Genomic DNA, 57,056 nt, shown 5'->3' with positions numbered 1-57,056 from the left:
GCTCCGGCCGTCACGTGAAGCTGCCCCTTGGGGGTCGCCAGTGCCTGCTTGGCGATATTGGTGGCGACCTGGCAGAAACCATATTGGGCCTGCAGCGTCGAAAAGCCGTTATAGGTCATCGTGGAATAATCGTCGAAAAGCTTCAGGCCCTTGGCGCCGTTCACGCGTTTGAAATAGCCACTGAGTACCTTGTAGGCGGCCGCCAGCTCGACGGCATGGTGGGCAAGGATCCCGTTATAATTGTCGACGGCCCGCAGGAAAGGCGAGAATTGGCACTGCAGCGCCGCAACATTGAGGCCGGATCGAAGGTTCCACAGCAGATGCGCCTGATATTCGGCGGGTGTCGCTCCGGGGATGGGCAGGCCGACAAGCGGATCGCTGCCGGTGATCGGTCCCGGCTTGAAGTCAGGCTTGGCGAGGAACATCTGCGCGGATGCGGACTGGGGAGAGACGAAGGCGGCGAAGGCACATGCCGCCAGCATTGCGGCCCCCACGCCTTTATCCAACAGGTTACGCATATCCACCCCTTCACATTCGCGCACAGGATAGGCGCCTTTTGCTTAACAGCGCCTGTCCACCGATCCAGACGATATGGTCATGCCGGTCGTGGAGGTGGCACGGTTCGTCATACTAACCCGCTGGCGGAAAATGAAAAGCACCACAAAAAGAAAAGGCCGCCCGGTCGACCGGGCGGCCTTTTCCCAAAGCCAAGGCCTTCGGAAATTACATTCCGTTGGTGGCGTTCATGTCCGTGGTCGTCGTCGCGTTCATGTCGACGTCGCTCATGTTGCTGTCCATCGACATGTTGGCGTCCAGGCCGAGGTTGGCGTCGGCACCGGTGGTGCCGGCGTCGATGGCCGTGACGTCATTGGTGTCGCCCATCAGAGCGTCGTCGGTTGCATAGCTGGTGTTGTTGGCAGTGGCGTCTTCGCCGCCGCCGCATGCTGCGACGAGGAGGGCCGCACCGGCAACCATCGAGCTGGTCATAACTTTGGAAAGAAGGTCACGCATTTAGAAACTCCCTAGTTGACGATTTGGCCGGGTTGGCCCCTTTTTTGCCAAATCAGTTGGACACACTAAACGGAAAGAGTACGGCTCTCAAGCCTTCTCGCGTCCCACCTCGAGAGATCGCAGAAAATGGTCGAGCCCCTGTCTCAGTGCCAGATCGAAACGTTCCTGTCCTTCAGACACTCCCATCTCGTCGAGGCTGGTCACCGGAAAGTCCGCAATACCGCACGGCACTATCCCTGAGAAGTGGGAAAGTTCGGGATCAAGATTTACCGAGAATCCGTGCATCGTGACCCACCGGCGCACCCTGACGCCGATCGCGCCGATCTTTGCCTCGGTGCCGCTGCGATCGGTCCAGATGCCGATCCGGCCCGGCGCCCGGCGTGCCTCGACACCAAGGACGTCCAAGGACGCGATCACCCAGCCTTCCAGCGCATGGATATAGCGTCTGAGGTCGCGGCCGCGACGGTCGAGATCGAGCAGCACGTAGCCGACACGCTGCCCGGGCCCATGATAGGTGTAGCGGCCGCCGCGCCCGGCCTCATAGACCGGGAAGCCCAGCGGATTGAACAGTTCGGCAGGATCGGCGCTGGTCCCTGCAGTGTAAAGCGGCGGATGTTCGAGCAGCCAGACGAGTTCCCGGGCGCCGCCCTCGCGAATCGCGGCGGCGCGTGCCTCCATCTCCGCGAGGGCGTCGGGATAGGGAACAGGTCCCGGCGTCTCACGCCATTCGATTTCGTCGGAACGCATCGGTCCCATCTCGTCGCAACCCCCATGAGGTTCAAGCCTTCCTTGATCGGCCTGCCGGGGCTATGCCGCCCGAAAGTCAGCAAGGATGCGCCAGAATGAGATTTTCCTACAGCGCCGTTTGGGAAGATACGGTCCGGCTGATCCGCGGCAACGCATCCTTGCTGATCGCGCTTGCCGGCGTTTTCATGTTCCTGCCCGCCTTGCTCATGGGCTATTTCCTGCCCGCTCCGCCAGCCGCGACCATGACCGAGCTGGCCAGGCTCGCCGAGGAATATTTTCACGCCAACTGGGCCTGGATGCTGCTGGCCAACCTTGCCAACATGGCCGGCGCCCTTGCCATGCTGCAGCTGCTGTTCGGCGCCCGGCCCACCGTCGGGCAGGCCATCGCCCACGGTTTGGCGCTGCTGCCTTTCTATTTTCTGGCGACGATCCTTTCCGACATCATGATCGGGATCGGCGCGATCCTGATCCTGCCGGGTTTCTATCTTTTCGGCAGGATGGCGGTCCTTGCGCCGGTCATGGCGGCGGAGGATCGCCGCAATCCGATCGATGCGATCGGCAGGTCCTTCGCGCTCAGCCGGGGCAATGGCTGGGCAGTGATCGGCCTCGTGGTCATGGTGGCCGTCACCGCCTTCGTTCTGAGCTTTCTCGTCAACGCCATATTCGGCTCGGTCTTCATCATCCTGCTCGGCCAGCACATTGGCGGCATGCTGGCCTTGATCGTCCGGGCCGTGACCAGCGCGGCCTTTTCGACCCTGATGGTGATCCTGTTCGCGGCGATTTACCGGCGGCTGGCCGGCGAATCAGCCGCCGGGCCGAATTAAGGGGATTTGCGGCGCGGATTCCGGCGGCAGCAATCCGGATATCCTGGGGTCGGGAAAGCTCTCGAACGCGCGCCCGCGGGCCTTGAATCCTGCCTTCAGATAGGCCGGCAACGCCGCCGGATGGTCCAACGTGCAGGTGTGGACGTGAACCCGCTTTATGCCCTGGCGCCAGGCGAGCAGCAGCACCTGGGCGAACAGCCAATTGCCATGGCCGCGGCCTGCCAGTTCCGGGATCAGGGCCAGGAAGCGGATCAGGCATTCCTCGCGGCGGCTGAAATCGAGTTCGATCATCCCCACCTCGATGCCTGACCGGTCTACCACGGCATGGACTTCGGCGATCTCCTTCAGCAGGGCCGCATCGTCCATCGCCAGCCGCGAAAACCAGAGCCAGCGGCTTCCGACCCGTTCGAACAGCAGGCGATATTTGGCTGGTTCGACACTTCGCCATGGCACCAATCGCAGCGGCGAATCGGGCATCGGCCGCATCCGGGGGCGCTCGGTCATCTCCAGGTAAGTGACGACTGCCCCGATTTCGCCTGGGGCAAGTTCGGTCAGCGCCATGTCGCCATCGGCGGCAGGCTCATCAGGATCGCATCGACATTGCCCCCGGTCTTGAGTCCGAACAATGTGCCGCGGTCGTAGATGAGGTTGAATTCGGCGTAGCGTCCCCGCCATTCCAGTTGCCGGGCCTTGTCGGCATCGTCATGCGGCATGTCCATCCGCCGCCGCACGATCTTCGGGAAGATATCCAGGAAAGCCTCGCCGACATCGCGCGTGAAAGCGAAATTCTGTTCGAAATAGCCTTCGAGATGGTCGTAGAATATGCCTCCCGCCCCGCGGGCGACGCCACGATGGGGAATGAAGAAATATTCGTCGGCCCATTTGCTGAACCGGGGATAATAAGTCGGATCATGCGCGGCGCAGGCGGCGCGCAGGCGTGCATGGAAGTCGGCGATATCCTCTTCAACGGGAATCGGGGGATTGAGGTCCGCGCCGCCACCGAACCAGCGCTTCGACGTCGCCAGGAATCGGGTATTCATATGGACCGCCGGCACGTGCGGATTGGCCATATGGGCGACGAGGCTGATGCCGGTGGCAAAGAATCTGGGGTCTTCCTCCGCCCCGAGGATCGTCTTGGCGAATTCCGGGTTGAAGCGGCCACCCACGGTGGAGACATTGACCCCGACCTTCTCGAATATCCTGCCGTTCATCAGCCCGCGGACGCCGCCGCCGCCGGGCGAGCCGTCCGCATCGACCCGATCCCAGGGACTATAGTCGAATGTCGCGTCGCTTCCGGCCTCGCGTTCGATCGCTTCGAACGCCGCGCATATCCGGTCGCGAAGCGATTCGAACCAGTCGCGGGCGGCCTGCTGTTCTTGGTCGAGTTCGATCATCTGGGCCATTCGTCCAATTGCCTCAACGCCTCGGCGAGCGCGATGCCCGCGGCGACGGCGATATTCAAGGACCGGGTTCCGGCTGCCTGCGGAATCCGGAGGCGGAGGTCGGCGCGGGCATGGACGTCCGCCGGCGCGCCCTCGCTCTCGGAACCGAGCAGCAGGATGTCGCCGGGCACGAAACGCGCATCGGGCAGGCAAAGCTCCGCCTTGGTGGTCATGAGGACGATCCGTCCGGTGGCGGCGTGCGCGAATCCCTGCCATCCGGAATGGCGGGTGACGTTCGCCATCTCGGCATAGTCCATTCCGGCGCGCTTCAGCGCCCTGTCGGAATAAGCGAAGCCGCACGGCTCGATGATGTCGACCGGCACCGCCAGGCAGGCGGCAAGGCGCAGGATCGTGCCGACATTTCCGGCCTGATCGGGCTGGTACAAGGCGATGCGCATGACGTTCGGATAGCGGCGAAAGGGGCGCCTGTCACAGACGTGATAAAATCGCTGTTGGCAAAGCGGCGTTCGCGCGGCTATCAGGCCCGCCAAGCCGCTACAGGGGAGGTCCGGCTGTTCGTGCTCGGCACGGACGGCAGGTCCTTGGACGCGGCACTGTGTGAGGGCGTTGCTCCCCGGCGAATCCAGCCGAGGCGAGCTTTTGCACATCCGGTTCGAACCGCTTGAAGGATGTTATGGCGACGGTTGAACATAGCGACGGAAGCATGGCTGCGACTCCCGAGGACGGGGTGCGCCGCCGCGATTTCATCAATATCGCCGCGGTGAGTTTCGCGGGCGTTGGCGGAATCGCCGTCCTCTATCCGCTCATCAATCAGATGAATCCTTCGGCAGACGTGCTGGCGCTCGCCTCGATCGAGGTCGACGTGTCGGCGATCCAGCCGGGCCAGGCGATCAAGACCATTTTCCGCAAGCAGCCCTTGTTCGTGCGGCATCTGACGCCGCAGGAAATCCAGGCGGCCCAGGCCGTGCCGGTCGGCGAGCTTCGCGATCCGCAGACGCTGGAAGAGCGGACCGCGGAAGGAAAGACGCAATGGCTGATCACGATGGGGGTCTGTACCCATCTCGGCTGCGTTCCCCTCGGGGCGGCAGAGGGCGAGAACAGGGGCGAATTCGGGGGCTATTTCTGTCCTTGCCACGGCTCGCACTACGATACCGCCGCGCGCATCCGCAAAGGCCCGGCGCCCACGAATCTCGAAGTGCCGGAATATGAATTCACCTCCGACACCATTGTCCAGATCGGCTGAGGTAGCATCCAATGAGCTTTCCCTGGGCGGAAGAATATAAGCCGCAAAATCCGTTCATGCGGTGGATCGACGATCGCTTGCCGCTGCCGCGCCTCGTCTATGGCGCCGTCGGCGGCGGTTATCCGGTCCCTCGCAACCTCAACTATTTCTGGAACTTCGGGGTGCTCGCGGGCATCGCGCTCGCCATCCAGATCGTTACCGGCATCGTGCTGGCGATGCATTATGTGCCGTCGGGGACCGAGGCCTTCGCGTCGGTCGAGCACATCATGCGCAACGTCAACCAGGGTTGGCTGCTGCGCTACGCCCATGCCAACGGCGCCAGCTTCTTCTTCATCGTCACTTATATCCACATCTTCCGCGGCCTCTATTACGGGTCCTACAAGGCCCCGCGCGAGATGGTGTGGCTGCTCGGCCTCGTCATCTTCCTGCTGATGATGGCGACCGCATTCATGGGCTATGTGCTGCCCTGGGGGCAGATGAGCTTCTGGGGTGCCAAGGTGATCACCGGCCTGTTCGGTGCCATCCCCTTGGTCGGCGAGCCGATCCAGCAATGGCTGCTCGGTGGCTTCGCGCCCGACCAGGCGGCGCTGAACCGCTTCTTCTCGCTCCATTACCTGCTGCCGTTCGTGATCGCGGGTGTCATCATCCTGCATATCTGGGCGCTGCATATCCCCGGATCGGGCAATCCCACCGGCGTCGATGTGAAGACGGCGCAGGATACGGTGCCTTTCCATCCTTATTATACGGCGAAGGACGGTTTCGGCCTCGGCATCTTCCTGATCCTGCTTGCGATTCTTGTCTTCTACGCGCCCAATTATCTGGGGCACGCCGACAATTATATCCCGGCCAATCCGCTCTCGACCCCGGCGCATATCGTTCCCGAATGGTATTTCTGGCCCTTCTACGCGATCCTGCGCGCCTTCACCGTCGACTTCATCCTGCCGGCCAAATTGTGGGGCGTGATCGCCATGTTCGGCTCGATCATCCTGCTCTTCTTCCTGCCCTGGCTGGACAAGTCGCCGGTGCGCTCGGGCAATTATCGTCCGCGCTTCCGCCAGTTCTTCTGGATCCTGGTCATCGACGTGCTGATCCTCGGCTATTGCGGCGGCGCGCCGGCCGAGGAGCCCTATGTGATGATCAGCCAGCTCGCGACCATCTATTATTTCGCTCACTTCCTGATCATCCTGCCCATCCTGTCTTCGGTCGAGCGGACCTTGCCCTTGCCCAATTCCATCTCGGAATCGGTGCTGCACGGCGAAAAGCAGGAAGCGGCTCCGATCGGCAGCGGCAGCACGTCCGCGCCGACTGTCACGGCTTAAGGGGAAAGAAGGCTCATGGTTCGGATCCTCGGATTCCTCGTCGGCCTCGGCTTCGTCGCGGTTGCGGCCTGGTCGCTGCTCTGGGGCGTGATCGCCTATCTCGGCGATCCGCCCGAGCCGACGGTCGAGCATGAATTCCACAAGGCGCCGAAGCACGTCGCCTTCGCCAGCGACGGTCCTTTCGGCAAATATGACCGGCAGCAGCTCCAGCGCGGCTTTCAGGTCTATAAGGAAGTCTGCGCGGCCTGCCACGGCCTTGAGTTCGTCGCCTTCCGCAATCTGGAGGATATCGGCTATAGCGAAGCCGAGGTGAAGGCGATCGCCAATCAGTGGCAGATCGAGGTTCCGGACGTGAATCCGAAGACCGGCGAGGCTTCGACCCGCAGGGCCTTGCCCGCGGACAATTTCCCGAATCCCTATGCGAACGAAGTCGCCGCCCGCGCCGCCAACAACAATGCGATGCCGCCCGATCTTTCGCTGATGACCAAGGCTCGCCACCACGGCCCGGCCTATGTCTACTCGCTGCTGACCGGCTACCAGGATCCCGATCCGAAATTGCCGAAGGAAAACCAGCCGGGTCCGGGGCTGTATTACAATCCCTATTTCGCGAACCTCAACATCGCGATGCCGCCGCCGATCACGGCCGACGGTCAGGTCACCTATGCGGACGGCACCAACCCGACCGTCGACCAGATGGCCAAGGACGTCGCCGCTTTCCTGACCTGGACAGCCGAGCCGAAGCTCGAAAATCGGCACCGGACCGGCCTTGCGGTGGTGATCTTCCTGCTGATCGCGACGTGGCTCGCTTATCTTTCCTACCAGAATATCTGGTCGTCGAAGAAGGCGCGGAAGGTGCGGGTCACCGGCGTGCTTGATCCGGAAAATCAGGCCAAGACCGACCACGCCAAGCGCGACGCGGGGATCGAGGGCTGAGCATCGATCCCGTCCCCGATCCTCGGGGCGGGATTCGATCATAGGCTCCGCTTGCCGCCAGGCTTTCCCTGTGCCTAAACTCCCGCGTGGCGGGGGAGAGTAGGATGGTTGCCGCGGTTTCCGACGATTATGTGGTGGATGCGAAGCGGGACCGCAGGGTCATCGTCGCGTCGTCGCTCGGCACCGTCTTCGAATGGTATGATTTCTTCGTCTATGGCACGCTGGCCACGGTCATCGCCAAGATGTTCTTCCCGGCCGCGAGCGAGACGGCGGGCTTCCTGCTGGCGCTCGCGACCTTCGGCGCCGGCTTCGGCGTCCGGCCGCTGGGCGCGTTGCTGTTCGGCTATCTCGGCGATCGGCTGGGGCGGAAATATACCTTCCTGGTCACCATCACCTTGATGGGCGTCGCTACGGCGGCGGTGGGGCTGATCCCGACCTATGCCCAGATCGGCATTGCGGCGCCGATCCTCCTGGTCGTCTGCCGTCTGTTGCAGGGTCTGGCGCTGGGCGGCGAATATGGCGGCGCCGCCATCTATGTCGCCGAACATGCCCCCCGCGATCGCCGCGGCCTCTACACCAGCTTCATCCAGGCAAGCGTGATCGGCGGTTTCCTGCTGAGCGTGCTGGTCGTGCTGATTTCCGCTTATTTCGTCGATCCGGTGGCATGGGAAGCCTGGGGCTGGCGCGTCCCGTTCCTCTTCTCTCTGCTGCTGCTCGCCATCTCGCTGTGGATGCGCCTGAAGCTGAAGGAGAGCCCGGTCTTCCAGGCGATGAAGCAGGCGGGCAACACGTCCCGCAATCCGGTCAAGGAAAGTTTCGACAGCTGGCATAAGGTGAAGCTGATCCTGGTCGGCCTGTTTGGCATTGCCGCCGGTCTCACCGTCATCTGGTACACGGCCCAGTTCCAGGGCCTCTATTTTCTCCAGAACACGCTTCGTATCGAGGACACGGCGGCCAGGATGATGGTGGGTGCGGCCGCGGTCTTCAGCATCGGCTGGTTCATCCTGTTCGGGTGGCTGTCCGACAAGGTGGGACGCAAGAAGCCGATCGTGCTCGGTTATGTCCTGACCATCGCCTTGATGTTCCCCTTGTTCCACTGGATGTCGGCCGCCGCCAATCCCGATCTCGCCCGGTCGATGGCGCGCAATCCCGTCGTCGTGACGGGGAGCGATTGCAGCTACGATCCCTTCGCCAGCAAGGGCCAGGAGACGGCGTGCGGCCGCTTGCTCGATACGCTGACGCGCAAGGGCGTCGCTTATGCGACGGCCGAAGGCGCACCGGGCGCCGCGCCGGTCATCACCATCGGCGGCGCCCCGGTCGACGCTGCGCCGGAAATGCTCGATCCGGCCCTGGAGGCGGCAGGCTATAAGCTCGCCAAGTCCGTGCCGAGCTTGTTCCAATCCGCTCAGGTCGTGCTGGCGATCACAATGATCGGCATGTTTTCGGGTATGACCTTCGGCCCGGCGGCCGCCTTGCTGGTCGAGCTGTTCCCGGCCCGGATACGCTATACGTCCCTGTCGATATCCTATCATATCGGCACCGGCTATTTCGGCGGTTTCCTGCCCTTCATCAGCCTCTATATCGTCGCCAGGACAGGGGACCCGTTCGCGGGCCTCTGGTACACGATCGGCGTCGTCGCCATGGCGCTTGTCGTCACAGCATTCTGGCTTCCGGAAACCTCCGGAAGGACGTTGGACTAACCGCACCATGAACGCTATCGGCGCCTTCGTGAACGCGGCCCATTGTCCCCTCAGGTTGAAGATCGAGGCCGATGCCTTGACCGCCAATTGGCGCTGGCTGGCTGGCCTCGGCGGCCCGGCGGCCTGCGGCGCGGCCATCAAGGCCGACGGCTACGGCCTGGGCGCGCGGGAAGTGGCGATGCATCTCGTCCTGGCCGGCTGCCGCGATTTCTTCGTCTCCACCTGGTCGGAGGCGGAACGCGTCCTGCCCTGGCTCGGCGAGGCCGCCCTGTCGGTCCTGCACGGCGTTTCCGACGACGAGCTGCGCACCGCTTTGGCGCTGAGGGCGCGGCCCGTTCTGAACACGCCGGCACAGGTGCAAAGATGGCGCGCCGAAGGGCAGGGACGTCCGTGCGACGTGATGATCGACAGCGGCTTCAATCGGCTCGGTCTTTCGCCCGGCCATCTCGCCGAGGGCATACTCGAAGGGCTCGCGATAGAGACGCTGATGAGCCATCTCGCCAGCGCCGACGAGGATGTGGAAATGAACGGTCGTCAGCGCGAGATGCTGGTCGGCGTCGCCGCGAACGTCGGCGCCAGGCGGGTCAGCCTCGCCAACAGCGCCGGCATCTGCCTCGGCCGCGATTATCATTTCGATCTCACCCGCCCCGGCATCGCCCTCTATGGCGGCATTCCGCGGCCGGAAGCCGAAAATCATCTGCGCCAGGTGGTCCGGATCGAGGCGCAGATCGTGCAAAGGCGGCGGGTCGGGCGTGGCGATCCGATCGGCTATAACGCCACGTTCGTCGCCGATCGCGACATGGAGCTCGCCATCCTCAATATCGGCTATGCCGACGGCTATCTCCGCGCCTTTTCGGGCGCCGGCCGGGCCGTGCTGGGCGACGCCTACGGACCCGTGGTGGGCCGCATCTCGATGGACCTGACCACCATCTGCGTCGATGCCGCGCCCCACCTTGCCGAAGGCGATTGGGTGGAAATGGATTTCAACCTGCCAGCGGCCTCGGCCCAGTCCGGACTCTCTCAATATGAGCTGCTGACCCTGCTCGGGTCGCGCTATGATCGCATCTGGTTCTGAAACCGGAGCCCGTCCGGCTCGTTGAGTCCCGATGGCCAGCATAGCCCACCTCTCGGACGTCCATTTCGGGCGCCACGATCCGCATATCGTGCAGGCGCTCGAAACCTGGCTGGCGGCCCGGCGGCCGGATCTGGTGGTGGTGAGCGGCGATCTCACCCAGCGTGCCAGGGTGGCGCAATACCGGCTGGCCGCAGCCTTCATCGAACGGTTGAAGGAGGGCGGCCTTCCGGTGCTGGCCGTGCCGGGAAATCACGATGTCCCGCTCTACGATATCTTCCGGCGCTTCGCGCGGCCGTTGCGCCGTTACCGCCGCTTCATCGATCGGGACCTCTGCCCATGGTTCGAGAATGACGAGCTGGTCGTGCTGGGCATCAATACGGCACGCTCCCTAACCATCAAGGATGGCCGCATCAGCCACGAGCAGATGGCCCTGATCCGCGAGCGCTTCCGTGCGGTCGAGCCCGGCAAGACCCGGATCCTCGTCACCCACCACCCCTTGTTCGCGATGCCGATTGGCGAAGAGGAAGAGGAATTGACCAAAAGGGTCGGCCGCCACGAAGGCGCGCTGGCGGCGGTGGCCGAGGCCGGCGTCCACATCCTGCTGGCCGGCCATTTTCACCGCAGCTTCGCCCGCTCGGCGCGCGAGATGGTGGAGACGGCGGGCCCCGAGCTGGTGATCCAGGCCGGCACCGCGACCTCGACCCGCCTCCGCGCGGAGGAAAGGCAGAGCTTCAACTGGATCGAGGCGAAGCCCGATCATGTGACGGTCGAGGTGCAGAGCTGGGACGGCGCGGCCTTCCTGGGCGGCACGCCCGCCGCCTATCGCAGGGACGGCGCGCATTGGCATTTCGCCGGCCCGGGCGGAGCGGCGAGGGCAGGGGCCGCTGGAGCATCGCGCGAAGACGTGGACATCGATCTTTCGCCATAGACGTTGCGGCAGCGAAAATCGGGTACGCACGAATGCGTCACCCCTGACGGCCGGCCCGGTCGATCCAGGCGGCCAGCGGCTGCCACAGGGCCCGGCGCGCACTGCCGCCGATCACCATGCCGACATGGCCCTGGGTCAAGGCCAGGCGTTCGTCGCCGCCGACGGCGCTCGCTTCCGGGACGATGCGGTCGCTGGTGGAAACGATCTCCAGCCGGGGGCAGGCGAGGGTGGCCGGATCGATCCTTTGTCCCCCCACATGCCATTCGCCCTTTCCCGGGCGGTCCGCCTCCAGGAAATCCTCGAACATCTCGCGCGCGGCGGCGATCGGGATGGGCGGGCCGTCATTGGCCCAATCCTCCAGCGCCACGAAGGCCGCCGCTTCGGCGCTGTCCGGCGCCATGTCGGCAAAGGCCGCGAACTTGCCGACCGTGCGGGCGGGGTCCAGGCTCCAGAAAGCGCTCTGCAGCACCTCCATCGGCAGCACGCCCAGCCGTTCCGCCGTCCCCCTCGCGCCTCTCCAGAGCGCGCCCAGCCCGGTCCGCGCCTCGTCCGGAAAGCCGGCGAAGCGCCACGGTGCGGCGATGGTGGCGAGGCTGCGGACTTCGGCCAGCTGCGCCGCCGCCATCGTCATCGTGCCGCCCAGGCAATAGCCGACCAGATGCGGCGCTTCGCCGAGTTCGGCCATCAGCGGCAGCAGGATCTGCTCGACATGGCCGGCGACGCTCAAATCCGCCCGTTCTTCCGCCCAGCCCCAGTCGAGCAGCAGGACGCGATGGCCCCGGTCCGCCAGCCAGCGCAACAGCGATCTGTCCCGGCCGAGGTCGAGGATCCGGGGCGGGTTGATCAGGGACGGCACGAACAGCACGGCCGGACCCTCGCCGCCATAATCGCGCAGGGCGGCGCCGTGGCGGCTCGCAAGCGCCGGCTTGGCCGCCGCCGCCGGCCCGCGCGGCGCCTCCTGATAGGCGCGCAGCCCGGCCAGGGCTTGCGCCATCAATGCAGGTTTTGCTGCGCTTTCGCTGCGCAGCATGGCCAGGAACAGAGGGAGGGGCCGGGGCTTGTGTTGCGGTGCGGCAAGCTTTGGTGTTAGGGCCGATGCTACAGATTCAGAGGGACTTCCCATGGCTGCTCCGGAACCCGGCGATGATGTCGTCATCATCAAGAAATACGCGAACCGACGGCTCTATGACACGGAAAGTTCGAGCTACATAACGCTCGAGCGGCTGGCGGAGATGGTCCGGCAGAAACGCGAGTTCAAGGTCGTCGATGCCAAGAGCGGGGAGGACATCACCCACAATGTCCTGACCCAGATCATCATGGACGAGGAATCGCGCGGCGGGACCATGCTGCCGATCAACTTCCTGCGCCAGCTCATCTCCATGTACGGCGATTCCATGCAGTCGATGGTGCCGCAATATCTGGAAGCCTCGCTGGAGGCGTTCCAGCGCAACCAGTCGCAGTTCCGCGACGCCATGGCCGGCGCCTTTTCCGGCGGCCCGTTCGCCGATCTGGCGCGGCGCAACATGGAGATGTTCAAGTCTGCCGCCGGCGGCAATGCGGCGTCTGCGGCTGCGGCGCCCACGTCCGAGCAGGAAGATGAGATCGACCGGCTCAAGAACCAGCTCGCGGAACTGCAGGCCAAGGTCGACAAGCTGGTCAAATAAGCAGGCGTTTGCCGGCAACCGTTCGCCGGCCGCGCGCCCTCGCCCGAAACACCGTTCAAAAAAATCCTCCCCCGGTCGCCCGGAGGAGGATCTTCAACCTCTGCGGTTCGAACCCTCCCGGCATGGCCGGGAGGATTGCGAACGGATCAGAAATTGGCGCGGACGCCGAACGTGAAGTAGCGCCCGATCAGATCGTGATAGGGCGATCCCACCGCACCCAGCGCGGGGTCGCGATCGAACAGGTTCTGGACCGAACCATAGATCGTGATCTTCCTGTCGTCGCCGATCGGGAAGTAACCGCGCAGGCCAAGGTCGATATAGGTGCGCGCCGCGATCCTGTTGTCGCCCTGGTTCGGCAAGACCGATGCCGGCGCATATTCGCCGCCGCCGACATAACGGGCGCGGATGTCGCTCCCGAAACGCTCGCTTTCATAGGTGGTGGACAGCAGCCCGCGCCATTTCGGTACCAGGTAGACGGCCTGGGCGCCGAGATAGCCGGCGCCCTCGATCGCGGCGACGCCATTGTCGAGCACCAGGGTGTCGACATAATTGGCGAGTGCGCGAACGTGCAGCTGCCCCGGCAGGCCGATCCCCTCCATGCGCGTCCGGTAGGAGGCTTCGAGGTCGATGCCCTTGTTCCGGAAATTGGCGATGTTGATGAAGCTCGCATTGATCTCGCTGAGCACGCCGCCGACGCGGACGAGCTGGTCGCAGGCGCCCTGATTATTCTGCAGATAGCAGGTGTTGACGATCTGCTGAGCGCTCAGGGTGGTGATCACGTCCTCGATCTTGATGTCGAAATAGTCGATCGAGAAATTGAAGCCCGGCATGAAGCGGGGCGACAGCACCGCGCCGACGGTGAGCGTGTCGGCGATTTCCGGGCTGAGGTCCGGATTGCCGCCCGTGCGCAGGATGACCTGCGTGGTCGGATTGCCCGGCGAGCCGAGATCGCTGACGTTGGTGAAGAACGTGCCGCGCTGCGCGAACAGCTCGGTGATGGCCGCGGCACGGATGTCGCGCGAACGCGTCCCGCGCAGCTTCAGGCCGTCGATCACGTTCCAGACGAGGCCCAGCTTCCACGACCAGATCGACCCGCTGTCGCTATAATCGGAAATGCGGGCGGCGCCGTTGAAGTTCAGCTCCTGGACGATCGGCAGATCGGCAAGGAGAGGGATGTTCACCTCCGCAAAGGCTTCCTTCACATTGTTGCCGGTCTTGGCGATGTTCACGCCGTTGATGGTGTTGAAGCGGCTGGCGAGCGAGAACGGATCATAGGAGTTCGAGAAGGATTCCTCGCGATATTCGACACCCGCCGCGACCGAGACCGGCCGGTTCCACAACTGGAAGGCCTCGCCGCTGATGCTGGCGCCGACATGGTCGAGCCAGGTCTTGGCGATGACGTTCCAATCCTCGGTCACATAATCGATCGCCTCGGCCGAAGCATTGCCATTGCCGAACAGGTTGAGCGGACGGCAGTTCGGATCATTATTGTTCGGATTGGCATCGGCATTGATCCGGCAGACGATCTGGCCACCGACCTGCACGGCATCGACCGCAGCATTGAATTCGGTGCGGAGCGTGATGTCGCGCAGCCGCTGATTCTGGGTCTGCTCGCCATGCGTGTAGAAGGCATTGTAGCGCCACTTGCCGCCGCCGAACCGGCCGTCGAAGCCGATCGAGCCCTGGATCGATTCGCGGCTATATTTGTAGCGCGCGAGCGACACGTCGGTCAGGGCGCGGCCCATGACGAAGCTGGTTTCGCCTGCCGCGGCGAGCTGGTCGCGAATATCCTGCCGGAGGAAGGGATTTTCGGCCTGGATCGTGATCTGGTTGACGCCCAGGTCCGGGAAGTAGACGCGCTGGTCCCAGACCCGGTTGAAGCTGCCTTCGACCCACAGGTTGAGATTGTCGGTGACGTCGAAGCTGGCGCGCGCGAAGACGTTGGCGCGCTGGATCGGCGCCGACAGCGAGCGGTACTGATCCGTATTATAGGCTTCGGGATCGGGACTATCGATCTGCAGCGTCGGGGCGCCCGGACGACGGGTGCCATATTGGAACGCGCGCAGCGTCCCGTCATTGTTGAACACCTGTCCGGCAAGGACGCCGGTGTTGATCAGGCCGGTCTGGGTCCGGTTCGACTCGGTGATATTGGCGGTCGGATAAAGCTTTCCGTCCGGGCCCGGCACAAAGGCGGTGGCGCCGATCAGCGGGCGGGAAATGCCCGGGATGACGCCTTCGTCCTTCAGATAGTCGGCGCCGATCATGAAATGGCCGCGGCCGTCGGCGAACTTCGCGCCGAACGAGCCTTCGAACAGATATTTTTCGCCGTCGCCGCGCGTCGAGATGCCGGTCTGCGCGCCGATCTCGAACCCTTCCAGCTCGTCGTTCAGGAGCAAATCGGCTGCCAAAAACGGAAATGTGAGGCCTCTACAGGATCAACGCCCTGCTAACCAATTTACATCAAAGGATAAACCATGACCCGGCGGGGCGAAAGATCGGGAAAATCCGGCCGATTTTGCTGTTGCTTTCATGTCACAATGGACAAGAACCTGCAAAAAAGCGCCGAACGGGCCGCAAAGTCCGGCGATCGCGGCCGGGGAAAAGCCCGATCCCAACCTGTCCTCGCGCCGGCGCCAGCCCGGGGTACCGGTCAGGAATCCATAGGTCCAGAGCAGGCGATTCGCCCCTTCTCAAGACGGAATCCGGGCACCCACCCGCCCGGCGCAGGTCGTTACTCCGGCTTGACGAACTTCAGCGTCATCCGGTCGCTTTCTCCGATCGCGACATATTTCTCCCGGTCCTTGGCCTCCAGCGCGAGCGAGGGCGGCAAGGTCCATACCCCGTCCGGCCAATCGGCGCTGTCCCTGGGATTGGCATTGATCTCGGACGATCCCGCCAGCCGGAATCCGGCCGCCTCGGCAAGCCGCCGCACCGTCGACACCTTGATATAGCCGCTCTTCTTCTCGCGGTCCGCCGACGCATTTTCGGGCAGCCGATGGTCGACGATGCCGAGCACGCCGCCCGGCTTCAGCATCCGGTAGATCTGGCGGAAGGCATCCTCGCCATAATCCTGCTCGTTGTTGCGATAGCCCATCCGCCAATTGTGGACGTTGCGGAAGGTGAGGACGACATCGGCGGTCCCGTCCGGCACGATCTGCTCCCCGGCTTCGAAGCGGGGGAAGGTCGCGGTGCGGACGCCGTCATAGAGCGCGGGATTGGCGGCTTTCAGCTTCTTGATGCCGCCCATGCCCCACTCCGGCGCGACCGCCCACAAGGTGCCGCCGCCCGACGCGAGATAGGGCGCGAGGATTTCGGTATACCAGCCGCCGCCCGGCCAGATCTCGACCACGGTGTCGCTCGGGCGGACGCCGAAATAACGCAGGGTTTCGACCGGGTGCCGGTACCGGTCCCGCGCGACATTGGCCGGCGTGCGGGTAGAAGCCGCCACCGCCGTCTCCAGCGCGCGCGATGCGGAACCGCCGTCCCGCTCCACCGGCGCGCAGGCCGCGGTCCCCAGCAACAGGATAGTCGAGAACGCGGCAACAAGGCTCTGGCGCATCGGATTCCTCCCTTTACATGATCGGGTGGATCATGATGGACGCAGGGACATGACGCAAGCGGGACTGTGGTGGGGGGCAGGGGTGTCGATGGCGATCGCCCTGCTCGCCGGCCTGGCGGAGTGGCGCCGGGGCAAAAGACGGGATCTGGACCGGGTGGGCATCATGCCCTGGAACGCGATCCAGATATTCGCCTTGCTGATCGCCGTGATCGCGGCGGCCTTGGCCTTGAAGGGTTGAGATCGCGCCCCGCCTTGCCACCGCACGCGCTCTGCGCATAGGATCGAAACGATCCCGACAGGAGACGATGTGAAGCCCTGGTTGAAGCCTTGCCGCCTGCTCTTCCTCGCACCGGCCCTGCTGCTCGCGCCGGTCCTGTCGGCCTGTCAGCAGCGTTCCGTGGCGGAGGCTGGCCTACGTTCGCCAGCCCCAGCCTTTGCCCAGGCCCCGGCCTTTGCCGAAACATCGTGCGGGCGCTGTCACGCCGTCGCACCGAACCGCCTGTCGCCCAATCCCGCCGCGCCGCCCTTCGACCTCATCGTCAACAAGCCGGGGCTGACCTCGGAGACGCTTTCGGTCTGGCTGCGGGATGCGCATAATTATCCCGAGGAAATGGCCTTCGCGCTCGATCCGCGCCAGGTGGACGAACTCGTCGCCTATATGCTGACGCTCCAGGATCCGGACTTCCGGCCGCCCACCTGAGTCGGCGGCCCGCCGCTACCGCTTCGGCCAGATCCAGTCCGGCGGATCCTGATTTTCGACATAGGTCTCGCCGGCTTTGCCGAGCGCGATTTCGTGGACGCCGTAATTTCCGCGCAATATCTCGATCAGCCGCTCGCTGTGGGAAACGATCACGATCTGGGTCGCCCTGGATGCATTTTTCAGCAGCCGGGCCAGCGCGTCCAGCAAGGAAGGGTGCAGGCTCGCCTCCGGTTCGTTGAGGATCATGATCTCGGGCGGGCGCGGGGAAAGCAGGGCGGCCGCGAGCAGCAGATAGCGGAGCGTCCCGTCCGACAATTCCTTGGCCTCGAGCGGGCGCAGCAGGCCGGGCTGGTCCATCTCCACCACGCCATAATCTTCGCCGGTCACGTTCAGCCGCGCGCCCGGAAAGGCATCGTCCACCGCTTCTGCGAGCGAAATATCGTCGCCGATCGCCATGATCGTCCGGACCGCGGCGGCAAGATCGGCGCCGTCTCCGGCCAGGACCGGCGTGAAGGTCATCACCTGCGGGCGCCGCGCCGGCGCCTCGGCATCGGTGCGCAGATTGTCGTAGAAGCGCCAGTTGCGCATCCTCTCGCGCATCACCAGCAGCTCGAGCCCGTCGTCCGGATCGGCATAATGGCTGATCATGGAATCGAACGCCATCAGGTTGCTCAGCGATTTGCGCCAGCTGCCGTCGCTGGCGTTGCGCAGATTGACCGCCAGCCCCCGCCGCTCAGCGAACAGATTGGATCGTCCGAGCAACTCGCCGGTCCACATCGCCTCCACCTTGATTTCCGGATCGCGCTGGAACGGATACATCCGCTCCGGCAGGCCCAGGTCGATCGCATAGCCGAATGCCTCGCTGGAAAAGCCCAGGCGCATGCTGATCCCGCCTTTGCGCAACGTGCCCTGCACCCGGGTCTCGCCGCTGCGCATCCCCTGGCTGTAATTATCCGGCCCGGCCCACAGCACCGAGGACAGCCCGCCTTCCGCCGCGAGCGATCCGATCAGTCTGCCCTGCGCGGTTTCGGAAAGCAGGCGCAGCGCGCGATAGAGGTTCGATTTGCCGCTGCCGTTCGGCCCGGTGACGAGCGTGAACTGGTCGAGCCCGATCACCAGGTCGCGCAGCGATCGATATCCGGCGACGGCAAGGCGGGTGATCAAACGGAACCTCCTGAATCGGCTGGGTCCGTGCAGCACCTGCAACGCCCGGATCGCTCGACCTTCGGATTCGGGATCGCGCAGGATGCCGGCGACGGAGGATCGATCGATCGCCTGTCATTCCCATTCCTGGGCGCGGCGGTCAATCCGACAATCTGGCGGCGGGGATGCGCAGCGAGACCGAAAGCCCCTCGGCGGCCCAGTCATGGGCGATCCTGCCGCGGAATTGCCGCTCGATCGTGCGCGTGACGAGCAGGGCGCCGAAGCCGTCCGCGTCCGGCGGGCCTGCGACCGGCGGGCCGCCGCGCTCGCGCCAGTCGATGACCACATCCTCCCCCTCGCGGCGCCAGCCGATCTCGACGAGGCCGCGATCGTTGGACAGCGCGCCATATTTGGCGGCATTGGTGGCAAGCTCGTGGATCACCAGCGCCAGGCCGTTGATCGCATGCGCCCCGCAAAAGATCGGCGGGCCGTCCACAAGCAGCCGGTCCGCCCCCGTTCCCGCTTCATGGGCCCTGACGATCGATCTGATCAGGCCGCCCAGGTCGATCTGGGCCTGGCCACCGATCGACCTGACCTTGCGCTGGACCATCGAATGGGCATCGGCCAAGGCGTGCAGCCGTCCCGACAGCGCCGCGGCGAGATCCTCCACCGTCTCCGCCTTGCGGGCGCTGCCGCGGATCATGCCGTCGGTCATCGCGAACAGATTTTTCAGCCGGTGGCTCATTTCCTTCGCCAGCAATTCCTGTTCGTCCAGCGCGGCACGCAGATTCTCCTCCTGGCGGATCATCTTCAGCGCCATGCCCGCAAACCGCCCCAGCGCGGCCAGCGTGTCGGCATGGCCCCGGTGGAATTCCCCCTCCCGGGCGGCGACCACCCAGAGCGTGCCGAGCGGCTCCTCGCCGGCGAGGTGGAGCGGCACCAGAAGCACTTCCGGGATCACCAGATCTTCGGCGGCGATCCAGTCATAGGCGCGTTCGGGATGGCTGGAGAGCGTCACCTCGTCCCGGTCCAGCGTCACCCCGCACGGGCTGTCGTCGCGCGGCGTCGTCGCCCCTTCGAACGGCGCCAGATTCCCGTGCAGGTGGCGCCACCGGAACAGGCCCGGCGCCGGCTCCGGCTCGTAGAGGCTCAGGCCGGCGGAAACCGCGCCCGTCAGCTCCATCGCCAGTTCGACGAACCGGGGCAGCATGGTCGCCGGCGCCTTGGCCATCGCCCCGGCCAGCTCCTGCATCGCCCGGCTGGTGCGGCTGGCCGCGACCGGGCGGCGCGGCCGCCGGTTCAGCCTGTCGCTGATATAGACGTCCGAATTCGCCTTGTCGGCGATCGAGGCCAGCAGGGTGCTCATGAAACGAAGCTAATCGCAATTCGGCCGCGGCGCGAGTCGCTATCGCCGCAACCTATGTTCATCTTTCGGCGGTGCCTGGATGCTTCCGCCGCTCAGCGCGCGCGGCTGGCGCGGACTTCCTCGTCGCTCAGCCGTCGCAGGCTGCTGATCTGGCACTGCCGCGGGCCGATCGGGCTGGGCACGATCAGCTCGGCATCCAGGCCCTGGCACACCCAGCTGGATCCGCCGGTGGCACGGATGCCGATCCGCTGCGCCCAGTCGATGTCGGAGCAATTGCCGAAAAGCTCCAGCTGATAGGTCTGCGAAGCGCCGACGCTGACATTGACCGTGTCGTCGTCGACCGCGTTGAAGCCGTTCACGTCCGCGGCCCTGAAACAGCTGTCGCCCCTGGTCTGGGCCGCGCTTCTTCCCGGCTCGTCGGTCGCCGCGCAGGCCGCCAGGCCGAAGCTCGCTGCGCCGAGCATGACGCTCATCAATATACGGGTGGAGGAATATACCATATCGGGCTCCTGTTTCCGGAACGCCCCCTATGACCAACCGAAAAACGAACCGGGAGTTCCGCCGGTGCGGCCCTCGGCACCGAATCCGGCAAGGACCAGGGCCGGCCTGCCTGCGGTCCAGGCCGCCGCACCGGCGGAACCGCCCCGGCGGGGATACGTTCCCGAAAAAAGGGGCAGGGCGGATGGATGCAAAATTCTCCGGCCCTGAAAGGCGCGCACGTTTCCGGCCGGACACCTTTCCGGCGATTCCGCGCCCAACGATCGCACCGTCTCGAAGGAGCCTCAAATGCCAGACTGGGCCATCACCCTCGCGGTCTTCATCGCCTTGTCGACCTTGCTTTTCATCGCGTTCAAACTGTCCGAGATCGCACGCATCCTCCGCTGCCGAGGGAAGGACTGATCCTGTCGCGGGGGCGGGGACATCTCGCGCCCGATCGGAGGCTCGATCGCCTCCGCCGACGCGTGACGACTAGCCGACGACCTCGCCGATCACGCGCAGCCAGTTGCCGCCCAGGATCTTCAGGATATCGTCCCTTTTGTAGCCGCGCCTGATCAGCCCGCCAGTGGCATATTTGATCTTGTGCTGGTCGTTCATCCCTTCCGTGCCCATCGGATAGCGGAAGCGGTAGCTGTCCTTGAAATAGGGCTCGCCGTAAAAGGCCAAAGTCTCTTTCTTCAGCTTGGGATCGGTCGGCCAGCCGCGGATCAGCGTGTCGGTGCCGAAGCCGACATGGTTGACGCCGACCAGCTTCACGACATGGTCGACATGGTCGAGGAACCGGTCCATCGTCGCCGGGATGGGATCGTTGGTCACCATCGGCCCGACGGTGGTCAGCCCCATCACCCCGCCCTTGGCGGCCAGCGCCTTGATCAGCTCGTCGGGCTTGTTGCGCGGATGCTGGCTGATCGCATGGCATTCGGTGTGGGAGAAGATCGGCGGCTTCTTCGAAAATTTGATCGCGTCGGCGCAGGTCGCCCAGGCCGAATGGGACGTGTCGACCATGATGCCGAGCTCGTTCATCCGCTCGACCACCGCCACGCCGAAATCGCTGAGGCCGGAATTGGTCCGCTCGGTCGCGCCGTCGCCCAGCAGGTTGCGCTCATTATAGGTCAGCTGCATCTGGCGGATGCCGAGCTCGTGGAACAGGTCGATATTCTCCAGCTTGCCGTCGGCCGGGCAATTCTGGGAATTGAGCAGGATGCCGTTCTTCCCCTCCGCCTTGGCGCGGCGGATGTCGGCGGCCGACGTCACGTGCAGCAATTTGTCCTGATGGTCGTCGATGAACCCTTGCCAGGCGATGCAATCGGCGATCAGGCCGTCGCGCGGCCAGGCGTTGAGCATATGCGATCCCTGGGGGCTTTCCGGCGATCGCGTGCCCAGGGTCGTGCTCATCACCGTATAGCCGCTCTCCTGGATATAGCGCAGCCCTTCCGCGTCGCGCCGCTCGTCGGCCAGCAGGTCGATGACGATCGCTTCCTTGTACAGATCCTCGGCATCCTTCATCAACGGCGCGAGATCGGCCGCCTTGCCGAGTGCGGGCAGCGCCCAGGCCAGGAGCGCGGCCGACCCCCCGAAACGCAGCAGCTCACGCCTGTCGAACATATCCTTCTCCCCGTCCCGTGCGGCACCAACCCGCCTATATGTTAAGAGCCGCACGCCCGGAGCAAGCGAGTAAGGCTGACCCGCAGGTGAAGTTTTTCTGACCCTGCCATAATTCGGGGACACTATACTATTTTTGTGCACGGCGCTCGCCGCGCCAGGCGGCACGCGGCGTTGCATTCCGACGCGTCCCATGATCCTGTGCGGCGGGCAAAAACCGACGATCCGGCGCACCATCGCCGGCAAGGATGAAGAAGCGAATGACAGTCCGGACAGGCAGCTGCCTTTGTGGCGCGAGAGCCTATGAGATCGATGGCGAGATCGACGGCGTCGTCGTCTGCCATTGTTCGCTATGCCGCAAGGCCTCCGGCGCGAACGGAAACTGGATCCTGATCGTGCCGAAGCAAAGCTTCCGCTGGGTGCGGGGGGAGGATCACGAAATCACCTTCGCCCTGCGCCCGACCTACGCCATCACCCGCTGCAAGACCTGCGGCACGCCGCTTCCGGCCGAAACCGATGCGAAGAATGTCTATGTCACCGCGGGAACGCTCGACGTCCCGCTCGGCAAGGGCATAACCGCCCACCTGTTCTGCGCTTCCGGCGCCGACTGGGACCGCGACGAACCCGATGCCCGCTCCTTCGACGAGCGCCCGGGCTGACGCCGGCGGCACTGCACGGATTTTCCAGAAGGACAGGGGGTTGAACTGCCCCTCAGCCGAAATCTTCGCCGTTCAGCGTACGTATCCAACCGGCCAGAAAAGCGCCGGGAATACTCCCGACGGACGTCCAGAACATTACGGCGGGAATTTCCAGGACTGCGGTCGAAGTCCCGTAGCGCCAGATCAGTAGGGAAGCCGCGATGATCAGCCCGGTGACCATGGGCACGAGACACCCATATGTCGCTGGATGGACCCGGGTGAATAGCGAAAGAAGCAGGGCGAGCATGAATGCACCCAGTATCAAGGCTTCGATGCTCATTCTGGATCTCCGCCATCACCGTCGCAGCCAGAGCCCGCTCCCGCCTGCCGCCTCCGGCCTATTCTTCTGGCCGATGCGGTGCGCTCAGGCGCTCTCCGCCAATGCCTCGGCGATACGGTCCTTCAGCGTAAGCCGCCGCTTGCGCAATTCCGTCTCATGCTCCTGCGTGACCGGGACGACGTTCGTCTCCGCCACATGGATCTCGTCATTGACCGCGTCATATTCCAGCAGCAGCTTTGCAAATCGGGCATCCGAGGCCTTGAGGGCGTGGATCCGATCGAGCTGGCCGGGGAATTCTTCACCCAGCGTGTGCGGTGTATTCGACATTCGTTCCTCCGATCGCGATCGAGACCAAGGCTGCAGACCGGATTGAAGGACGGGCGCATATCCGGACCCGATGTCTGTGACGGCTGTCGGGCCGGCTTTTCTACCGTTTCCGACCGCCCATGTCGACGCCGTGCCGGCTTGGCCGCAGCATGGGCCCGCGGCATCCGCCGGGACGGACCCCGCTTTCACTGTCATCCCGCACCGGCTCTTGCTACCAGCGCCGGCAGATCGAAAAGGAACCTCCACGATGCCGAACGCCGTAACCGCAAAAGCGCGCCTCGAGGACCAACTCCGCGAACTGAACGAACGGCAGGATCGCATCGCCCGGGACCTGGCCGAGCCGCTCAACGCGGATTCGTCCGAACGCGCCGTAGAGACGGAGGATGATGCATCGCTGGAAGGCCAGGCGGCGCTGATCGCGCGCGAGATCGCCTCCGTGAACCGGGCGCTGCTGCGGATCGAAAACGGCACTTATGGCGAATGCACCCGATGCGGATCGGAAATCGCTCCCGGACGCCTGGAAGCCCGGCCGGAAGCCGCCTTGTGCATATCCTGCGCGAACCAGGAACGATGACGATCCGGTCCCGGAGAGACTTCAAGCCAGATGGAATGATGGGCTGACTTTCTGCCGATCGGCGCCACGCACCCCGTCACCAACCCCGGCGACAGCGAATCCGTCACCAGCTTTGATGAAGCTGCCACGCTTTTGAAAGTGTAGTGCTCGGCCCGGGACTCGAACAGAACGCCGCCGCCGAACATGGCCGGCGCACCGATTCCCGACAGGAGGAGCGAATGGATACCAGAACCGGTCGGTGCGCCTTCCTCTGCACCTTGTCCGCGGGCCTTTGCAGCCTTGCCGTGCCGGCAGCGGCGGCGAATAGCGGCCTTCCCGCCGCCCCAAGCGGCCCCGTGGCGGGCCTCGCGGGCCACATCCTGGGCGACGAAGCCCTGGCGGCCATCCGCGCCCGCTACATCCTTCCGGGCAGCACGGTGATCGTGCAGATCGGGAACGGGGACGATACGTCCACGACTTATTATCAGAGGGACCCCGCGACCCCGGGATCCGCCATGGTGAGCGTCACGGGCAGCACGACGACGACCGCCTATGCGGCCACCGGCGGTCCGGGCACCAATGTGAGTGTCAGCCGGACTCTCTCCGTCTCGAGAAGCTTCAGCTCTCGTCATTGAAGCGGACGTGTCCCATGGCGCCGACGGCCTGCCATGCGAAAACAGGGACAGTATATATTTATTGCGCATCGAAGCGGACCTGAACCCGCAAGAATGAGAACCGCCCCTCCGTCAGCTTAAAAAAATGGCGATCCAGGCGAGATCGACAAAAACAAGAGAGCGCTACCCGATCGACAGCAGCCGCCAAGGATAGTGCCTGCTTGCAAAGCAGCCCAAAAGGACGGCAGCGACGAGCAGCGCTGGGCTGAGCACCAGGATGGAAAGGATCGACGCGCGCCCCTCCGTCTCCTGAATTACCCTGCCGTCGGCCTCGCTCTCCCCGCCCGCCACCGCGCCCACCGTTCCACCCACCCGCCATGATAGGATCCCCATTCCCACACGGCGATCGCCACGAACAGGCCGGTCGCGGCCATGTGGAGGTGGAGCGGGGCAGGGTGGACGGCCACCGCCCAGGCGCCGAGCAAGGCGAACATCCCGATCCCGACCAGATGGGAAAGCGGCCACCGCCCCGAAACGCCCGTCATCCGCTTGAACGCCGCCGTGCCGCCGATGAACAGCAACGCTCCGCCCAGCAACGCCGCGAGCAGGAACGGCCCGCCATGGCCGGCCGGGTGGACCAGCACCTGTTCGTCCGCCACCGCCAGCACGATGATGCCGGCGACGATCGGGATATGGCAATAGGTATAGGCCGCGCGGCCCAGCAGGCCGGGCCGGCTGTCATGTTCGATCCGGTCGCTGCCGCGGCGCGCGCCGGTATCGAAATAGATCCACCACATCGCCACCGATGCGGCAAAGGCGCTGACGAAGGCCGCCACGGTCGCGCCGTCCGCCTCCAGCCGGGCGAAGGTCGCGCCGGTCACGAGTATCCCTTCGCCCAGCGACAGGATGATGAACAGCGCGCAGCGTTCGGCCATATGCTCGCCGCTGATCGCCCAATCCTCCGCCGTCGACCGGCCGAGCCCGGGCACGGCGAAGAAGGTCGCCGGCCCCGCATATTCCACCGCGAGCGCCGCGCTCCACCACAACAGCCGGCGCGTCGGATCCGCGTCCAGCCCGCCCGCGATCCACAACGGCGCCGCCGCCAGGAAATAGAAGCCGGCGCGGGTCATGTTCCACGATCCCGCCTGCCACTCGCCCCGCGCCCAGGCGGTATAGAAGGTGCGGCTCACCTGGATCGCGACATAGGCCAAGGCGAAATAAAGGCCGTAGCGCCCGAACGCCTGCGGGATCGCGCTGGAAAGGACCAGTCCCAGCAGCATCACGAACGCCAGCTTCAACCGCACCGGCGCCCGCTCCGGATCCAGCCAGTTGGTCGCCCAGGCCGTGTAGATCCACGCCCACCACACGGCCAGGAACATCACCAGGGTCTGCAGCACCCCGGCGAGATTGTGATGCTCCAGCAGGTAATGGGAAAGCTGGGTGACCGCGAACACGAAGACGAGGTCGAAGAACAGCTCCATCGGGTGGACGCTATGGTCGGCGGAGGGGCCGGTGGGGCGGGTGAAGGGGAGGCGGGGCATAGGGGATTAGGGTCGACTAAAGCCGTATGCGTAAGCGTCAGTCGCCTTCATAAAGACCCCGCTGAAAGCCAAGGAAGGTTGACCGGATCTCTTTCACCGATCCAAGTTGACGGACTGCATCCATCGGCGTGCCATATTTTAGTTCCAGCAACGCAGGCAATTTACCGTCGTCCAGTTCGCTTTCCCCGACGGTCGCATATTGCGACAGAACGAAATCGAGAAAGTCCCGCTGCTTGTCGCCATATTGGGACAGAATGGCCTCCCGGCGGGCATCGGCTCGATCTATCCTCTTAAGCGGCGGATGCGCCCAGGCAACATAGGCAAGCACGTCGAAGAGATCGCTTTCCTGCGAATCCGTAGCTCGCCGGATGCCGTCCAGCGTCTCGCCCGTGAAGCCACGTTCGGCGAGCCCTTCTACCAACTTTCGCCGCGTTTCCGGCTTGCTCCAAATCGCGCGCAGTTCATCTTCATCGCGGAACAGGTCCGGCAATTGGCCGAACAGGTCTTGGATGAATTGCTGCGCCGAAACCGGTTTGCCATCGACGCTCCAGAAGGTGGTGGCACTGATATGCTGGAAGGTGCGATGCTTTCCGTCCGCTAGCTTGATGACCAACTTCGCATTGGGCGGTTCCGGGTCTTCAATAATCGGCGGCTCCGGCGGCTCGCCTTCCGGCTGGGGAGGTCGCGGCTCGCCCGACGGCTCTGGGTCCAGCGGCTCGCCGTCCCATTCAGGATCGTTGAAATGCTCATAAGCCTTCACGAAATCCAGGATCGTGAAATAGTCCTTGCCGTCGAACAGTCGCGTGCCGCGCCCGATGATCTGCTTGAACTCGATCATCGAATTGACCGGCCGCATCAGCACAATGTTGCGGACGTTGCGGGCATCGACCCCGGTGGACAGCTTCTGCGAGGTCGTCAGGATGGTCGGGATGGTCTTGTCATTGTCCTGAAAGGTGCGCAGCCACTGGTCGCCGATCGCGCCGTCCGAGGCGGTGACGCGGACGCAGTAGTTCGGGTTGGCGCTGGTCTTCACCTGATTGATCAGGTCGCGGACGATACCGGCATGTTCCTGCGTCGCGCAAAACACGATCGTCTTTTCGCGCTGGTCGATCATGTCCATGAAGGTGCGGACGCGGTAGGCCTCGCGCTCGCGGATTTCGATCGTGCGGTTGAAGTCGCCTTCGGTGTAGCGCTTGCCATCCTCCACCTCGCCTTCGACCACCTCATCATCGGACGTGTAGACATATTCGTCGATGGTCGTGCCGATCTGGCGAACCTTGAACGGCGTCAGATAGCCGTCGTTGATCCCCTCTTTCAGCGAGTAAGTATAAACCGGCTGGCCGAAATAAGCGTAGGTATCGGCATTGTTCTTGCGCTTGGGCGTGGCGGTCAGGCCGATCTGCACGGCCGGTGCGAAATAGTCGAGGATCGCGCGCCATTCGCTTTCATCCTTTGCGCCGCCGCGATGGCATTCGTCGATGATGATGCAGTCGAAGAAATCGAGCGGGTAATCGCCGAAATAGGGCGCGGGATCGCCATTGACATCGGTGCCGCTGGTGAAGGTCTGGAAGATGGTGAAGAAGATGCTGGCGTTTTTCGGCACCGCGCCTTTCTTCCTGATGTCGCCCGGCGTGATCCGCGCCAGCGCGCCGTCGTCGAAGGCGGCAAAGCTGTTGTAGGCCTGATCGGCGAGGATGTTGCGGTCGGCCAGGAAGAGGATGCGCGGATGGCGCGTCGGTTCGCCTGCCGCCTTCCAGTCGGAGAGGTTCCAACGGGCATGGAACAGCTTCCAGGCGATCTGGAAGGCGATGGCGGTCTTGCCGGTGCCGGTGGCGAGCGTCAGCAGGATGCGGCTGCGGTCTTCGCTGATCGCCTCCAGCACGCGCTCGATGGCGTTGTGTTGGTAATAACGCGGCTCGAAGCGACCGCCGCCGGTTTCATAGGCGACGGCGGCGAAGCGGTCGCGCCAGCGGTTCGCCTCGGCAAAGGTCGCGTCCCACAGTTCCTGCGGAGTGGGGTAGCGATCGACCAGACCTTCCGCGCCGGTCTCCATGTCGATGCGGTAAACCTGCTTGCCGTTGCTGGCATAGGCTAAGCGGCATTGCAGGCGGGCGGCATAGTCTTTCGCCTGCCCGACACCCTCGGTATAGCTTTTGGTCGCCGCCTTGGCTTCCAGCGTCGCCAGCTTGGTGTTGCGATAGACCAGCACATAATCGCAGGACAGCGCCCGGGCGCGCTTGCCCTTGCCCATGATCCGGCCGGGCGCAATCACCTCGCGGCGGGTGCGGCTGCCATCGACCACGCCCCAGCCGGCCTCGCGAAGCGCGGGATCGATCAGTTCGGCGCGGGTCTCGGCTTCGTTCAAAAGAGCAAGGCCTCCTGCCCACCGACGCGCTTGGCTGTGCCGTCTGGCACGATGCTATTACTTCGGATGAAGCGGATTGCATCGTGGAACCTGGAGGGGTCAAAGCGTAGCTTGTCGCGATGCCATTTATCACGAGCAGCCAGCACGATGTCGCCATCCGTTGCGGCACATTGATCTATGATCAGGTTGTTCCACGCCGCATATGTCGTAGCAATCAGCTCAGCGAAATCTCGGTCCATATCGACCAGCAACTCTATCGCTTTTTCGACCGCCGTGCCGGCGATGGCCGTTCTCGCGTCCTCGATCATCCGCGAATACGACGCTAGCTTCTCGAAATCATGGCCACCGCCGCTTCGTTTGTTGAAGCGGAAAAAGTTCTGTGATCTTGCCCAGTCCCATGTCGCATGGCGGTGCTTTGCATCGTCCGGTCCCGCCGCCTCACGCAAAGGCTGGCGACCAAGATCAATGCCGGCAATGGCCTCAACCATGTGCAGGATTTTCTCCGCTTTCACAGTGCCGAAGTTACGAACGCGATTTTTTATCACATGCCGTTCGTAAGCAAATGCGACGATTTTTGCGGCGAACTCTGGCGTCGCAAAGTTGTCATTCAGCGCAACGACCGCTGCTGCCTTTGATGTCAGCTCGCCGGAAAACGCGCGGTGAAGCAAAGATCGTTTGAGGCTCAGAAACGCTGCGAGCTTCGACTCCTGAAAGGAGGCCAGTCGTGCGCAGCTATCAGCGAGCGCATCGATCCGTTCGGCGATTTCCCGCTGAATCTCAACCGCTGGCAATCTGATTTGGTATGCGAATAGGTGATCGCGGTTTACTTTAGGCATGCCGGAACGCGCCGATCCGGCCTCAGCATATGCGGTAAATTCGCGGCTCATCAGAACGTGGAAAAGAAAGTCTCGGTCGAGCTTTTCGGCTACGGTCGTCAAAGGATAGACGTCTGCGCTGCACAACCCGGCAAAATCAGGGCGGCAAGCTTTCATCAAATAGGGACGAATTTTGCTGTATAGCACCGTCGAAGCATCGAAGAGGAATTTTCCGGATATCAACTTCTCTTCGCGCGCTGTCATCACCCCGTTAATCGCGCCAGTCCGCGCCTCCATGTTACCTGCACCGACATGCGGCAGGTCGATAAACTCGGGCAAACGAGGGTCGACCAGCTTTGAACTGATCGCACATACTTCGCCGAGGGGCTTCGCCTGCCACTCGCTGCCGCTGAGCAGAGCCGAGGTGCTATTCTCAAACAGCTCCTGCGCATTGGCGAGATTCTTTTCGGCGTTGGCGGTTGCGGTGGCGATGGCGGCGAAGGCCTCATCCAGCACCGCCACAATCCGCCGCTGTTCTTCGAGGGGCGGCAAGGGGATGACTTGATCACGAATGTCGCCGTCCGTTACGGCTGGATAGCTAGCGCCCCGCTGCCGCTTCTCCATCTCAGAGCGAAATGCATCAGAAAATAGCCAGTAGAACAGATAAATTCGGTCTAACCGTGGTCCGGGTCGCATCACAAAATAGCCGGTGCTGCATACTGCTCCATCGAGGTGGTCAGGAATGATCGCAATCCGTTGCAGCGTAGGTCGGACAGTGGCAAATATTACGTCACCAGCAGCCACTTGGCGGCGCGCGCGGCTGGGGGCCTCACTGCCGAGCAACTCCTGCGTCGCTTCGACGGTAAACGAGACGTTGGAGACGCTCGAAACATCGACGTACTGAAATGACCTGTCAGGCGCTCGCGCCGGATCAGTTGTCGCAGTTTTTAGTAGTAAATCGCCCAATCGATGAGAGTCCCAGCCGCTCACAGCAATTCCCTCATCCGCGCCAGAATTTCCGCACCCTCGGCATCCAGCGCAGCGATTTCGTCGAGTATCTCCTGCGGGCTGCGCAGCACGTCGGCTTCGGGCGCGTTGGGGTTGCGCACGGTCAGGTCGAATGTCGCGGGATCAAGCGTGTCCGCTGCCACACTCCATGCATTCGGCGTTTCGGCAAAGCTCGCCTGCTTGTCAATGAAATCCGCCATATCGGCATCGTTCAGCGGGTTCGTCTTGCCCATGCTGCGGCCGGGATCGAGCCGATAATACCAAATGCTGCGGGTCGGCTCGCCCTTGTCGAAGAACAGCACCACTGTCTTGACGCCCGCGCCCTGAAAGGTGCCGCCGGGCATGTCAAGCACGGTGTGCAGGTTGCAGCTTTCCAGCAGCTCGCGGCGCAGCGCCACGCTGGCATTGTCGGTGTTGGACAGAAACGTATTCTTGATCACCACAGCTGCCGATCCGCCCGCGCGCAGCGACTTGATGAAGTGCTGGAGGAACAGATAGGCGGTCTCCCCAGTCTTGATCGGGAAGTTCTGTTGGATTTCCGGCCGTTCCTTTCCGCCGAAGGGCGGGTTGGCCAGAATGACGTCGAAGCGGTCCTTTTCCTGAATGTCCAGCACCTGTTCGGCCAGCGTATTGGTATGGATGATGTTGGGCGCTTCGATCCCGTGCAGGATCATGTTCATCGTGCCGATGACGTAGGCGAGGCTCTTCTTCTCCTTGGCGAAGAAGGTGCGTTTCTGGAGCCGTTCGAGATCACTGGCTGTCTTCGCCAGCGGCCGGAGATAGTCATAGGCTTCACAAAGGAAGCCGCATGATCCGGCCGCGCCGTCATATACGGTGTCGTTCAGCGTCGGCTTCACAACCCTGATCATCGCGCGGATCAGCGGGCGCGGAGTGTAATATTCCCCGCCGTTACGGCCGGCATTGCCCATGTTCTTGATCTTGGCTTCGTACAGCTCCGACAGTTCATGCTTCTGTATCTGGCTGCCGAAGGACAGTTCGTCGATCGCATCGATCGCGTCGCGAAGCGAGTAGCCCGACTGGAACTTGTTGCGGATTTCGCCGAAGATTTCGCCGATCTTGTATTCGATGGTGTCGGCGCTGGTGGCGCGGCCCTTGAACCCCTCCAGATAGGGGAACAGCTCACGGTTCACATAGGCGATCAGGTCCGGTCCGGTCTTGGCGCGGTTGTGGTCGAGCTTGCCGCCGCCATTCTTCGGCGCGGCCCAAAGGCCCCAGCGATGCGCGGCGTCGATGATCGGCGTGTAGGCCTGCCCGCGCAACTCGGCCTCGGTGGCGCGGCTGGTCTCCAGATCGTCAAGGTATTTGAGGAACAGCAGCCAGCTGGTCTGTTCGGTGTAGTCCAGCTCGGAAGCGCAGCCGGCCTCTTTGCGCAGAATATCGTCGAGGTTCTTGAAAGTTTGTTCGAACATGCATGCCGTCTCCCCGAAGCCCGACATCTATCGTGCGTGATGGAAGAGGCAACTTGTTCCGTAGCGGGGTTTCCGAAGAAAGGAACGAACTCCGCGTCCGTATTGGCGCGGGCCAGCTCGATCTGGGGAGCGGTGAGGCGATAGCGATTGCACATGTCGCCGATCTAATCGCGCCGTACAGAAGCGTCTAGCGACGGCACTCATGTTCCTACTATGTTCCGGCAATGCGATTCGACGTCGGCCAACTCAAATTCAAGGCGCTTTGTGTCCTGCACGATGCTGCCGATCAGTCCATCAAGGGGCCTGTGCCCAAGAGTCTCGGCCTGCGTTTCGCGCTCGCTTACCTCTTCAGCGTCAGCCGTACGGGCCGTGAATGGTTCGACGAATTCTGGCGGACGGCCACCGCGCCGGAGGCCCAGCATCGCCACCCGACCGCGCTCGGCGTCGAGCGATCGCAGTCGCTCAACGCAATGTTCAACAGGATATGCCGTGAAGTCGGCATGGAGCGCACCGGCGCCCTGGATGCGGCTTTGCGGGCGGCAATAAGGCGTGATCGATAGAGTTTGACTGGTGCCTTCAGTAAATTGATTGACCCGCAAGCTTCCCCGACCTCGCGACTGCCTTGGAGCTGGAGTCGTAATGGTCGTCAATCCCATTGACGCGCTCCTCCAAAAAGCGGAGTTTCCAGATATGGGAAACTCATCCGTAAGGGAAAATCGCGATCATGATCCGATCGGTTCTTAAAGCCGCCTTGTGCGCCGGCGTGGCCTTGGCCGGCGCCGCCGCCTCCGCCGAAACCTATGATATCCTCATCAAGGGCGGCAACGTCATCGACGGCACCGGCAAGCCCGGCTTCGCCGCCGATGTCGGCATCCGCGCCGGCAGGATCGCGTTCGTCGGCACGGCCGCGGATGCCACCGCGCCGGTCACGATCGACGCCAGGGGCCTGGCCGTCGCGCCCGGCTTCATCGATGCCCACAATCACATGCCGGAGGAGGCGCCGACGGCGAAGGCGCCGTTCCTGGACGAACAATTTCTGACGCAGGGCGTGACGACCGTGGTGGCCGGGCCGGACGGGCGCTTTTCGCCGAACCAGCTGCGGCCGGTGCTCGATGCGATGAAGACCAAGGGATCGGGCACCAATTATGCCTGCTATATCGGCGGCAACGGCATTCGCGAGGACGTGATCGGCGGGGCCAATCGGGCGCCGACCGCGGCGGAGCTGGACAGGATGAAGGCGCTGGTGCGCGAAGGGATGGAGATGGGCTGCGTCGGCCTGTCGACCGGCCTGATGTACGAACCCGCAATGTTCTCCAAGACCGACGAGATCGTCGCCATGGCGAAGGAGGTGACGCCCTATGACGGCACCTATGACAGCCATACTCGCAATCCGGTGAAGGACATGGTCGGTTCCGAAAAAGAGGCGATCGACATCGGCCTCGCCGCCCGCATCCCGCCGAAGCTCGGCCATCTGAAGGCGGTGGGCCTCGGCAACAAGGGCCGGATCGGGGACGTCGTGTCGCTGGTCGAGGCGGCGCGCGCGCAGGGCGTGGACGCGGTCGCCGATCAATATCCCTATGATGGCGCCGCCACCGCGCCGCTCGCTTATGCGATCATCTTCCCGGGATCCCCGCCGGGCGCGCCGCTTTCGCTGGCGCAGGTGCAGGCGAAATTGCGGGAGGCGATAGCCGATCCGGCGAAGAAGGCCGCCGTGCGCGCCGCCACCAACAATGGCGTGGATGGCGGCTTTTCCTGGGTGAAGGCGGTCGGTTACGGCAGCATGCGGATCGTCGATTCACCGGACGATCCGGCGCTGGTGGACAAGAATCTGCAATTGCTGGCGGACAGCCGCAAGCAGGATCCGTTCGATCTGCTGGCCGAACTGGTGCTGAACAGCAAATCGGACGTGCTGATGACGCTCGGCTCGATCGACGAGGCCGACGTGCAGAAATTGATGGTCCAGCCCTGGGTGATGATCGCCAGCGACGGGACGCCGATGAGCTATTCGCCGCACCCGCGATCGACCGGCAGCTTCACCAGGGTGCTCGGCCATTACAGCCGGGATCTGAAGCTGTTCCCGCTGGAGGAAGCGGTGCGGAAAATGACGAGCCTGCCGGCCGATCACCTCCGCCTCTACGATCGCGGCCGGATCGCGGAAGGCAAGGTGGCCGATATCGCCATCTTCGATCCGAAGACGGTCCGCGACCGTTCCACCTATGTGCAGCCGAACCTGCTGTCGGAAGGGATGGTCCACGTGCTGGTAAACGGCCAACCCGTCATCCGCGACGGCAAGGTCACCGGCACCGCCCCGGGCACCTTCGTCGCCCGGCAGAAGAAGGGCGGCTGACCGGGGAGGGGGCGGCGGTCTGCGTGGCGCCTCCTCACCCATCACCGTCATGCTGAACTTGATTCAGCATCCAGGGTAGAGGAGGGCGTTGCGGCTGGCTGGTCAAGCGCGGTGCGGGCCTCGGGACTGGACCCTGAATTAAATTCAGGGTGACGCCTGGTTGGGAGGGTGGAACATGCGGCACCCTCCACCCCACCTCCCACCAATCCTCGTCATGCTGAACTTGTTTCAGCATCCAGGGTGGTGACGGGCGTTGCGGCCGGCTGGTCAAGCGCGGCGCGGGCCTCGGGACTGGACCCTGAATTAAATTCAGGGTGACGCCGGTTGAGGGGGGGGAGCAGGCGGCACCCTCCACCCCACCCACCACCCATCCTCGTCATGCTGACCTTGATTCAGCATCCAGGGTAGTGGCGGGCGCCGCGGCTGGCCGGCCGAACGCGGGGCGGGGCTCCGGACTGGACCCTGAATAAAATACCGGGTGACGCCGGTTGAGGGGGGGGAGCAGGCGGCACCCTCCACCCCACCCACCACCCATCCTCGTCATGCTGACCTTGATTCAGCATCCAGGGTCGTGACGGGCGCAGCGGCGGGCAGTGCAAGCGCGGCGCGGGTCTCGGGACTGGACCCTGAATTAAATTCAGGGTGACGCCGGTTGTGGGGGTGGAGCATGCGGCACCCTCCACCCCACCCACCACCAATCCTCGTCATGCTGAACTTGATTCAGCATCCAGGTTAGTGGCGGGCGCAGCGGCTGGCCGTCCGAACGCGGTGCGGGCCTCCGTACTGGACCCTGAATTGAATTCAGGGTGACGCCTGGTTGGGAGGGTGGAACATGCGGCACCCTCCACCCCACTCCCCACCAATCCTCGTCATGCTGAACTTGATTCAGCATCCAGGTTAGTGGCGGGCGCGGCGGCTAGCCGGCCGAACGCGGCGCGGGTCTCGGGACTGGACCCTGAATTGAATTCAGGGTGACGCCGGTTGGGAGGGTGGAGCACGCGGCATCCTCCACCCCACCCCCCACCAATCCTCGTCATGCTGAACTTGATTCAGCATCCAGGGTAGTGGCGGGCGCGGCGGCTAGCCGGCCGAACGCGGCGCGGGTCTCGGGACTGGACCCTGAAGTGAATTCAGGGTGACGCCGGTTGGGAGGGTGGAGCACGCGGCATCCTCCACCCCACCCCCCACCCATCCTCGTCATGCTGAACTTGATTCAGCATCCAGGGTGGCGGCCTGCGCCATAGCCTGCCGATCATACGCCGAGGCAGCCCCCAAACCCGGCTACGTTCTTGATTTGTTCCCAATTCCGTGCTAAGCAAGATCCGATCGAAAATTCACGCCGGCGTCCTCGGGAAGGGGGATTTTTTCCTTCCCTTAGGAAGCCGAACCTTCTGAACTTTCCAGGGGCTTTTTCTCATTTTGGGACAATCCATGCGATGCGGCGCCGGCCTCCTTCTCACTCCCGCGCCACCCGATCCGCGACTGCCGAAACGCGGCCTCCATTCCCTGTTGCGCATTTGCGTCACTCTCCGGCCTTTCGGCCGCGGCGCCCTGGGCGCCCTATGCCGCGCGACGCGGGGAACATAAGGACGGCTGCGTAATGACCGGCTTTCACAAAATCCTCGCGAACAGCCTGATCGCCGGCATCACCAACGCGACCGTCTGGTTCGCGGTGACGTTCTGGACCTTCCTGGAAACCCGGTCGGTGTTCGCGACCGGGATGATCGCCGGCTCGCACCTGGTGCTGACGGCCATGTCGGGAATGTGGTTCGGCAGCCTGGTCGATCATCATCCCAAGAAATATGTGATGCTGGGATCCAGCCTGGCCTCCTTCCTGCTCTATCTGGTCGCGCTCGCGGTCCATCTCAGCGTGCCGGAACGTGCCTTTACCGATGTCGGCAGCGTTCCCTTGTGGCTGTTCATCCTGCCGGCCATGCTGGGCGTGATCGCCGGCAATGTCCGCGCGATCGCGCTGCCGACGCTGGTGACGGCGATGATCCCGGCGGATCGGCGGGACAAGGCGAACGGGCTGGTCGGGATGGTCGGCGGTGTCGGCTTCCTGGTTACCTCGGCGATGAGCGGCTATCTGGTGGCGAAGACCGGGATGACCGGCACGATGGGCTTCGCGCTCGTGCTGACGTTCGTCGCCTTCGTTCACCTGCTGTTCGTCCGCTTCGATATGCTGCCGGAGGCGGCGGCGGCGAAGGATGGGGCGGCGGAAACAAGAGACGGCGCACAAGACTATGCGGCGGCCGAAGCCGCGCCAGCCGCGCCGAAGGTGCCGAAGCGGGTCGATATCAGGGGCACGATCCTGGTGATCGGGGCGGTCCCCGGGCTGTTCGCGCTCATCTTCTTCGCCTGTTTCAACAATATGCTGGGCGGCGTGTTCATGGCGCTGATGGATGCCTACGGCCTGTCGCTGATGAAGGTGGAACAATGGGGGCTGTTATGGGCGTTCCTGTCCTGCGCCTTCATCCTCAGCGGGATGGTGATCGCGAAGATCGGGCTGGGTCCGAAGCCGCTGCGCACGCTGCTGCTGGTCAATCTGATATCCTGGGCGGCGGCGGCGCTGTTCACCGTCCAATCGTCGATCCTGCTGCTGACGGCGGGCTGTTTCATCTTCCTTTTCTTCGGGCCCTTCGCGGAGGCGGCCGAACATACCACCCTGCAAAAGGTGGTGCCCTATGAACGGCAGGGCCGGGTGTTCGGCTTCGCGCAATCGGTGGAGCTGGCGGCATCGCCGCTCACCGCCTTCCTGATCGGGCCGCTCACCCAGTTCCTGTTCATTCCGTTCATGACCGACGGGGCCGGCGCGGATGCGATCGGCGACTGGTACGGGCGCGGGCCGGAACGGGGTATCGCGCTCGTCTTCACCGTCGCCGGCCTGTTCGGCGTGGCGCTGACCCTGTTCGCCTTCGGATCGAAATATTATCGGCAGCTGAGCGCGGCCGCCGGCACGGACAAGGCCGACGGGGCCGCACCTGCGGCGAATTTAGGCTGATCCGTCATGGGGTTGTGCTTGCCGTGGCGGCTGTTCTACCTTCACCCGGCCGGGACAGCCAAAGGGCGCCCGGCCGACTTCGGATCGTAAAAGGGGGTTTTCGAATGATGCAGGGCAATGGCTTTTCCGCGCGCGCCAAGGGCGTCCTGGGGCGTACCGCCGCTTTGCCGATCCTGTCGGCCCTGGCCTGCGCGCCGGCCACCGCGCTGGCGCAGGACCAGGCGCCGGCCGCGGCCGCTGCCGATGAAGATCCGCGCACCGAAGCGCCGCGCAACGAGGAAATCGTGGTAACCGCCTCGAAGCGGGGCAATGTCTATATCCAGGACATACCCTATAATATTTCCGCGGTGGGCGGAGAGCAGCTCGAAAAGACCGGCGCCACCAATCTCGAGGATATCAGCCGGCTGGTCCCGGGCATCGCCACCACCGGCGGGCGCAGCAACCGGACGGTCATCATCCGCGGTCTCGCCGCGTCGGCGGGCGCGCCGCAGGTCGCCATCTATCTGGACGAAACGCCGTTGAGCGGCGTCGGCGGCATCAACGTCCGGCAAAGCGATCTCGGCCTCTACGATATCGAGCGGGTCGAGATCCTGCGCGGGCCGCAGGGCACGCTCTACGGCGCCAGCTCGCAGGGCGGCACCATCCGCTACATCACCAACAAGCCGGACACGAACGACTTCGAAGGCGAGATTGCGGGGCGGGCGGGGCTGCGCGCGCGCGACGGCGGCATGCGGCTGGAAGGCAATGCGATGCTGAACCTGCCTTTGGTCCAGGATCTGCTGGCGGTGCGGGCGGTCGGCTATGTCCGCCATGTCGACGGCTTCGTCGATCTGCCGGCGCTGGGGCTCGACGGGACCGATGTCGAAAAGACCCATGGCGGCCGCGTCCAGGTGGCGCTGACGCCCGGCCCGGATACGACCATCACGGCCATGGGCCTCTACCAGAATACCGAGCTGGAGGATACGAGCCGGGTGCTGGCGACGGCGGATTTCCGCGGCAATCCGGTGATCGAGCCTTATGAGGACGAACTGAAGCTGTTCAACCTGACGGTCGAGCAGAGGTTCGATTTCGGCACCTTCACCGGCACCTTCTCCACCTATCGCCGCAACTCCTTCTTCGTCTTCGATCAGAGCCAGTTCGTCGCCCCGCGCTGGGGGTCGATCAACCAGACCGGCCAATTGGATTCGACCAGCGGCGAATTCCGCTTCTCCTCCGATTTCAAGGGGCCGTTCCAGGTCGTGGCCGGCCTGTTCTACGAAAAGCGCGACTTCGAAGGCGTCAGCGCCGGCTATTATGTCGATCCGGACGAAGGGCTGCCGGCGCGTCCGCCCGAACCCTTCTTCGTCCAGCCGAGCGAACAGTTCGTTCGCAACAGCGCCGCCTTCGTCAACGCCACCTTCGACGTCACCGACCGGCTGACCGCGGAGGCCGGCATCCGCTTCTACAAGATGAAGCGGCGCAACGAGACCGAGCTGGTGCTGGACGTGTTCGGCCGGCCGCTGGGTCCGCAGCCGACCCAGCGCGCGAAATCGGACGGCAATGTGAAGCGGTTCCAATTGTCCTACGAGATCAATGACGACGTGCTGGTCTATGGCATCTTCTCCGAAGGCTTCCGCGAAGGCGGGCCGAACGCGCCGGGGCTGCTCGGCAATTATCCGCTCGCCTTCGATCCGGACCTGGTGAAGAATTACGAGGCGGGCTGGAAATCCACCTTCCTCGACCGGCAGCTGCTGCTGAACGGCGCGCTCTATTACATGACCTGGGACGATATCCAGGTGGCGCAGCGCGATCCGACCGGGGCCTTCGTCTACACCTCCAACGCCGGCAAGGCCGATCTCAAGGGCGCCGAGCTGGAAGGGCGGATCAGCCCGCATTCGCTTCAGGGCTTCACCGCCAATTTCGCGGTCCGCTATTCGGACCAGAAGCTGACCGAGGATAATCCGCTGGTGGTCGGGCCGCCGCCCAATCCCAATGCCGGGCGGGAGGGGGAGCGCATTCCCTTCACCAGCAAATTCTCCGGCAATCTGGGGATGGAGCAGAAGTTCGAGGTGCAGGGCCTGGACATGTTCGCGCGCGCCGACATCTCCTATATCGGGTCGGCTTACACGACCTTCAGCAGGACGGATCCGCTGCGGCGCAAGGTCGGCGATTATGCGCTGGTCGATCTTCGCCTGGGCGTCGAGGAAGGCGGCTGGGATGCTTCGCTCTACGTCCGCAACCTGTTCAACGAACGGGCCTTCACCAACTGGACGATCGAAAGCCGGCCGGGCATCCCGGACCGGGTGCTGACCACCGATCCGCGCGAGGTCGGCATCCAGGCCGCCTACCGCTTCTGATGAAGGGAAGGGCGATCATGCGGCTTCGTCTCGCCCTGGCTGCGGCGGCTGCGGCGCTGCCGCTGGCGCTCGCCTCGGTGCCGGCCCCGGTGCAGGCGCAGCCCGCCGCAAGCGCGGCCGATGCGGCGGCGAAAGGCGAGGTGACCGTCTATCGCGGCGCGACTTTGATCGACGGCACCGGGGCGCCGGCCCGCGCCGATGTCGCGATCGTGGTGGAAGGGGCGCGGATCGCCGCGGTCCAGGCCGCCGGCGCTGCGGTCCCGGCGGGCGCGAAGATCGTCGATGCGCGCGGCCTCTATGTGCTGCCGGGGCTGATCGACACCCATGTCCATCTCGCCACGCCGCCCAACCGCAAGCGGGCCGAGGCGGTGATGCGGCGGCAGGTCTATGCCGGCATCACCGCGGTCCGCGACATGGCGGACGATCTGCGCGCGATTGGGGAGCTGACCCGCGCCTCTTTGGTCGGCGAACTGGCCGGCCCCGACATCTATTATGCGGCGCTGATGGCCGGGCCCAGCTTCTTCACCGATCCCCGCACCATCGCGGTGGCGCAGGGCGCCGTCCCCGGCAAGGTGCCGTGGATGCAGGCGATCTCGGACGAAACCGATTTGCCGATCGCCGTCGCCATGGCGCGCGGCACCTCCGCGACCGGGATCAAGATCTACGCCAACCTGCCCGGATCGCTGGTCGGCCGGATCACCCGCGAGGCGCATCGCCAGGGCGTGCCGGTCTGGTCCCATGGCATGGTCTTCCCGGCGCTCCCGGCCGAGATCGTCGATGCCGGCGTCGATGTCGTCTCCCACGTCTGCTACCTCGCCTATCAGGTCTCGGACGTGCGGCCGGGCAGCTATCAGGATCGGGTGCCGGTCGATCTCAAGCCGTTCGCCGCCGGCGACAATCCGGTGATGGCCGATCTGTTCGGCAGGATGAAGCGCAAGAACATCATCCTCGACGCCACCAACCGCATCTATGTCGAGGAGGAAAAGAGGGTGAAGGCCGGACGCCCCGGCGATCCGCCGCGCTGTCCCTCCGATCTGTCGGTGCGGCTGACCCGGCAGGCCTTCGCCCAGGGGGTGATGATCGCGTCCGGCACCGACGGCATGACGCCCTGGGACGATCCCTATCCCGCCCTGCATGAGGAACTGGATATATTGGCGAAGCGGGTCGGCATGCCGAACCTGGAGGTGATCCGCGCTGCGACCGAGACCGCCGCCCGGACGATCGGCAAGGAAGCGGAGATGGGCACCGTCGCGCCCGGCAAGCTTGCCAATCTCCTGTTCCTGGCCCGCGATCCTTCCGCCGACATCGCCAATCTGCGCTCGGTCCGGTTCACGGTGAAGCGCGGCCGCGTCTATGATCGCGGCGATTACAGGCCGGTCACGGCCGAGGAGTTCGGCGTCGAGGCCGAAGGCAAGAAGGCGGACGCGAAATGAGCGAGGAACGGAAGATGGATGCGGCCAATCGGCGCGATTTCCTGATGATGGCGGGCGCGGGCGCCGCCGTCGCCATGGCCGGGCCGTCGCCGGCACTGGCGCAGCGGCCTGCCGCCGGCCGGTGGCGCAACGCGATCATCGTCAATGCGCTCGGCGGACTCAGCAATCCCAACGTCTTCAGCAAGGGTGCCGATAGCGCGATCCAGCGCGGCGTCCGCCGCCGCAGGACGCTGGACGCGCGGACCTTGGCCGATGCCCATGCCTCCGGCGTCACCGCCGTCAATTGCACCTTGGGCTATGTCGCGGGGGAGGGCGATCCGTTCGAGGTGACGATTTCCGACATCGCCAATTACGACCAGATGATCCGCGCCCAGTCGCGCGACCTGGTCAAGATCCTCACCGCCGCCGACATCGTCCAGGCCAAGCGCGACCGCAGGATCGGCCTCATCTACGGCTTCCAGAACGCCGTCATGGTCGGCGACGATCCGACCCGGATCGACATGTTCGCGGATCTGGGCGTCCGGATCATCCAGCTCACCTACAATCCCGCCAACACGATCGGCGACGGATCGATGGCGCCGCAGAACAGGGGGCTGACGCCCTTCGGCCGCGAGGTCGTCGAACGGCTCAACCAGAACCGGATCATGGTCGATCTGTCGCACAGCGGCCAGCGCACCTGCCTGGAGGCCGCGCGCGTGTCGAAGCAGCCTATCTCGATCAACCATACCGGCTGCCGCGCGATCACCGATCTGCCGCGCAATAAGACCGACCAGGAATTGCGCCTGGTCGCCGATCGGGGCGGCTTCGTCGGCATCTATTTCATGCCCTTCCTCGATCTCGACGGCAGCGCCATGGCGGAGGATGTCGTGCGCCATATCGAGCATGCGGTGAAGGTCTGCGGGGAGGATCATGTCGGCATCGGCACCGACGGGCCGGTGACCCAGATCGACGACCTGGAATCCTATCGCGAACGGCTGGCCGAAGAGGTCGCCTTCCGCAAGCGCTCCGGCATCGGCGCGGCCGGCGAGGGGCCGAACACCTTGCCGTTCGTCATCGACCTGCGCGGGCCCACCCAATTCCATCGCCTCGCCGAACTGCTGCGCGCCCGCGGCCATTCGCGCCTGCAGATCGAAAAGATCCTCGGCGGCAATTTTCTGCGCCACGCCCGCACCGTCTGGGGCGGCTGACGGGCCGAAATCCCGCCGGCCGTGCAAGCGGGCCGCCGGGATGCGGAACGGACCGGGAATCGGGTCGTTGCCCCCTCACGAGGATGAAGGAGGTTGCAATGGGCCAGCGCGAATTGATCGAGCCGCACAAGGGCGACAAACGCTATCAGCGGCGGAACGAGGACGGCACGTTCGGGCAGTCGGACGACGTCACCAAATCGCTGTCGCAGGATGTCCGCCGCCATGCGGAAACGAAGAAGCCGAGAGGCGAGGGCGATCGCGGCGACTGAGTGAACCGGTGGGCCGCATGAAGGCTGGCGGTGCCGCCGAAGATACTTGCGCCCGGATGGGGCAGGCGGCCTAGAGGCACGCCTCCAGATAGGGCTGGTCGAAGCCGAACATCTTGGCCTTCTCGAGCGTGTAGGGCCTGAGGCCCATGCTGCGATATTCGCCGATGATCTTGCCGTCGGCGGTCTCGTCCAGATACTCGAACTTGAACAGCTCCTGGGTGACGATCACGTCGCCTTCCATGCCGATCACCTCGGTGATGTTGGTGGTGCGGCGGGATCCGTCGCGGAGGCGCTTCACCTGGACGATCAGGTCGACCGAATCCGCGATCTGGCGGCTGATCGCCTCCTTCGGGACCTTGATGTCCGACATCATCACCATATTCTCCATACGGGCCAGGCATTCGCGCGGGCTGTTGGAGTGGAGCGTGGCCATCGATCCGTCGTGGCCGGTGTTCATCGCCGCCAGAAGGTCGAAACATTCCGGCCCGCGGATTTCGCCCAGGATGATCCGGTCAGGACGCATACGCAGCGCGTTGATGACGAGGTCGCGAATGGTGATCGCGCCCTGGCCCTCCAGGTTCGGCGGGCGGGTTTCGAGCGGCAGCCAGTGCGGCTGCTGCAGCCGAAGCTCGGCCGCGTCCTCGATGGTCAGCACGCGTTCGCCCGGATCGATCAGCTTCGACAGAGCGTTGAGCATGGTCGTCTTGCCCGAGCCGGTACCGCCGGAGATGATGATGTTGAACCGGGCGGCGCCGGCGATCTTCAGCGCGGTCGCCATCTTGTCCGACATCGAGCCGAAGCCCTTCATCATGTCGAGCGTGATCGGCTTCTCGGAGAATTTACGGATCGAGATGGCGGTGCCGCGCAGCGACAGCGGCGGCACGATGACGTTGACGCGGCTGCCGTCCTGGAGGCGGGCGTCGGCGAGCGGGGTGGTCTGGTCGACGCGGCGGCCGACCTTGTTGACGATCCGCTGGGCGATCTGGAACAGATGCTCCTCGTCGCGGAACTGGATGTTGGCGAGCTGCAGCTTGCCCTTCTTTTCGATATAGGTCTGGTCCGGGCCGTTGACCATGATGTCGCTGACTTCCGGATCGTTGAGCAGCTCTTCCAAGGGGCCGAGGCCGAGCAGTTCGTCGACCAGCACCTTCTCCAGCGCGAACTGCTCGCGGCGGTTGAGGTTGATCTTCAGCTCGGCGAGGACTTCGCCGATGATCGGGCGGAATTCCTCGGCCAGCTCGTCCTTGGACAAGGTAGCGGCGGCTTCGGGATCGACGCGCTCGAGGAGGCGCGGAAGGACCTGCTCCTTGATGCGGTGGATTGAGGCTTCGAAACCTTCATTCTTGGGCTTGTCCGAATCGACGAGTGTTGCCTGGCGCTCGGTCAGGCGCGACATCGCGTCGCCGCGGTCCATGCTGCCGGGGAGAATGTCTTCGCCGGGAAGCTCGACGGAATCGAGCGGCGGGAATTGGTCGCCGCCATTCTCGGTCGGAAGAACCGGCGCGGCGCCGCCGCCCTTCATCGGACGGGCTACGCCGAAGCTCGGCCTGCCATTATTGCCGCCAGGGCCTCGTCGTCCAAAAGCACTCATCTTGCGCTCACCCTTATCCTTCAGACCGGTACGATCGGTCGCGAGAAGTGGTGAATAATGCGGAAACTTTGACAATTGCCTAATCCCCCGGAACAGGCTTCGGGACGGGCGACGCGGGGAATTTATGGAATCGGGCAATAAGGGATCCGCGCTGCTGCTGGCGCTGGCCGGCTTCGCGATCCTCTCGGTCGGCGACGGGCTGGTGAAGTCGATGGCGGGAGACTGGCCGGGGACCGCGGTGTCGGCGCTGCGCTATGTCTTCGGCGCGATCGGCCTAGCAGCGGCGGTGGCGATCCATCATGGCCGCAGCGGATTCGTGCTGCCGCGGCCCTGGCTGCAGCTGGGGCGGGGATTTTCCGTCTCGCTGGCGACGATCTGCTTCTTCATGGGGGCGATGGCGATGCCGCTCGCCGATGCGACGGCGATATTGTTCACCAGCCCGATGATCACCGCCTTGCTGGCGGCGATCTTCCTGGGCGAGAGGACGCCGCGCGCGGCATTGGGGGCGATCGCCTTGGCCTTTGCCGGGGTGCTGGTGGTGCTTCGTCCCAATGTTCTCGAACTGGGCCTCGCCGCCTTCTACCCGATCGGCGCGGCGCTGGGCATGGCGATGCTGATGATCTTCAACCGCAAGGCGGCCGGGGCAGCGCCCGCTTTGGTGATGCAGCTGCTGATCGCAGGGCTGGCCACGCCGATCCTGCTGGCGGCGGCGACACTCCTGCATCTGAGCGGAGCGCCGCAATTCGCCATCGGCATGCCGAGCACGGAAGTCGTCGTGAAATGCCTGGGGGTCGCGGTCACCGGCACGGTCAGCCACCTGCTCATCTATCTGGCGACGACGCGGATCAGCGCGGCCTTGGTGTCGCCGATGACCTATGTGCAATTGCTGGTGGCGGGCGCGATCAGCTGGATCTGGTTCGCCGATCCGCCGGACGGGGCGACCTTTGCGGGCGCCGCCCTGATCATCGCCGGCGGCCTTTGGCTGTGGCGGTCGCAGCGCGTGCGCGATCTGGGCGGGGCGCCGGACTAGGTGGCGATCTTCCTCCCGCGAAGTCGCAGGGAGGACAGAAAGCAATTACGCCGTGATGTCCGCCTTTTCGGCGAGGATCGTCAGGCCCTTTTCGCTGACTTCCGCGAAGCCGCCCTCGACCGGGATGCGTTCCGGTTCGCCGCTGTCGCGGTAGATGGCGATCTCGCCGTTGCGCAGGGTCGACATATAGGGGGCGTGGCCGGCGAGGACGCCGAAATCGCCCTCCGTGCCGGGCACGACGACCATGCGCACCTCCTCGGAGCGGATGAGCCGCTCCGGGGTGACCAGTTCGAAGTGGAGGTCGGCCACTTATGCCGCCTCGGCGGCCAGGCGCTGAGCGCGCTCGATAGCTTCCTCGATGCCGCCGACCATGTAGAAGGCCGCTTCGGGAAGATGGTCATATTCACCATCGACGACGGCCTTGAAGCTCTTCACCGTATCTTCGACCTGGACGAACTTGCCGGGGATGCCGGTGAAGACTTCGGCGACGTGGAACGGCTGCGACAGGAAGCGCTGGATCTTCCGGGCGCGATTGACGGTCAGCTTATCTTCCTCGCTCAGTTCGTCCATGCCGAGAATGGCGATGATGTCCTGGAGCGACTTGTAGCGCTGCAGCGTCTCCTGGACGCGGCGGGCGGTGTCATAATGTTCCTGGCCGACGACGCGGACGGTGAGCACGCGGCTGGTCGAATCGAGCGGGTCGACCGCCGGATAGATGCCAAGCTCCGAAATCGCGCGCGACAGCACGGTGGTCGCGTCCAAGTGAGCGAAGCTGGTCGCCGGGGCCGGATCGGTAAGATCGTCGGCGGGGACGTAAATCGCCTGCACCGAAGTGATCGACCCCTTGTTGGTCGAGGTGATCCGCTCCTGCAGCGCGCCCATGTCGGTGGCGAGCGTCGGCTGATAGCCCACCGCCGAAGGAATGCGGCCGAGGAGCGCCGACACTTCCGAACCCGCCTGGGTGAAGCGGAAGATGTTGTCGACGAAGAAAAGGACGTCCTGGCCTTCGACGTCGCGGAAATATTCGGCGATGGTCAGACCCGAGAGAGCGACGCGGGCGCGGGCGCCCGGCGGCTCGTTCATCTGGCCGAACACCAGGGCGACCTTCGAGCCCTCCGGGGTCGGATTGCCTTCGGCATCCTTGGCGATGACGCCGGCGTCGAGAAATTCGTGATAGAGATCGTTGCCCTCGCGGGTGCGCTCGCCCACGCCGGCGAACACCGAGGTGCCGCCGTGGCCCTTGGCGATATTGTTGATCAGTTCCTGGATCAAAACCGTCTTGCCGACGCCGGCGCCGCCGAACAGGCCGATCTTGCCGCCCTTCGCATAAGGCGCGAGCAGGTCGATCACCTTGATGCCGGTGACGAGCATGCTGGTCTCGGTCGACTGATCGGTGAAGATCGGCGCGTCGGCGTGGATCGGAGCGGTGTCGGTGTGACCGATCGGGCCGCGCTCGTCGATCGGCTCGCCGATGACGTTCATGATTCGGCCGAGGGTCATCGGGCCGACCGGCATGCGGATCTGCGAGCCGGTGGCGGAGACGGCCTGGCCGCGGGTGAGGCCCTCGGTCGAATCCATCGCGATGGTGCGGACGATATTCTCGCCGAGATGCTGGGCGACCTCGAGGACGAGGCGATTGCCATTATTGTCGGTTTCGAGCGCCGAGAGGATCGCCGGCAGTTCGCCTTCGAAGCTGACGTCGACGACGGCACCGATGACCTGGCTGACGCGGCCGGTGTTCTTGGCGCTGCCGGTGGCGGCGCTGGGGGCTTTGGTCTTCGCGGTTGCGGCTTTGGCCATGGCTTCTTTCCTTGCCTCTTAAATGTCCTAGAGCGCTTCGGCGCCCGAAATGATTTCCACCAGCTCGGTGGTGATTGCGGCCTGGCGGCTGCGATTATATTGGATCGACAGGCGATTGATCATGTCGCCGGCATTGCGGGTCGCATTGTCCATCGCCGTCATGCGGCTGCCCTGCTCCGATGCCGCATTCTCGAGCAACGCGCGGAAGATCTGCACGGCGATATTGCGCGGAAGCAGTTCGGCGAGGATTTCCTCCTCGTCGGGCTCGAACTCGATCGCACTAGTGGCACTGGCGGCGGAGAGCTCGGTCGTGGGGCTGGGCACCGGAATGATCTGCTGCCCGGTCGGTTCCTGGACCAAGGGCGAGCGGAAGCGGGCATAATAAAGGTGCACGACGTCGATGCCGTCGGTCATGTACCGGTCGACGATATCGGCGGCGATCGCCTGGGCGTCGGCGAAACTCGGCTGCTTGATCGCACTGGTGTCGAACTGGTGAAGGATCTGCTTTGGATAGATCCGGCCGATGACGGCCCGGCCCTTGCTGCCGACCAGGTAGAAATAGACGGTCTTGCCGGCGGCCATCAAAGCCTCGGCTTCCTTGCGGACGGCGCGGACGATATTCGTGTTGAAGGCGCCGGCAAGGCCACGGTCCGAGGTGCAGACGACGATCAGATGGGTCTGGTCACTGCCGGTGCCGGCGATCAGCTTCGAGCTGTTCGGACCGATGGTGACGCGCGACGCCAGGCTGGTCATGACCGCCTCCATGCGCTCGGCATAGGGACGACCGGCGACCGCCGCCTGTTGCGCGCGGCGCAGCTTGGCCGCGGCGACCATCTGCATCGCCTTGGTGATCTTCTGCGTCGACTTGACCGACGCGATCCGCCCTTTGAGCGCCTTGAGGCTGGCCACTTGCCGAGATCCTTATGCGAACGTCTTGGTGAAGTCTGCGACGATGTCCTTCAGCTTGGCCGTAGTGTCGTCGTCCAGCGCCTTGGTATCGCGGATGGTGGCGAGCACGCCGGGGTGATCGTGACGGACATGGGCGAGGAGAGCGGCTTCGTAGCGAACGACGTCCTCCTTCGGGATCTGGTCGAGATAGCCGTTGACGCCCGAAAAGATGGAGACGACCTGCTCTTCCATCGGCATCGGCGAGAATTGCGGCTGCTTCAGCAATTCCGTCAGGCGGACGCCGCGGTTCAGGAGGCGCTGGGTCGACGCATCGAGGTCCGAGCCGAACTGGGCGAAGGCCGCCATTTCGCGATATTGCGCGAGCTCCAGCTTGATCGATCCCGACACTTTCTTCATCGCCTTGGTCTGCGCGGCGGAACCGACGCGGCTGACCGACAGGCCGACGTTGATGGCCGGGCGAATACCCTGGTAGAAAAGCTCGGTTTCCAGGAAGATCTGGCCGTCGGTGATGGAGATGACGTTGGTCGGAATATAGGCCGAAAGATCGCCCGCCTGGGTTTCGATGATCGGCAAGGCGGTCAGCGAGCCCGAACCATTGGCCTTGTTCATCTTGGCGGCGCGCTCGAGCAGGCGCGAGTGGAGATAGAAGACGTCGCCCGGAAAGGCTTCGCGGCCCGGCGGGCGGCGCAGCAGCAGCGACATCTGGCGGTAGGCGACGGCCTGCTTGGAAAGATCGTCATAGACGATGACGGCGTGCATGCCATTGTCGCGGAAATATTCTCCCATCGTGCAGCCGGTATACGGCGCCAGGAACTGCAACGGGGCAGGCTCGGAAGCGGTCGCGGCAACCACGATCGAATATTCCATCGCGCCATTTTCTTCCAGCGAGCGGACGAGCTGGGCGACGGTCGAGCGCTTCTGGCCGATGGCGACGTAGATGCAATAGAGCTTCTGGCTCTCATCGTCGCCGGCATTGGCCAGCTTCTGGTTGATGAAGGTGTCGATCGCGACCGCCGACTTCCCGGTCTGGCGATCGCCGATGATCAATTCGCGCTGGCCGCGTCCGACGGGGACCAGGGCGTCCAGGGCCTTGACGCCCGTCTGCACGGGCTCGTGCACCGATTGCCTCGGGATGATGCCCGGCGCCTTGGTTTCGACGCGGCGCCGCTCGGTCGTTTCGATCGGTCCCTTGCCGTCGATCGGGTTGCCGAGACCGTCCACGACGCGGCCGAGCAGGGCCTTGCCGACAGGAACGTCGACGATGGTGCCGGTCCGCTTGACGGTGTCGCCTTCCTTGATCTGGCTGTCATTGCCGAAGATCACGGCGCCGACATTGTCGGCTTCGAGGTTGAGGGCCATGCCCTGGATGCCGCCGGGGAAGGCGATCATCTCGCCGGCCTGGACATTGTCCAGGCCGTGGATGCGTGCGATGCCGTCGCCGACCGAGAGCACGGTGCCGACTTCCGAGACCTGGGCTTCGGTACCGAAGCTTGCGATCTGGTCGCGGATGACCTTGGAGATTTCAGCGGCGCGGATATCCATGTTCAGCCTTTCATCGAAGCCCTTGCGGGCCTTAGCCCTTCATTGCCTGGGCGAGATCATTGAGTTTGGTGCGGATGGAGCCGTCGATCATCTGCGAGCCGACCTTCACGACGAGACCGCCAAGAATGGCGGGATCGACGTGGAGATCGACCGAGACGTCGCGGCCGAGACGGGTCTTCAGATTAGTCTTCAGGGCCTCGACCTGATCGGAATCGAGTGGACGGGCCGAGACGATCTCGGCCGTCGTCTCACCGCGGAAATCCGCGGCGAGCAGGTCGAAGGCGCGGATGATTGCGCCGAGCTGACCGAGGCGGCGATTCTGGGCGAGGACGCCCAGGAAGTTGGTGGTGACCGGATCGAGCTTCATCGCCTTGGCGGTGGCAGCGACGGCGCCGGTCGCCTGCTCCCGCGAGACGAGCGGGCTCGCCGTCAGCGTCCGGAAATCCTCCGAATCGGCAAGGCCGGCCTTCAAGGTGGCGAGGCTTGCGCTTACCGCCTCCAACTGCTTCTCGTCACGCGCCAGACCGAACAAAGCCGTCGCGTAGCGCCCTGCCAAACTTGCCTGTATGCCGCCGGAATTATCCACGCGCGCCTCTACTCCCAGATCGGATAGCCCATGCGGAAAGAGGGGCTTGAAAAGCGCCCCCTGAATGGGTCGCGGGCGCCCTAGCAGGGGCTTTGCTGCGATGCAAGGTGGCCTGTCGGGGTTTTGCGACCGCGCATGTTTTGAAAGCAAGTTGTGGGACGCGCGGCCTTACGTGGCCTATTACAGGAAGGTCATGGAACAGCATATCGATCCGAAAGACGCCTGGGCGGCAGTGCTCGCTCGCGACAGGAGTCGGGACGGGGAATTCGTCACAGGCGTCCTCACCACTGGTATCTATTGCCGTCCATCCTGCGCGGCGCGGCATCCCAAGCCTGAAAATGTCCGCTTCTTCGCGACATGCGCGGAGGCGGAAGCGGCGGGGCTGAGAGCCTGCCTGAGGTGCAAGCCCGACGAAGTCAGCCGGGACGCGGCCGCCCTGGCCAGCGCCTTCCGACTGATCGAGCAGGCCGAAACGGTGCCGTCGCTGAAGCGGATGGCCGCCGATGCGGGCTACTCCCCGCACCATTTCCACCGATTGTTCAAGCGCGCCACCGGTGTGACGCCGGCCGCTTATGCCAAGGCAAGGAGAGCCAGGATCATGACGGAAAGCCTTTCGACCCAGGAGCGGGTCACCGACGCCATTTATGATGCAGGCTATTCTGGCCCGGGCCGCTTTTATGCCGACGCCAAGGGACGCTTGGGCATGACACCCTCGGCCTGGCGCGATGGCGGGCGCGGCGAGACGATCCGATGGGCGATCGCCAATACCTCGCTCGGCCCGATGCTGGTCGCCGCGACCGACAAGGGCATTTGCCGGCTATCGTTCGACGAGGACGAGCAGGCGTTGCGGAGCCGCTTTCCCAAGGCCCGTATCGAGCGCGGCAATGGCACATTGGATGATCTGGTGTGCAAGGCGGTGGACGCCGTCGAGGCTCCGGCCCGGCCGCACGATCTGCCGCTCGACGTGCGCGGGACGGCCTTCCAGGAGGCGGTGTGGCGGGAATTGTCCCGGATCCCGCCGGGCGAGAGCCTGAGCTATGCAGCCCTCGCGGCCAGGGCTGGGAAACCCGGCGCGGCCCGGGCGGCGGGAAGTGCGTGCGGGGCGAACAATGTCGCGGTCCTGATCCCCTGCCACCGGGCGCGGCGCGGGGACGGCTCGCCCGGAGGCTTCGCTTACGGTCTCGGCCGCAAGGCGGCGCTTCTCGAGCGCGAAGCGAAAGGTTCGAATGACGGATAGCTGGAGTCTTCAGCGGGCGTTATCTTTCTGATCCCCCACCTCTTCACCTGCGGCGTTTGTCTTGCCGGCTTTCTCCCAGGCCTTCAGCGCAGCGGCAGTGTCGCCAGCGTCGAGCTGGTCCATGATGGGTGCAGCAAACTTGCTCATCTCACCCGCATGAGGATCGAAGGCGATGGGGGCGAGCGCCGTCCGCGCTTCCTTCGCCTTGCCGTCGACAAGATATTGATAGGCCGCCAGCATCCTCAGATCCCGGTCCTGCTTGGCTAGATAGAAAGCCTCATTGAGGCCTGCGACGGCATTGGCCGTCGGCTTTATCCCTTGCTGCCGGAAGCTGTTGTAGAAAAGAATGAACGGCACCGCATGCATCGGGTCGACCCGATTGGCGGCGTTGATGGCGCGGCGCACTTCGTCCCAGACATTCGGATCTGACGAACCATTTGCGCGCCGCATCTTCACCATCGCCTTGTGGATCAGAGCGTCGATACATTTCGGATCTTTTGCGATCGCGCGATCCGCCGCGGCCTCGGCCTCCGCGTCATTGCCTGCATCATATTCCGCTTCCGCGAGGGCCGCCTGGACGGCTGGATCGTCTGGGAAGGGCGCTGCTTCCCGGCGCATATCCGCCACCAGGGCGACGGCCTGGTCGCGGGTCACGCCCCGCCGGGACTGAATCTTGGCATCCATGACGGCATCTTCGCCGGGGCTGACTTCGCGGATCTCCAGATCTCCGATCGGCAGCGGCTGGATTGGCACATAGGACATTTTGCGGCGCATCAGATATCGGTCGAGTTCCTTGCTCATCTGCTTCAGATCGCCGAACGCTGCTTCGGCCGCATCGAGGCTGGATTCGCCTTGATTGATGCCCCGGAGATATGCAGCGAGCTGATCTCGCCGATCCGGCTCGAAGGTCAGAAAGTGGGTCAGCAGCCAGCCACGGCCGTAAAGGGCTTCGCGCTCGGTTGTGTTCAGCTCTCCCGGCTCGGCCGTCATCATCTTTTCCAGCGGCAGTGGATTGCCCGCAAGCAGACCCCAGCCCCGGTGCAACGGCGGCATGCCGATGCCGACCGTGCCATCCTTTTCGAATTTCGCAGAGGAGTGAAACTCGGCAAAGCCTTCTATGAACCAGGCAGGGAAGGCGCCCGCATAATTCTGATATGTGAAATGGTGAGCATATTCATGAAGAAGGACGTTCTCGGCATCCATATTCCATTCTTCTCCCGAACCGATGCTCGCGGGAATGAATGCGACTGATGCGGAGGCTCTCGGAATGTAAAAGCCGGCGACCGTCCCGCTTTTGTCGCCCATGAGACGCCTTACGCGGGAGGCGTTTGGCACGACATAAATTGTCAATCGATTCGCCGGACCAAATTGCGTATCCGGAACATTCCGAAAATAACGCATGGCAGCGTCGTATCGCTCGAGCCTGGTTGCAAATTTTCGGAGAGCTTCCTCTCGCTGTTCCGAATAGATGATGAAATGTCTGGTCTTCGCCTCCCGCCAGGTCGCGGAAGCGGGTGCTGCTGCGAGATGAGTCAGCGCGAGCGCGAGCAGATGATGGCGCAATGCGAAATACCCCCTTGGCGGCCGCGTGGCCGTCAAGGCACTGTTTCACAACATGTTGTGCCAATCAATCGGGCTTCGGCGCGAGGAATGGTCCGTTTCGGGCCTATTGGGCAGCGGTTGCGGCCGGGGCCGATTCCAGTTTCTTTTCGAGGCGATCGAGCATTTGCCAGGGTTCCTCGGCATCGACCGGTTCACCGGCGACCCGATTCTTCGCTTTGAGCTCGGCCTCCTTCCTCTTTTCGGACTCGCTCTTGTCGTCGTCGGAATGAAGGGCGTAGGCGGCGGGCTTGATGATGTCGATCGCATCCTTGATCATGTTGCGCTGCTCGAAATCGGAGGCCAGCTTCTGCCGAAGCTGGGGAACCTGCGGCATCAATTCGAACGCATGATAGAGGCCATTTTGAGCTCCAGCCGGCGGCAACAGGTTCTGGGCGCGGAAGCTGTCATAATATGCGATGAGCGGAAAGGGATCGTCCGGAGCCAGTTTGATCGCGTCGACGATCTGCTGGCGGGCCGCGTTCCACGCCTGTTCATCGGTCGATCTGGCGGAAGCCAGCGCTTCCACCTGCATCTGCGCCCGGTGGGTCAGCGCCTTCGGGTCGCGTGGCTGGAGCGCCAGCCAGCGATCGAGTGCGGCCATTGCCTCGTTCGTGTTGCCGGCGGCGCGTTCCGCCTCGGTAAGGATGCGCAAGGCATAAGGATCCTGCGGATAACGGCCTGCGATTTTGCGGACATCCTCGGCGAATTCCGCCGCCTCGCGAACGAGGATGCCGCGGCTCAATTCTATATCCTTCTTGATCAGGGCGTCCTCGGCGGGCGAGAGGGTGCGCACGGCGAGGGGGCCGATGTCGATCGGCTTGAACTGTGTGCGCGTCGCGTTGATGGCGCGCTTGCGGGCATAAGCACGAAGCTCCGAATCGAGCTCCTTGGCATCCTTGCCGAAGGCCGCGTCGGTCGCGGCCTCGAAGCTCTGACCGGCATTGATCAAGGCCAGATACTTGTCCAGCTGACCGGCGCGGGCCGGGGTGTTCGCCAGATAGTGAACGAGCAGCCAGCCTTGCGCATAGAGAAGGTGGAGATCGCGCTTCACATCCTCGTAATTCTTCGCGGCCAGCATCTTCTCGAGCGGCAGCCATTGCTTGCTGGTGAGCGAATAATAGCGGGCCAAGGCCGCATGTCCCAGTTCGATCGCGTCATTGTCGAGAATCCTGGTGGTTCCGTAAAATTCCGCAAAGCCTTCACTGTACCAGGAGGGGTAGGCGGCCGGGAAATACTGGAACATGAAATGGTGCGTATATTCATGGAACAGCACCTGTTGCGCGCCCATGCCGTCAATGTCGTTGGGGTCGCGCTCCAATCCGACGAAATAGGGGCCGCGCATGCTCGGATCGTAAAAGCCGAGGACGCCCATGTTGCGGCCGCCGCCGAGCGCGGCCTGTACGTCTTGCGGCGTGGGGACGAGATAGATTTTAAGCTTGATCGCGCTGGCCGGTCTGTTGACCTTGGATCCCCAGCGCAGGATGAAATCATATTTTTCCAGCTTGGTCGCCACTTCACGAAGCTTGGCTTCGCTGCCCTCGCTATAGACCAGGAAATGCCTGGTGCTGGCTTCGCGCCATTCGGCATGGGCGACACCCGGCACCAGCGCGAACAGCAGCAGTAAGGCTATGCGAATCATGGATTTTCTCCCCGCTGGATAAGTATCGCCCCCTCCGGCCGGCGACAAGCGGTCACAAAAAGCTGTATGGATCCACGTCGACCGCCACGCGCACGCCCCGCGGCCAAGTCAGGGCGCCCAGCCATTCGCGGATGACATCCTGAACGTCGAGCGAGCGGGCGGCGTGGACGAGGAGACGCTGGCGATGACGACCGCGCAGCATCGCCAAAGGAGCGGGAGCGGGACCGAACACCGCCATATTCTCCACCTTCGGTGCGGTCCGGCCGATCAGTCGCGCCGCTTCCTCGGCCTCCCGGGCGTCTTCCGACGAAATGACGATCGCCGCGAGGCGCCCGAAGGGCGGCATGGCCGCGCCGCGCCTGGCATCGGTTTCGGCCTGGTAGAAGCTCTCGGTGTCCCCGCTCACCAGGGCGCGGATCACGGGCGCAGCGGGCTCGTGGGTCTGAACGAGAACCCGGCCCGGCTTCTCCCCGCGACCGGCACGGCCGGCGACCTGGGCGATCTGCTGGAAACTGCGCTCCGCTGCCCGCAAGTCTCCGCCCGAAAGGCCGAGGTCTGCGTCGACCACGCCGACCAGGGTGAGGTTGGGGAAGTGATAGCCTTTGGTTACCAATTGGGTGCCGATCACGATGTCGATCTCGCCCGCTTCCATGCGGCCCACGAACTCCGCCGCCTTTGCCGGCGACCAGATGGTGTCCGAAGTGACGATCGCCCGTCGTGCGTCCGGGAATATGGCGGCGACTTCGTCGGCGATTCGCTCGACGCCCGGTCCCACAGGGACGAGACTGTCTTCCTCCTGGCATTCCGGACAGAGACGAGGGGGCGGCATGACATGACCGCAATGATGGCAGGCCAGACGGCGGACCAGCCGGTGTTCGACCATCCAGGCGGTGCAGTTCGGGCATTGGAAACGGTGGCCGCAAGCCCGGCAGAGGGTCAGCGGCGCATAGCCGCGGCGGTTGAGGAAGAGCAGGCTTTGCTCGCCTCGTTCCAGGTTGCGCTCCAGTTCCGCGACCAGAAGCGGCGCGAGCCAGCGGCCGCGAGGGGGAGGGTCCTGGATAAGATCGACGGCGCGGATGTCGGGCATTTCGGCGACGCCGTAGCGGTCGGGGAGGCGGACTTCGCGATAGACGCCGATCTCCGCCATCTGGCGGCTCTCTATGGCCGGCGTGGCCGAAGCGAGAATAACGGGCACCCTTTCCAGCTTTGCCCGCATGACGGCGACATCGCGGGCATGATATTGAACGCCTTCTTCCTGCTTGAAGCTCGTCTCATGGGCCTCGTCGACGACGATCAAGCCGAGATTCCGATAGGGAAGAAAGAGGGCGGAACGCGCACCCACCACGACCCGGGCATCTCCGGTCGCGATTGCGCGCCAGGCGCGGCGGCGTTGCGATTGGCGAAGCCCCGAGTGCCAGGCCACCGGCTCGTGGCCGAAGCGCGCCGTGAAGCGTTTGAGGAAGGGTTCGGTAAGCGCAATCTCGGGCAAAAGAACCAGCGTTTGCCGGCCCTTGCGCAATGATTTTGCGATCGCTTCGAAATAGACCTCGGTCTTCCCGGAGCCGGTGACCCCGTCCAGCAGAAAAGGCGCGAATTCTTCCGCCTCGACCGCTTCGACGAATTGAGCGGCGGCCGCGCTTTGCGCTGCTTCCAGCCGTGGCGGATCATGGTCCGGGTCGGGGAAAGGGAAGGGATCGTCGACCGTCACTTCGACCGCTTCGATGGCCCCGGCCTTCACCAGGCCGCGGATCACAGCATCGGACACGCCGGCGGCCAGAGCCAGTTCCCGCACCAGGCCTTGCCGTTCGCCGATCCGCTCGAGCGCCTGCACCCGCTGCGGCGTCAGCCGATCCGGCACGCGTCCGGTGGCGCGATATTCGATCACGGTCCTGCTGCCGTCGAGGGCGCTGGCGGAAGCCAGGCTCATGCGGAGCACGGCGGCGATGGGCGCCAGATAATAATCGGCGGTCCATTCTATGAGCCTGCGCAGCGGCGCAGCGAGCGGCGGCAGATCGTAGAGCTGAACCAGCGGGCGAAGGCGATTGTCGCCCACTTCCTCGGTTTCGAGTCTTTCCGGCTCCCACACGACGCCGGTCAGTTGCCTGGGCCCGAGCGGAGCGAGCACGATCGAGCCCGGTTCCACCTCCATTCCGTGCGGAACGCGATAGTCGAGGGGGCCAAGGGCAGCATTGAGCAAGATGACGCGGGCGCGGTTGCGGTTCATCGAGCTGCCATATCGTTATTCGTGCCAGTCCTGAAGGATGCGGTGGTGGTCATGGCAGCGTTGCAGGACCGCGGCCGACGGCATAGAAAGGACAAAGGAGGCTCCGCTGCAAAAATCTCCGGTCATCGTCATCGGTCTCGACGCCTTCGATCCCTGCACGGCTCTGGGCTTTGCCGAGGATGGACAACTCCCCAATATCGCCCGCCTGCTGGAAAACGGCGCGCGGGCCAGGGTCTGCAATCCGTTCGGCCTCTATGTAGGCGCGGCATGGGCCAATTTCACGACATGCCTGCGCCCCGATCGTCATGGATTCCATTGCTGGAACAGGATCGAGATCGAGACCTACCGACATCGCCTGTCGCCGCCCCGCTTCGATGGCTTTCCGACCTTCTGGAAAACGGTTGCCGATAGCGGCCGCCGTGTCGCCATAGTCGATGTTCCCCATGCCCGGCTGGAACCGGGTTTGAACGGTGTCCAGGTGGTGGAATGGGGATGCCACGACAGGCATTGGGGGTTGTGCAGCTGGCCACCCGGCAAGGCGAAAGAGATCGTAGCGACCATCGGCACCCATCCGGTGCTCGGCATTCCGGCCATTACCCATGAGGATTTCGCGCCGGACGATTATGTCCATCGCGCAGGCGCGCTCCGGACGGCCCAGGAGGAAGGCAAGCTGCTGGACGGGCTGATCGAAGGCGCTGCTGCCAAGGCTCGCTTGCTGTCGGACCTGTTGGCCGATGAAGAATGGGATCTGGTCGTCGGCATATTCGGAGAGGCCCATGCCGGTGGCCATCAATTGTGGCATCTCCACGATCATGCGCATCCCCGCTTCGATGCGTCTGTGGCGGAGCGTCTGGGCGGGGATCCCATTCTGACCCTTTATCGCGCGGTGGATGCTGGCGTTGGCGAGGTAGTGGCAAAGGCCGGTCCCGACGCCCTTATCTGCCTGCTCATGAGTCATGGGATGGGGCCACATCACG

The 57,056-nt window shown here is 64.1% G+C and carries 51 protein-coding genes (2 of these 51 cut by a window edge); 23 read left to right on the top strand and 28 right to left on the bottom strand.

Annotation, left to right across the window (positions count from 1 at the left end; genetic code table 11):
• The 3 genes from RQX22_RS12865 to lipB all read right to left on the bottom strand — a co-directional run.
• Positions 1–518 carry the 5' portion of a hypothetical protein gene (locus RQX22_RS12865; protein WP_315726943.1) on the bottom strand. 166 nt of this gene lie to the left of the window's left edge, so the window shows 518 of its 684 coding nt (coding positions 1–518); the start codon lies at positions 516–518; its stop codon lies beyond the left edge, outside the window.
• A gap of 205 nt (positions 519–723) precedes the next feature.
• Entirely contained in the window at positions 724–1,011 is a 288-nt protein-coding gene (locus tag RQX22_RS12860; protein WP_315726942.1) for a hypothetical protein, read from the bottom strand.
• Positions 1,012–1,098: 87 nt separating this feature from the next.
• Positions 1,099–1,758 (bottom strand): lipoyl(octanoyl) transferase LipB, encoded by a 660-nt coding sequence (lipB, locus tag RQX22_RS12855; RefSeq protein WP_315726941.1) that lies wholly within the window; start codon positions 1,756–1,758, stop codon positions 1,099–1,101.
• A 95-nt stretch (positions 1,759–1,853) separates the two neighbouring features.
• Between lipB and RQX22_RS12850 the strand changes: the two genes are divergently transcribed.
• The gene (locus RQX22_RS12850; protein ID WP_315726940.1) at positions 1,854–2,582 is read left to right on the top strand and encodes a hypothetical protein; all 729 of its coding nucleotides are present in this window, start codon (positions 1,854–1,856) and stop codon (positions 2,580–2,582) included.
• Here the strand turns inward: RQX22_RS12850 and RQX22_RS12845 are convergent.
• Genes RQX22_RS12845 through RQX22_RS12835 form a run of 3 tightly spaced genes read right to left on the bottom strand, consistent with a single transcriptional unit; the run spans position 2,562 to position 4,422 of the window.
• Positions 2,562–3,143 (bottom strand): GNAT family N-acetyltransferase, encoded by a 582-nt coding sequence (locus RQX22_RS12845; protein WP_315726939.1) that lies wholly within the window; start codon positions 3,141–3,143, stop codon positions 2,562–2,564. The genes RQX22_RS12850 and RQX22_RS12845 overlap by 21 nt on opposite strands.
• Positions 3,134–3,976 carry an oxygen-dependent coproporphyrinogen oxidase gene (gene hemF / locus RQX22_RS12840; protein ID WP_315727106.1) on the bottom strand — a complete coding sequence of 281 codons (843 nt, stop codon included), beginning with the start codon at positions 3,974–3,976 and terminating at the stop codon, positions 3,134–3,136. Before hemF ends, RQX22_RS12845 begins: the two co-directional genes overlap by 10 nt.
• Positions 3,973–4,422: a tRNA (cytidine(34)-2'-O)-methyltransferase gene (locus RQX22_RS12835; protein WP_315726938.1), complete on the bottom strand. Its 450-nt coding sequence runs from the start codon at positions 4,420–4,422 to the stop codon at positions 3,973–3,975. The genes hemF and RQX22_RS12835 overlap by 4 nt, the downstream gene beginning before the upstream one ends.
• 236 nt (positions 4,423–4,658) lie before the next feature.
• Here RQX22_RS12835 and petA point away from each other — a divergent pair, with 236 nt between their 5' ends.
• The 6 genes from petA to RQX22_RS12805 all read left to right on the top strand — a co-directional run bounded on the left by petA (position 4,659) and on the right by RQX22_RS12805 (position 11,183).
• Positions 4,659–5,228, top strand: coding sequence for a ubiquinol-cytochrome c reductase iron-sulfur subunit (gene petA, locus RQX22_RS12830; protein WP_315726937.1), 570 nt, complete (start codon positions 4,659–4,661; stop codon positions 5,226–5,228).
• An 11-nt stretch (positions 5,229–5,239) separates the two neighbouring features.
• Positions 5,240–6,547 (top strand): cytochrome b, encoded by a 1,308-nt coding sequence (locus tag RQX22_RS12825; RefSeq protein ID WP_315726936.1) that lies wholly within the window; start codon positions 5,240–5,242, stop codon positions 6,545–6,547.
• 15 nt (positions 6,548–6,562) lie between these two features.
• Positions 6,563–7,480 (top strand): cytochrome c1, encoded by a 918-nt coding sequence (locus RQX22_RS12820; protein ID WP_315726935.1) that lies wholly within the window; start codon positions 6,563–6,565, stop codon positions 7,478–7,480.
• Positions 7,481–7,584: 104 nt separating this feature from the next.
• The gene (locus RQX22_RS12815; RefSeq protein ID WP_315727105.1) at positions 7,585–9,180 is read left to right on the top strand and encodes an MFS transporter; all 1,596 of its coding nucleotides are present in this window, start codon (positions 7,585–7,587) and stop codon (positions 9,178–9,180) included.
• A 7-nt stretch (positions 9,181–9,187) separates the two neighbouring features.
• Positions 9,188–10,255, top strand: a complete 1,068-nt coding sequence (locus RQX22_RS12810; RefSeq protein ID WP_315726934.1) for an alanine racemase — start codon at positions 9,188–9,190, stop codon at positions 10,253–10,255.
• Between the two features lie 31 nt (positions 10,256–10,286).
• Entirely contained in the window at positions 10,287–11,183 is an 897-nt protein-coding gene (locus RQX22_RS12805) for a metallophosphoesterase family protein (RefSeq protein WP_315726933.1), read from the top strand.
• Positions 11,184–11,220: 37 nt separating this feature from the next.
• Here RQX22_RS12805 and RQX22_RS12800 read toward each other — a convergent pair whose 3' ends face one another.
• Positions 11,221–12,213, bottom strand: coding sequence for an alpha/beta hydrolase (locus RQX22_RS12800; RefSeq protein WP_315726932.1), 993 nt, complete (start codon positions 12,211–12,213; stop codon positions 11,221–11,223).
• A 91-nt stretch (positions 12,214–12,304) separates the two neighbouring features.
• On the opposite strand from RQX22_RS12800, the gene phaR reads away from it, so the two are divergent.
• Positions 12,305–12,847 carry a polyhydroxyalkanoate synthesis repressor PhaR gene (gene phaR / locus RQX22_RS12795; protein ID WP_315726931.1) on the top strand — a complete coding sequence of 181 codons (543 nt, stop codon included), beginning with the start codon at positions 12,305–12,307 and terminating at the stop codon, positions 12,845–12,847.
• Between the two features lie 146 nt (positions 12,848–12,993).
• Here the strand turns inward: phaR and RQX22_RS12790 are convergent, their stop codons facing one another.
• Together RQX22_RS12790 and RQX22_RS12785 are read right to left on the bottom strand one after the other, a co-directional pair.
• Positions 12,994–15,255 carry a TonB-dependent receptor domain-containing protein gene (locus RQX22_RS12790; protein ID WP_315726930.1) on the bottom strand — a complete coding sequence of 754 codons (2,262 nt, stop codon included), beginning with the start codon at positions 15,253–15,255 and terminating at the stop codon, positions 12,994–12,996.
• Positions 15,256–15,578: 323 nt separating this feature from the next.
• Positions 15,579–16,406: a class I SAM-dependent methyltransferase gene (locus RQX22_RS12785; protein ID WP_315726929.1), complete on the bottom strand. Its 828-nt coding sequence runs from the start codon at positions 16,404–16,406 to the stop codon at positions 15,579–15,581.
• Between the two features lie 49 nt (positions 16,407–16,455).
• Between RQX22_RS12785 and RQX22_RS12780 the strand changes: the two genes are divergently transcribed.
• Together RQX22_RS12780 and RQX22_RS12775 are read left to right on the top strand one after the other, a co-directional pair.
• Positions 16,456–16,644 (top strand): hypothetical protein, encoded by a 189-nt coding sequence (locus tag RQX22_RS12780; protein ID WP_315726928.1) that lies wholly within the window; start codon positions 16,456–16,458, stop codon positions 16,642–16,644.
• A gap of 69 nt (positions 16,645–16,713) precedes the next feature.
• Entirely contained in the window at positions 16,714–17,106 is a 393-nt protein-coding gene (locus RQX22_RS12775) for a hypothetical protein (protein ID WP_315726927.1), read from the top strand.
• Between the two features lie 15 nt (positions 17,107–17,121).
• Here RQX22_RS12775 and RQX22_RS12770 read toward each other — a convergent pair whose 3' ends face one another.
• The 4 genes from RQX22_RS12770 to RQX22_RS12755 all read right to left on the bottom strand — a co-directional run bounded on the left by RQX22_RS12770 (position 17,122) and on the right by RQX22_RS12755 (position 21,718).
• On the bottom strand, positions 17,122–18,270 hold the full coding sequence (locus RQX22_RS12770) for an AAA family ATPase (protein WP_315726926.1): 1,149 nt from the start codon (positions 18,268–18,270) through the stop codon (positions 17,122–17,124).
• Positions 18,271–18,409: 139 nt separating this feature from the next.
• Entirely contained in the window at positions 18,410–19,615 is a 1,206-nt protein-coding gene (locus tag RQX22_RS12765; RefSeq protein ID WP_315726925.1) for an HWE histidine kinase domain-containing protein, read from the bottom strand.
• Positions 19,616–19,707: 92 nt separating this feature from the next.
• On the bottom strand, positions 19,708–20,115 hold the full coding sequence (locus RQX22_RS12760) for a DUF6491 family protein (RefSeq protein ID WP_315726924.1): 408 nt from the start codon (positions 20,113–20,115) through the stop codon (positions 19,708–19,710).
• A gap of 469 nt (positions 20,116–20,584) precedes the next feature.
• Positions 20,585–21,718 (bottom strand): dipeptidase, encoded by a 1,134-nt coding sequence (locus RQX22_RS12755; RefSeq protein ID WP_315726923.1) that lies wholly within the window; start codon positions 21,716–21,718, stop codon positions 20,585–20,587.
• A 257-nt stretch (positions 21,719–21,975) separates the two neighbouring features.
• Here RQX22_RS12755 and RQX22_RS12750 point away from each other — a divergent pair, with 257 nt between their 5' ends.
• The gene (locus RQX22_RS12750) at positions 21,976–22,374 is read left to right on the top strand and encodes a GFA family protein (RefSeq protein WP_315726922.1); all 399 of its coding nucleotides are present in this window, start codon (positions 21,976–21,978) and stop codon (positions 22,372–22,374) included.
• A gap of 52 nt (positions 22,375–22,426) precedes the next feature.
• On the opposite strand, the gene RQX22_RS12745 is transcribed toward RQX22_RS12750, so the two are convergent.
• Together RQX22_RS12745 and RQX22_RS12740 are read right to left on the bottom strand one after the other, a co-directional pair.
• Positions 22,427–22,693 carry a hypothetical protein gene (locus tag RQX22_RS12745; RefSeq protein WP_315726921.1) on the bottom strand — a complete coding sequence of 89 codons (267 nt, stop codon included), beginning with the start codon at positions 22,691–22,693 and terminating at the stop codon, positions 22,427–22,429.
• 84 nt (positions 22,694–22,777) lie between these two features.
• Positions 22,778–23,020, bottom strand: coding sequence for a YdcH family protein (locus RQX22_RS12740; protein WP_315726920.1), 243 nt, complete (start codon positions 23,018–23,020; stop codon positions 22,778–22,780).
• Between the two features lie 247 nt (positions 23,021–23,267).
• Here RQX22_RS12740 and RQX22_RS12735 point away from each other — a divergent pair, with 247 nt between their 5' ends.
• Both RQX22_RS12735 and RQX22_RS12730 read left to right on the top strand, forming a co-directional pair.
• Positions 23,268–23,594 carry a TraR/DksA family transcriptional regulator gene (locus tag RQX22_RS12735; protein ID WP_315726919.1) on the top strand — a complete coding sequence of 109 codons (327 nt, stop codon included), beginning with the start codon at positions 23,268–23,270 and terminating at the stop codon, positions 23,592–23,594.
• Between the two features lie 218 nt (positions 23,595–23,812).
• Positions 23,813–24,208: a hypothetical protein gene (locus tag RQX22_RS12730; protein ID WP_315726918.1), complete on the top strand. Its 396-nt coding sequence runs from the start codon at positions 23,813–23,815 to the stop codon at positions 24,206–24,208.
• Positions 24,209–24,501: 293 nt separating this feature from the next.
• Here the strand turns inward: RQX22_RS12730 and RQX22_RS12725 are convergent, their stop codons facing one another.
• Genes RQX22_RS12725 through RQX22_RS12710 form a run of 4 tightly spaced genes read right to left on the bottom strand, consistent with a single transcriptional unit; the run spans position 24,502 to position 31,373 of the window.
• Positions 24,502–25,728: a low temperature requirement protein A gene (locus tag RQX22_RS12725; RefSeq protein ID WP_315726917.1), complete on the bottom strand. Its 1,227-nt coding sequence runs from the start codon at positions 25,726–25,728 to the stop codon at positions 24,502–24,504.
• Between the two features lie 37 nt (positions 25,729–25,765).
• Positions 25,766–28,093, bottom strand: coding sequence for an EcoAI/FtnUII family type I restriction enzme subunit R (gene hsdR, locus RQX22_RS12720; RefSeq protein ID WP_315726916.1), 2,328 nt, complete (start codon positions 28,091–28,093; stop codon positions 25,766–25,768).
• On the bottom strand, positions 28,090–29,898 hold the full coding sequence (locus RQX22_RS12715; RefSeq protein ID WP_315726915.1) for a restriction endonuclease subunit S: 1,809 nt from the start codon (positions 29,896–29,898) through the stop codon (positions 28,090–28,092). Before RQX22_RS12715 ends, hsdR begins: the two co-directional genes overlap by 4 nt.
• A complete protein-coding gene (locus tag RQX22_RS12710; RefSeq protein WP_315726914.1) occupies positions 29,895–31,373 on the bottom strand; it encodes a class I SAM-dependent DNA methyltransferase in 1,479 nt (492 codons plus the stop codon). Before RQX22_RS12710 ends, RQX22_RS12715 begins: the two co-directional genes overlap by 4 nt.
• A 197-nt stretch (positions 31,374–31,570) precedes the next feature.
• Here RQX22_RS12710 and RQX22_RS12705 point away from each other — a divergent pair, with 197 nt between their 5' ends.
• The 7 genes from RQX22_RS12705 to RQX22_RS12675 all read left to right on the top strand — a co-directional run bounded on the left by RQX22_RS12705 (position 31,571) and on the right by RQX22_RS12675 (position 41,919).
• Positions 31,571–31,906, top strand: coding sequence for a hypothetical protein (locus RQX22_RS12705; protein ID WP_315726913.1), 336 nt, complete (start codon positions 31,571–31,573; stop codon positions 31,904–31,906).
• A 164-nt stretch (positions 31,907–32,070) separates the two neighbouring features.
• Positions 32,071–33,693: an N-acyl-D-amino-acid deacylase family protein gene (locus RQX22_RS12700; RefSeq protein ID WP_315726912.1), complete on the top strand. Its 1,623-nt coding sequence runs from the start codon at positions 32,071–32,073 to the stop codon at positions 33,691–33,693.
• Between the two features lie 1,600 nt (positions 33,694–35,293).
• Positions 35,294–36,694: an MFS transporter gene (locus RQX22_RS12695; protein WP_315726911.1), complete on the top strand. Its 1,401-nt coding sequence runs from the start codon at positions 35,294–35,296 to the stop codon at positions 36,692–36,694.
• A gap of 104 nt (positions 36,695–36,798) precedes the next feature.
• Positions 36,799–39,030: a TonB-dependent receptor gene (locus tag RQX22_RS12690; protein ID WP_315726910.1), complete on the top strand. Its 2,232-nt coding sequence runs from the start codon at positions 36,799–36,801 to the stop codon at positions 39,028–39,030.
• A gap of 17 nt (positions 39,031–39,047) precedes the next feature.
• Positions 39,048–40,463 carry an amidohydrolase family protein gene (locus tag RQX22_RS12685; protein ID WP_315726909.1) on the top strand — a complete coding sequence of 472 codons (1,416 nt, stop codon included), beginning with the start codon at positions 39,048–39,050 and terminating at the stop codon, positions 40,461–40,463.
• Positions 40,460–41,650, top strand: a complete 1,191-nt coding sequence (locus tag RQX22_RS12680; protein WP_410001641.1) for a dipeptidase — start codon at positions 40,460–40,462, stop codon at positions 41,648–41,650. The genes RQX22_RS12685 and RQX22_RS12680 overlap by 4 nt, the downstream gene beginning before the upstream one ends.
• A 98-nt stretch (positions 41,651–41,748) precedes the next feature.
• Positions 41,749–41,919 (top strand): hypothetical protein, encoded by a 171-nt coding sequence (locus tag RQX22_RS12675; protein WP_315726908.1) that lies wholly within the window; start codon positions 41,749–41,751, stop codon positions 41,917–41,919.
• 70 nt (positions 41,920–41,989) lie between these two features.
• On the opposite strand, the gene RQX22_RS12670 is transcribed toward RQX22_RS12675, so the two are convergent.
• Positions 41,990–43,510, bottom strand: a complete 1,521-nt coding sequence (locus tag RQX22_RS12670; RefSeq protein ID WP_315727103.1) for a CpaF family protein — start codon at positions 43,508–43,510, stop codon at positions 41,990–41,992.
• Between the two features lie 124 nt (positions 43,511–43,634).
• On the opposite strand from RQX22_RS12670, the gene RQX22_RS12665 reads away from it, so the two are divergent.
• Positions 43,635–44,540 (top strand): DMT family transporter, encoded by a 906-nt coding sequence (locus RQX22_RS12665; protein ID WP_315726907.1) that lies wholly within the window; start codon positions 43,635–43,637, stop codon positions 44,538–44,540.
• A gap of 45 nt (positions 44,541–44,585) precedes the next feature.
• Here RQX22_RS12665 and RQX22_RS12660 read toward each other — a convergent pair whose 3' ends face one another.
• The 5 genes from RQX22_RS12660 to RQX22_RS12640 are packed head-to-tail and all read right to left on the bottom strand — an operon-like array spanning position 44,586 to position 49,377.
• Positions 44,586–44,849, bottom strand: a complete 264-nt coding sequence (locus RQX22_RS12660; protein WP_315726906.1) for an ATP synthase F1 subunit epsilon — start codon at positions 44,847–44,849, stop codon at positions 44,586–44,588.
• Positions 44,850–46,340, bottom strand: a complete 1,491-nt coding sequence (atpD, locus tag RQX22_RS12655; protein WP_315726905.1) for a F0F1 ATP synthase subunit beta — start codon at positions 46,338–46,340, stop codon at positions 44,850–44,852.
• 27 nt (positions 46,341–46,367) lie between these two features.
• Entirely contained in the window at positions 46,368–47,249 is an 882-nt protein-coding gene (locus RQX22_RS12650) for a F0F1 ATP synthase subunit gamma (protein ID WP_315726904.1), read from the bottom strand.
• Positions 47,250–47,261: 12 nt separating this feature from the next.
• Entirely contained in the window at positions 47,262–48,791 is a 1,530-nt protein-coding gene (gene atpA, locus RQX22_RS12645) for a F0F1 ATP synthase subunit alpha (RefSeq protein WP_315726903.1), read from the bottom strand.
• A gap of 31 nt (positions 48,792–48,822) precedes the next feature.
• Entirely contained in the window at positions 48,823–49,377 is a 555-nt protein-coding gene (locus tag RQX22_RS12640) for a F0F1 ATP synthase subunit delta (RefSeq protein WP_315726902.1), read from the bottom strand.
• Between the two features lie 193 nt (positions 49,378–49,570).
• On the opposite strand from RQX22_RS12640, the gene ada reads away from it, so the two are divergent.
• Positions 49,571–50,614, top strand: a complete 1,044-nt coding sequence (gene ada / locus RQX22_RS12635; RefSeq protein WP_315726901.1) for a bifunctional DNA-binding transcriptional regulator/O6-methylguanine-DNA methyltransferase Ada — start codon at positions 49,571–49,573, stop codon at positions 50,612–50,614.
• 9 nt (positions 50,615–50,623) lie between these two features.
• Here the strand turns inward: ada and RQX22_RS12630 are convergent, their stop codons facing one another.
• The 3 genes from RQX22_RS12630 to RQX22_RS12620 form a co-directional block, all read right to left on the bottom strand.
• Positions 50,624–51,919 (bottom strand): tetratricopeptide repeat protein, encoded by a 1,296-nt coding sequence (locus RQX22_RS12630; RefSeq protein WP_315726900.1) that lies wholly within the window; start codon positions 51,917–51,919, stop codon positions 50,624–50,626.
• 361 nt (positions 51,920–52,280) lie between these two features.
• Positions 52,281–53,855: a tetratricopeptide repeat protein gene (locus RQX22_RS12625; RefSeq protein ID WP_315726899.1), complete on the bottom strand. Its 1,575-nt coding sequence runs from the start codon at positions 53,853–53,855 to the stop codon at positions 52,281–52,283.
• A 52-nt stretch (positions 53,856–53,907) separates the two neighbouring features.
• Complete coding sequence (locus tag RQX22_RS12620; RefSeq protein ID WP_315726898.1) at positions 53,908–56,079, bottom strand: primosomal protein N'; 2,172 nt, start codon at positions 56,077–56,079, stop codon at positions 53,908–53,910.
• A gap of 37 nt (positions 56,080–56,116) precedes the next feature.
• Here RQX22_RS12620 and RQX22_RS12615 point away from each other — a divergent pair, with 37 nt between their 5' ends.
• Positions 56,117–57,056, top strand: partial view of an alkaline phosphatase family protein gene (locus tag RQX22_RS12615; RefSeq protein WP_315726897.1) — the 5' portion only. Its footprint extends 776 nt past the window's final position; the window shows 940 of its 1,716 coding nt (coding positions 1–940); its start codon is at positions 56,117–56,119; its stop codon lies beyond the right edge, outside the window.

The organism is Sphingosinicella rhizophila (genome assembly GCF_032378825.1).
GTDB classification, from domain to species: Bacteria; Pseudomonadota; Alphaproteobacteria; order Sphingomonadales; family Sphingomonadaceae; genus Allosphingosinicella; species Allosphingosinicella rhizophila.
The sequence above is the reverse complement of the archived record's forward strand: the minus strand, read 5'-3'. Positions and strand labels throughout refer to the sequence as shown.

Bases quoted from the DNA above. Each gene is read 5' to 3' on its own strand.
- RQX22_RS12860 (WP_315726942.1), bottom strand. From the start codon at position 1,011: ATGCGTGACCTTCTTTCCAAAGTTATGACCAGCTCGATGGTTGCCGGT.
- lipB (WP_315726941.1), bottom strand. From the start codon at position 1,758: ATGCGTTCCGACGAAATCGAATGGCGTGAGACGCCGGGACCTGTTCCC.
- RQX22_RS12850 (WP_315726940.1), top strand. From the start codon at position 1,854: ATGAGATTTTCCTACAGCGCCGTTTGGGAAGATACGGTCCGGCTGATC.
- RQX22_RS12845 (WP_315726939.1), bottom strand. From the start codon at position 3,143: ATGGCGCTGACCGAACTTGCCCCAGGCGAAATCGGGGCAGTCGTCACT.
- hemF (WP_315727106.1), bottom strand. From the start codon at position 3,976: ATGATCGAACTCGACCAAGAACAGCAGGCCGCCCGCGACTGGTTCGAA.
- RQX22_RS12835 (WP_315726938.1), bottom strand. From the start codon at position 4,422: ATGCGCATCGCCTTGTACCAGCCCGATCAGGCCGGAAATGTCGGCACG.
- petA (WP_315726937.1), top strand. From the start codon at position 4,659: ATGGCGACGGTTGAACATAGCGACGGAAGCATGGCTGCGACTCCCGAG.
- RQX22_RS12825 (WP_315726936.1), top strand. From the start codon at position 5,240: ATGAGCTTTCCCTGGGCGGAAGAATATAAGCCGCAAAATCCGTTCATG.
- RQX22_RS12820 (WP_315726935.1), top strand. From the start codon at position 6,563: ATGGTTCGGATCCTCGGATTCCTCGTCGGCCTCGGCTTCGTCGCGGTT.
- RQX22_RS12815 (WP_315727105.1), top strand. From the start codon at position 7,585: ATGGTTGCCGCGGTTTCCGACGATTATGTGGTGGATGCGAAGCGGGAC.
- RQX22_RS12810 (WP_315726934.1), top strand. From the start codon at position 9,188: ATGAACGCTATCGGCGCCTTCGTGAACGCGGCCCATTGTCCCCTCAGG.
- RQX22_RS12805 (WP_315726933.1), top strand. From the start codon at position 10,287: ATGGCCAGCATAGCCCACCTCTCGGACGTCCATTTCGGGCGCCACGAT.
- RQX22_RS12800 (WP_315726932.1), bottom strand. From the start codon at position 12,213: ATGCTGCGCAGCGAAAGCGCAGCAAAACCTGCATTGATGGCGCAAGCC.
- phaR (WP_315726931.1), top strand. From the start codon at position 12,305: ATGGCTGCTCCGGAACCCGGCGATGATGTCGTCATCATCAAGAAATAC.
- RQX22_RS12785 (WP_315726929.1), bottom strand. From the start codon at position 16,406: ATGCGCCAGAGCCTTGTTGCCGCGTTCTCGACTATCCTGTTGCTGGGG.
- RQX22_RS12780 (WP_315726928.1), top strand. From the start codon at position 16,456: ATGACGCAAGCGGGACTGTGGTGGGGGGCAGGGGTGTCGATGGCGATC.
- RQX22_RS12765 (WP_315726925.1), bottom strand. From the start codon at position 19,615: ATGAGCACCCTGCTGGCCTCGATCGCCGACAAGGCGAATTCGGACGTC.
- RQX22_RS12760 (WP_315726924.1), bottom strand. From the start codon at position 20,115: ATGGTATATTCCTCCACCCGTATATTGATGAGCGTCATGCTCGGCGCA.
- RQX22_RS12755 (WP_315726923.1), bottom strand. From the start codon at position 21,718: ATGTTCGACAGGCGTGAGCTGCTGCGTTTCGGGGGGTCGGCCGCGCTC.
- RQX22_RS12750 (WP_315726922.1), top strand. From the start codon at position 21,976: ATGACAGTCCGGACAGGCAGCTGCCTTTGTGGCGCGAGAGCCTATGAG.
- RQX22_RS12745 (WP_315726921.1), bottom strand. From the start codon at position 22,693: ATGAGCATCGAAGCCTTGATACTGGGTGCATTCATGCTCGCCCTGCTT.
- RQX22_RS12740 (WP_315726920.1), bottom strand. From the start codon at position 23,020: ATGTCGAATACACCGCACACGCTGGGTGAAGAATTCCCCGGCCAGCTC.
- RQX22_RS12735 (WP_315726919.1), top strand. From the start codon at position 23,268: ATGCCGAACGCCGTAACCGCAAAAGCGCGCCTCGAGGACCAACTCCGC.
- RQX22_RS12730 (WP_315726918.1), top strand. From the start codon at position 23,813: ATGGATACCAGAACCGGTCGGTGCGCCTTCCTCTGCACCTTGTCCGCG.
- RQX22_RS12725 (WP_315726917.1), bottom strand. From the start codon at position 25,728: ATGCCCCGCCTCCCCTTCACCCGCCCCACCGGCCCCTCCGCCGACCAT.
- RQX22_RS12710 (WP_315726914.1), bottom strand. From the start codon at position 31,373: ATGTCGGGCTTCGGGGAGACGGCATGCATGTTCGAACAAACTTTCAAG.
- RQX22_RS12705 (WP_315726913.1), top strand. From the start codon at position 31,571: ATGCGATTCGACGTCGGCCAACTCAAATTCAAGGCGCTTTGTGTCCTG.
- RQX22_RS12700 (WP_315726912.1), top strand. From the start codon at position 32,071: ATGATCCGATCGGTTCTTAAAGCCGCCTTGTGCGCCGGCGTGGCCTTG.
- RQX22_RS12695 (WP_315726911.1), top strand. From the start codon at position 35,294: ATGACCGGCTTTCACAAAATCCTCGCGAACAGCCTGATCGCCGGCATC.
- RQX22_RS12690 (WP_315726910.1), top strand. From the start codon at position 36,799: ATGATGCAGGGCAATGGCTTTTCCGCGCGCGCCAAGGGCGTCCTGGGG.
- RQX22_RS12685 (WP_315726909.1), top strand. From the start codon at position 39,048: ATGCGGCTTCGTCTCGCCCTGGCTGCGGCGGCTGCGGCGCTGCCGCTG.
- RQX22_RS12680 (WP_410001641.1), top strand. From the start codon at position 40,460: ATGAGCGAGGAACGGAAGATGGATGCGGCCAATCGGCGCGATTTCCTG.
- RQX22_RS12675 (WP_315726908.1), top strand. From the start codon at position 41,749: ATGGGCCAGCGCGAATTGATCGAGCCGCACAAGGGCGACAAACGCTAT.
- RQX22_RS12670 (WP_315727103.1), bottom strand. From the start codon at position 43,510: ATGAGTGCTTTTGGACGACGAGGCCCTGGCGGCAATAATGGCAGGCCG.
- RQX22_RS12665 (WP_315726907.1), top strand. From the start codon at position 43,635: ATGGAATCGGGCAATAAGGGATCCGCGCTGCTGCTGGCGCTGGCCGGC.
- atpD (WP_315726905.1), bottom strand. From the start codon at position 46,340: ATGGCCAAAGCCGCAACCGCGAAGACCAAAGCCCCCAGCGCCGCCACC.
- atpA (WP_315726903.1), bottom strand. From the start codon at position 48,791: ATGGATATCCGCGCCGCTGAAATCTCCAAGGTCATCCGCGACCAGATC.
- ada (WP_315726901.1), top strand. From the start codon at position 49,571: ATGGAACAGCATATCGATCCGAAAGACGCCTGGGCGGCAGTGCTCGCT.
- RQX22_RS12630 (WP_315726900.1), bottom strand. From the start codon at position 51,919: ATGGGCGACAAAAGCGGGACGGTCGCCGGCTTTTACATTCCGAGAGCC.
- RQX22_RS12625 (WP_315726899.1), bottom strand. From the start codon at position 53,855: ATGATTCGCATAGCCTTACTGCTGCTGTTCGCGCTGGTGCCGGGTGTC.
- RQX22_RS12620 (WP_315726898.1), bottom strand. From the start codon at position 56,079: ATGAACCGCAACCGCGCCCGCGTCATCTTGCTCAATGCTGCCCTTGGC.